The following is a 56,692-nucleotide window of genomic DNA, read 5'->3' on the forward strand; positions in this document are numbered from 1 at the left end:
ACGCAGTGCGCTACGGCGCCCCGCCCCTCACCCTGCGGCTCATCAGGGGCTCCGGGACCACCCTCATCTGCGAGGTGGGCGACGCCGGCCAGGCCGTCCCCCACCTGCGCCACGCCAAGGCCGTCGACGAGGGCGGCCGCGGCCTGCTCATCTGCGCCACCCTCGCGAAGAACTGGGGCGTGCGCCACACCGACCAGGGCAAGACCGTCTGGGCCGAGCTGGGGGAGGAGGACGACACGTCTCCCGGCTGATCCCCGGCACGGACGCACGCGCCCGCATGACTCGGATGCCACGCCACCATCGGCGTTTCGTATGCCCCGTTTCTGGCAGTGTGTGGCGTTGTGTGCTCGGTGTGACACGGGAACGTCCCTAGGGGGAGCGCTTGAACGCGGTGAAGCGGAGCCGTGCGACGAAGACGGCCGCCGGAGTCTCGGTCGCGGTACTTCTGCTGGTGACGGGATGCGAGGTGCCCGGGGTGTACCGGCCGGCCCGCCCCGCCACCGGAGGTCCCTACACCTTCTACGTGAGCCCCGAAGGCGACGACAGGAACGACGGGCTCTCCCCGGCGAAGCCCTGGCGCACCCTCGACCACGCGAACGACGTGCGTTTCGAGCCCGGCGACCGCCTCCGGCTCAAGGGCGGTGCGCGCTTCCGCGGCAGCGTCACGCTGGAGGACGACGAGGCGGGCAGCGGGACGAAGCCCGTCGTGATCGAGTCGTACGGCACCGGCCGTGCCACGATCGCGCCCCGGGGCACGTCCGGCATCACCGTCCGCAACACCTCCGGCGTCGAGATCAGGAACCTCTCCCTGGTCGGCGACCGCAGAGCGCTGCGCGAGGGCGTCGGCATCTCCTTCCGCAACAGTCTGCGCGGCACCCGCCTCGACCACGTCAGGATCACGGGCGTGGAGGCGCGCGGCTTCCAGAACGGGATCAGCCTCGGCGCGGAGAAGGACGGCGCCGCGGGCTTCGGTGACGTGCGGATCACCGACGTCTCCGTGCACCACAATCTCGAGGGCGGACTCGTCTTCTACGGCCCCCGGTTCGAGGCCGACCGCCCCGCCTACGCGCACGCGGGGCTCCGCATCGAGCGGGTCAGGGCCTACGCGAACAGCGGCGACCCGGAGAGCGACCGGCGCAACACCGGCAGCGGCATCGCGCTCGGCAGCGTCCGCGACGCGAAGGTCGTGCGCTCGGTGGCCCACGACAACGGCGCGAGGTCCGCCGCCGACGCCGCCGAGGGCCCCGAGGGCATCTGGGTGTACGACTCCACCCGCGTGGTCCTGGAGAACAACAGGTCGTACCGCAACCGCACCGGCTCACACGTCGACGGCGGCGGCTTCGGCCTCGACAACAACGTGTCCTCGTCGGTCATGCAGTACAACCTCGCGTACGACAACGACGGACCCGGCTTCCTCGTCTACTCCGGCCAGGCGACCGGCGCCCACAAGGACAACGTCGTCCGCTTCAACATGAGCTGGGACGACGCGCGGAAGCTGCCCGAGTACGGCGGCATCGTCGCGTACGGCACCCGCATGAAGAACCTGCAGATCTACCACAACACGGTCGTGATGCGGACGCGGGGGCTCGCCTCCGCCGAGGCCGCCGGGAACCGGCCCCCGGCGCTGCGGCTGCGGGACGGCATGCGGGGCGTACGCGTCCACAACAACATCCTCGCCACCGACGGCGGCCCGCTGATCGACGCCGAGTCGCCGTACGGTCCCGGTACGCACCGGCTCCAGGGCAACGTCTACTACAGCACCGGCGCCTGGTCCCTCCGGTGGGGCGACCGGCGCTTCACGGGGCTGGACGGCTGGCGCGCCGCCTCCCGTCAGGAGACGCTCGGCGGCGAGCCGACCGGCCTCGACGAGGACCCGTGCCTGCCCGCTCTCTTCGCCCCCACCACCGACGGTGCCGGCGCCCGCAACCTGGCGCCGCAGTGCCCGGACGCGGGCCCCGGCGGACTGGGACCGCGGGCGATGGGCGTCGACGTGGGCCCCGTCGACTACTTCGGCAGCCGCGTCACGGAGGTCCGGCTGGCCGGCGCCGCCCAGACGCGCCCCGCCGACTGAACCGGGCGCCGGGAGCACCCACCGCCCCCGCCCACGACAACTCTCCGCCCCGCCCTCGGCCGCACCGGAAGGACGGGGCGGAGCCACGCCCGGCCGGGTACGACAGGACGCTCCACGAGACCGACGACACCGCCCCGTCCCCGCCCACCACATGACTCCGCCCCGCCCCACGGTCGAACCGTGAGGGCGGGGCGGAGTCGTCGGCCGCGGAGGCGGGACTACGACCCGCCGGTCGGCGACGCCGCGGCCAGGGCCACGGTGCGGGCCGGCTCGGTGGCCGGGGACGCGATCTTGGCCCGCAGGGGCTCCCTGGTGGTCCGGACCTCCGACGGTCGGTCCGGTCCGGAGGGGCGGCCCAGCGCCTTGACGGTCCAGCCGGCGGCCCGCCAGCTGTCGTGCGGGAGCGCGTTGCGCCCGTCGATGAGGACCGGCCGACGGACCACGCGCGCCAGCTCGGCCGGGTCCACCTCGCCGTACTCGCCCCACTCGGTGAGGTGGAGGACGAGCTCCGCGTCCTGGCAGGCCGTCAGCAGGTCCGCGCCGCAGTCCAGTTCCGGACGGGCGCGACGCGCGTTCGCGGTGCCCTCCGGGTCATGGACCCGCACGTCGGCCCCCTCCCGGTGCAGCGCCGTCGCCACGGCCAGGGCCGGTGAGTCCCGCACGTCGTCGCTGTTCGGCTTGAACGTGGCGCCCAGGACGGTCACCCGGCGGCCGGTCAGGTCACCGCCGACCATCTGACGGGCGAGCGCGACGGTCCGCGCCCGCTGGCGCTGGTTGATCTCGTCGACCTGGTCGAGGAACTCCACCGCGGGACCGACGCCGAGCTCCTGCGCGCGAGCGGTGAACGCCCGGATGTCCTTGGGCAGGCAGCCGCCGCCGAAGCCCAGACCGGCGTTCAGGAACCGCCGTCCGATCCGCGTGTCGTGGCCGAGGGCGTCGGCGAGGGTGACGACGTCCGCGCCCGCGGCGTCGCAGACCTCCGCCATGGCGTTGATGAAGGAGATCTTCGTCGCCAGGAAGGAGTTGGCCGCGACCTTCACCAGCTCGGCCGTGTTCGGGTCGGTGCTGATGTACGGGACTCCCTCCGCCAGCATGACCGCGTACACCCGGCGCAGCGTCTCGTCGGCCTCCTGGCTGGTCACGCCCGCGACGAGCCGGTCGGGGCGCAGGGTGTCCTCGACGGCGAAGCCCTCGCGCAGGAACTCCGGGTTCCAGGCCACTTCGGCCCGTACCCCGGCCGGCGCGAGGCCCGCGACGCGGGCGGTCAGGCGTGCCGTCGTGCCCACCGGGACGGTGGACTTGCCGACGACCAGGCACGAGGCCGGCAGATGCGGCACCAGCCCGTCGACGACCGCGTCCACGTACCGCAGGTCGGCGGCCTGGGAGCCGGGCCGCTGCGGCGTGCCCACGCAGATGAAGTGGACCTCGCCGTGCGCCGCGGCCTCGCGCAGGCTGGTGGTGAACCGCAGGCGTCCGGAGGCGAGTGCCGTGGTCAGCACGTCGTCGAGCCCCGGCTCGTAGAACGGTGGTCGCCCCTCGGAGAGGGCCCTGATCTTCTCCGCGTCGACGTCGACGCCGAGGACGTCGTGTCCGATGGCGGCCATGCACGCGGCGTGCACGGCCCCCAGGTATCCCGTTCCGATGACGGTCAACCTCATGTGCTCTTCTCCTGTCGGGGTGGGAGGTTCGGGGTGGAGGTGGGGAGGCGGGTCCTGCGGGAGGGACGTCTCAGGGGGTGTAGCCGCTGGGGTTGCGCTGCTGGAAGTTCCACGCGTCGCGGCACATCGCGGCCAGGTCGCGCCGTGCGGTCCAGCCCCAGGCCGCGGACACCTTCGCCGGGTCGGCGACGAGTTCCGCGACGTCACCGGGCCGGCGCTCGGTGACCCGGTACGGGATGGGCCGGCCCGAGACCTCCTGGAAGGTGCGGACGAGGTCGAGGACGGAAGCGCCGCGTCCGGTACCGAGGTTGAACACCCGCATGCCGGGCTCGTCGTCGATGTGGTCGAGGGCGACGCGATGACCCTCGGCCACGTCGACCACGTGGATGTAGTCACGCACCCCGGTGCCGTCGGGCGTCGCGTAGTCGGCTCCGAACACGCTGAGCTCGTCGCGGCGGCCCACGGCGATCTGGCTGAGGAACGGCATGATGTTGTTCGGCACACCGTGCGGGTCCTCGCCGAGCAGCCCCGTGGGGTGGGCGCCGGCCGGGTTGAAGTACCGCAGCGCGAGGACGCGCAGTTCGGGCACGTGCCGGCACAGGTCCCCGAGGATCTGCTCGCACGTCCACTTGGTCGTGGCGTACGGGTTCGTCGGCGCCGTCGGCGACTCCTCGGTCAGCGGGACGGTCGACGCGTCGCCGTAGACCGAGCAGGAGGACGAGAACACCAGCCGGTGGACGCCGTGCTCGTGCATCGCCCTGACCAGGGCCGTGGTGCCGCCGACGTTGATGTCGTAGTAGGTGAGGGGGATCCGCACCGATTCACCGACGGCCTTCTTCGCGGCGAAGTGGATCACCGCGTCGATCGGGTGGCTCGTGAAGACGGCGTCGAGCGACCGCCGGTCACGCACGTCTCCGACATGGGCGGCGGCGATCGGGCGCCCCGCGATCTTCGCGACGCGTTCGAGGGACTCGGGGGAGCTGTTGGAGTGGTCGTCGAGCACGACGACCTCGTGGCCGGAGCGGAGCAACTCGACACAGGTGTGGCTGCCGATGAATCCGGCGCCTCCGGTGACCAGGACCGTCTGGGGCACGGGAACCTCTTTCTCTTTCGGCCGTGCGGGCCGTCACCAGGCGTAGAAACCGGTGAGGTAGGTGGGGAAGACGACGACGGCGAGGCCCAGGGGAAGCAGGGACAGCAGGCCGCCGGTGAGCGGGAGGGCGGCCGTGCGCAGCGCGCGGAACGCGGACACACCGGTCGCGCGAGCCGTCTCCTTGACGTGCAGCCCGCCGACCGCGAGCGCCACGGCGGCGTACGAGGCGGAGCCGAGGATGCAGAGGAAGACATAGCCGACGGCGGGGCCGGTGAACTGGCCGACCAGAGCCGCCCCCGAGAGGAACGTCGTGATCAGCAGGTACGGGGCGACGGCGCGCAGCGGGAGCGGCTCAAGGCCGTCGCGCCTCTTCGGCGTGACCTTGAAGGTGATCTGACGGGGGCGCAGCTTCTGGGTCACCGCCGCCAGGACGCCCCAGGCGACGTACGGCCAGCGGGAGAGTCCGAAGAGCCAGATCTCCCAGCTGAAGAGCGGGGAGTCCTTCGGGCGCAGCAGCCCGCGGCGGCGGCAGAGCAGGGTCAGCAGGATCAGCCAGAGGGACATGCTCCAGAAGTGGCCCAGGAACGCGAAGTAGTTGACGTCGATCCAGGGGGCGCCGGTGATCGCGGCGATCGGCGGCAGCAGGATGCCCATGACGGTGGCCCCCGCGAGCAGCGGGTAGTACATCAGCGCCGCGGCGAAGCGGATCTTCAGCTTGAGGGGCATCCGGCCCAGATGGCGCGGCAGCATGCCCAGGAGCATCACGGCCAGGCTGCGGGACCACTGGAACTCCTGGGTGATCATCGCGCCGAAGGTGAGGGGGCCCTCGCCGTGTGCGTCCGCGTCGATGGCGAACGCCCCCTGCCAGCCCGCCGAGCTGAGCAGGAAGGTGGTCGAGAAGTCCTCGGCGAGTTCGGGGCCGAGACCGCCGATGTCCTGCAGCGCCTGGGTGCGGACGGCGTAGTGCGAGCCGATGCACACGGGGGCGAGGCCGGCGGAGTGGCCCAGTTGCACGGGCCCGTGGAACATCGCCTCGCGCTGGAGCCGGCCGCGGGCCGCCCAGGACTCGGCGGCGTTGGAGTCGCAGACGCTGGGCGCCGCGACGTAGCCGATGGCCGGGTCGGCGAAGGGACGGACGACCTCGGCGAGGTACTGGGGGCCCGGGACGTGGTCGCAGTCGAGCTGGGCGACCACGTCGTACCGGGCGTAGCCCCAGTGGTCGTAGAAGAAGGCGAGGTTGCCCTCCTTGCACCTGGTCCGCCGGGGCCAGTCGGCCCTGTGGTACTCGGGATGGCCGCGCCGGCAGGAGACGCCGACACCGTGGGCCCGGCACCAGTCGACGATCTCCTCGGTCGGGTCCTCGTCGCACAGCCACACCTCGTAGGCGTGCGGGAAGCGCTGGTCGAGCATCGCCTCCAGGGTGGCGCGGGCGATGTCCCAGCCCTCGGACGGGGCGCGGGTGACCACGAACGCGGTACGGAGCGTGGGCACCTCGACGGCGGGGTCGAAGCGCCGCATCCGGAGCAGCGCTACGAGGAAGTGCACCGGCAGGTAGGTCAGGTACAGCAGCAGAGCGCTGTTGACGACCAGACCCGGCCAGCCGATGCGGTGGGACGGCTGGAGCCACCAGACCCAGAACCAGACCAGGCAGGCCGCCCAGCCGAGGGACAGCAGCACGACGAGGAAGCGATCGGAGCGCGAGAAGGCGCGGACGAAACTGGAGGGGAGGGTGGTGAGCCGGCGTGCCGGGCCAGCGAGCACGGGCCCGTCCGGGCCGATGGAGGCCACCGCTCCGTTCGACAGGGCTCGGATCTCCTCGCCCAGCGCGGCCCATTCCTCGGGCGATCCGAGAGCCGGGGAGGGCGCGGGGAGATCCTGGACGGTGCCGGTCCCATGGACGGGACCCTGCTCCAACGAGGTCATGTCGGCGAGTTCTCCAGGTGGTGCGACACGTGGGGGTGGGGGAGTGGCCGGAGGTGTCCTGTCGATCAGGCCAGGCGTCGTGAGCCCGGCCTGATCCACAGGACACCCCTGAGGGGGTGTCCGGAGATGGCGGCCCCGATCCGCCGGACACGCGCCGAGGGCGTGGCGGGCCCGGTCCGCCGGCCGCCGGCGCCGCCGGGATCAGCCTCCGGAGGCGGACGGCTCGGGAGCGGCTGCGGCCGCCAGGGTTCCGGAGGCGGCCGCAGGGCCGGGGATCGCCTGCGGCGTGCCGACCGGGGACGGAGTTGCCATCAGCGGCACGGTCTCGCTCTGGCAGCCGCGGATCGCCGCGGCGGACACGGCGAGCTGGTCCGGGCGGGCCGCGAAGTACGCGACGGTCCGGCCCAGACCCTCGGTGATGTCGATCTCCGGCTCCCAGCCCAGCACCTCGCGGGCGAGGGTGATCACCGGGCGGCGGCGGATCGGGTCGTCGACCGGCAGCGGGTGGTACTTCACCTCGGAGCGCGAGCCGGTCATCGTCAGGACGATCTCGGCGAGGTCCGAGACGGTGCGCTCGACCGGGTTGCCGAGGTTGAACGGGCCCAGCCGGGTCGAGTCGAGGAGGGCGACGAGACCGCGGACCAGGTCGTCCACGTAGCAGAAGCTGCGCGTCTGCTTGCCGTCGCCGTAGATGGTGAGCGGTTCGCCCGTCAGGGCCTGGGTGATGAAGCTGGACACCACACGGCCGTCGTGCGGGCGCATCCGCGGGCCGTAGGTGTTGAAGATCCGCGCGATGCCCACGTCGAGGCCGTGCGTGCGGTGGTACGCGGCCGAGAGAGCCTCGGCGTATCGTTTCGCCTCGTCGTAGACACTGCGCGGGCCGACGGAGTTGACGTTGCCCCAGTACGACTCCTCCTGCGGGTGGACCAGGGGGTCGCCGTAGATCTCGCTGGTCGACGCGAGGATGAAGCGGGCGTCGTCCCGCAGCGCCAGGCGCAGGGCGTTCTCGGTGCCGCGACTGCCGACCGCGAGGGTCTCCAGCGGCTGTCTCAGGTAGTCGGGCGGGGAGGCGGGGGACGCCAGGTGGGCGACGGCGTCGACGCGGCCCGCGACCTCCACGGCCACGCTCACGTCGGCGTGCTGGAACTCGAAGGCCGGGTGGGGCAGGAGATGGGCGATGTTCGCGGGGTCACCCGTCGAGAAGTTGTCCAGGCACACCACCGAATCGCCGCGCCGCAGCAGCGTCTCGCACAGGTGTGACCCAAGGAAGCCCCCGCCACCGGTTACGGCAACGCGCATGTGTCTCTCCAGGAAATGGGATGCGGAATGGCCTCGCGCCCCGCGCCCACCGGCAGGAGTGGACAGATGACCGGACGAGCCGACAAACGGAGCGCACTCGGAAAACGTAGGGCGAGGGTATGGGCATATGTAGTTGTTTTTCGGGAGGCAAATCGGCCACTGAGCTGTTCGGCGGTAGCACGAGGGGGAGCGCACGGACGTACGACCCCGTGCGGGCTTGAGCGCGCTTTCGAACGGCGTAATCCCTCGGGGTCACACGCATGTGTGAGCCCGGGTCGCGTATGCCTGTCCGAAAAGCGGTTCTTTGCACGCGTGTCCTGCGTGCGCGTGTTCGAGATCCGCGGTCCCGGGACGGGCCGGCCCGGCGTCGAAATCCAGCCATCGAGGACGCCCCGTCGCCCGAAAGGGCCACCCTGCTCGCGCGCCCGGGCGGATCGGGGTCGGCTGGGACGCACAGCGGTCATCGCGGACGAGGAGGCGCCGGTGTCGGACGAGGGAGCGGCCGCGCGGGACGACGGGGGGACATCGGAACTCCAGGAGCTCCGCAGCCGGGTGGCGACGCTCGAAGCGGACCGGGCGCGGCCGCCGCGGCACCGGGTCAGGTCCTTTCTCGCCGCCGTACTGATCATCCTCGGCTGTGTGCTCGCCCCCCTCGGCGTCGTCTCCGCCTGGGCGGCCGACGAAGTGGGCGACACCGACCGCTACGTGGCGACCGTGGCCCCGCTCGCCTCCGATCCCGCCGTCCAGGACGCCGTCGCCGCCAGGGTCACCGACGCGCTCATGCAGCACATCGACCTGTCGACCCTCCTCTCCGACGCGGCCCCGGAGGAACGGCCCCGCCTGGAGAAGGCGCTCGGGAAGCTGGGCGACTCCCTGGAGAACGCGGTCCGCAGCTTCGTGAACGACAAGGCGCGGGAGATCGCCGCCTCGGAGACCTTCGAGACCATCTGGACGGAGGCCAACCGCGCGGTCCACGCCTCCCTGAACAAGGCCCTCACGGGCAGCGGCGGCGGTGCGGTGCGCCTGGAGAACGACACGGTCACCCTCGATCTGGCTCCCGTCGTCGAGCGGGTGAAGCAGCGCCTCGTGGACGAGGGGATGCAGGTCGCCGCACGGATCCCGGAGATCCACACCGACTTCACCCTCGTCAGGTCCGACGACATCGGCAAGGTCAAGACCTACGTACGCATCCTGCAGATCGTCGGCAACTGGCTGCCGGTGCTCGCCGTCCTCCTGGTGGCGGGCGGGGTCCTCCTCGCCCGGCGGCGACGCAGGGCCCTGGTCGCGGGCGCCCTCGCGGTGGCCGTCACGACGGGGCTGCTCGGCATCGGGCTCCGCGTCTTCCGCGCGATCTACCTCGACGCGCTGCCCGCCGGGGTCTCCCAGGGAGCCGCCGGAGCCGTCTACGACACGATGACCGACCTGCTCCACACCATGATCAGGATGGTCGTCGTCCTGGGCGTCGTCATCGCCCTGGCCGCCTGGCTCACCGGGCCCGGCCGCCACGCCGGTCTCGTCAGGGGCCTGTGGACCTCCGGCATCGGCTCGGCCCGCGCCACGGCCGACCACGCCGGCCTGCGGACGGGCCCGGTGGGCCCCTTCGTCCGCCGCTACCGCACCTGGATCGTCTGGGTGCTCGTCGTGGCGGCCCTCGTCGTCTACCTCCTCTGGTCCTACCCCACCGGCTGGGTCGTCGTCGGCCTGGCGCTCGCGCTGCTGTGCGCGCTGGCGGTGGTGGAGTTCCTGGGCGCGGGAACGCCGTCCGACGACACGGCACGGCCGAGGGACCCGGCCCCGCCGGCGTGAGACGGGCGCGGCTTGCCGGAGCGGACCCCGCCAGGACACGAGGGCCGCTCCGGTACCGTGACTCTCCTTGAGATCACGTGCTCCCTCCGGGGACGAAGGCCGGGCCCGAGGAGACTCCGTGTTCCGCCGCTACAGAATCCCGACGGCCCGCCTCGCGCTGGTGTCCGCCGTCGTCCTGCTGTCCGTGAGCCCGCCGAGCGCCTCGGGAAGCGGCGCCGAGCCGGTCGAGGACGGCGTCCACGTGATCACGGGCCTCCGCGGCCACCAGGCCCTCGACGCCGCCGGCGGCTCCACGGCGGAGGACGCGGACCTCGCGCAGCGGCCCCTTCACAAGGGCGCCGGCCAGCAGTGGTCGCTCATCTCCACGGGTGACGGCGCCTTCCGGGTGGTCAGCGTGCACAGCGGCCTGTGCCTGGACACCGACGGCACCGCCGACGCGGGCACCCAGCTGCGACTGAACCCGTGCACCGCGGAGCCCCGGCAGCGGTGGCGTATCACCCCCGACCCCGACGGGGGCCACCGGATCGGCAACGTGGCCGCCGGGACCGACGTCGCCTCCGACGGCACCGGCACGCCGGTGCTCCAGTCGCCGGCGCACCACCGCGGCGACCGGCGTTGGAGACTGACGGCGCTGCCGCGCGTCGGCGCCTGGGCCAACGGCGTCGTGGGGAAGGGCCGTTCCTTCAGCGCCCAGACCGTCCGCATGGTCGTCCACGCGGAAGCGACCGGCACCGCGCCGCGGATCAAGCTGTCCAACCGGTACGGCGCCGCCCCCCTGACCATCGGCAGGGTCGACGTCGCCTTCCAGTCCTCCGGCCCGAGCGCCGTCGCCGGCTCGCACCGCACCGCCACCTTCGGCGGCGCGACCGGAACCACCCTCGCCGCCGGGGCGGAGCTGCGCACGGATCCGCTGCCCATGCCGGTCACCGCCGGACAGAACCTGCTCGTCAGCGTGTACCTCCCCGCGACGACCGGCCCCTCGACCTGGCACGCCCTCGCCTTCGACACCACGTACATCTCCCGCACCGGCGACCACAGCGCCGACGACAGCGGCGCGGACTACACGAGCAGTGACTCCTCCTGGTACTTCCTGTCCGGTGTGGACCTGGTGTCCACCACCGCGGCCGGCACGATCGTCGCCTTCGGCGACTCGATCACGGACGGATCCAGCTCACCCAGGGGACGCAACCAGCGCTGGCCGAACCTCCTCGCCGAGACACTGCGCGGCGAACGGGGCGAGCGGGCACCGGGCGTGGTCAACCTCGGCATCGGCGGCAACCGCGTCCTGACCGACTCGCCCGCGACCGTCCAGGGCGTCAGCGGCGTCACCCGCTTCTCCGCCGACGCACTCGACCAGCCGGGCGTGACCGCCGTGATCCTGCTCGAAGGGATCAACGACATCGGCAACGACGCCGGCCCGGACGGCGCGCCCCTGACCGCGCGTCACCTCATCGACGGCTACCGCGCGATCGTCACCGCCGCCCACGCCAAGGGCGTCAAGGTCTTCGGCGCGACGCTCCTGCCGTACAGGGGCGCGGCCTACTACACGACGGCGGGTGAGGCCGTCCGCCGCCAGGTCAACGACTGGATCCGGACCCCGGGCAACCTCGACGGACACTTCGACACCGCCGCCGCACTCGCCGCCGAAACCGACCCCACGACCCTGGCCGGCGCCTACGACAGCGGCGACCACCTGCACCCGAACGCGGCCGGCATGCGAGCCATCGCGGACACCGTCGACCTCGACGCGGTCAGTCGCTAGAGGGCTCCTGATGCTGGGGCCGCCCACTTGCCTACCAGGAAAGCCGAAGGTAACTTTCCTGGTAGGAAAGTAAACGGGCACAGGAGGACGATGGCCGTGAGCATGCCGGTGGACGCCGAACAGGCATGGCAGGATCTCCAGCGCATCCGAGTGCCGCAGGAGCGGGTGTACGACGAGTTCGAGCGCTCCGCGTCAGGCGGACGCGGCATGACGTACGGCACGGCCGCGCTCATGTGGCTGTTCCTCGTGGGCGTCGGCATGGACCTGCCCCAGTGGGGCGTCGGACTGTTCATCGCCGCCTACGTCGGCCTGTTGAGCGCGCTGATCGTGAGGAACAACCGCAGGAACCGGATGCAACTGCACCACACTCGCTACCCCGGGCGTATGTGGGCCGCGTTCGGTGCGGCGGCGGTGCTGGTCGGCGGGACGATCGTGCTGTCGGACCACCTGACCGAGCCGCTGAAGCCGATCTACGCGGGCCTCATCCAGGCCACGGCCGCAGTGGTCGTGTACCTGCTCTGCCTCGGTCCCACCAACCGCTGGGCGGCCGAGTCGGTGCGCGGCGCCGGCGAAGCCGCGGCCGAACAGGAGGCGGGCCGGTGAACCCCCCAGCCGGCTTCGACGAGCTGATCCACCCCGCCACCCGCCTGTCGGTGGTCGCGCTGCTGGCCGCCACCGAGTGGGCGGATTTCGCCTTCGTCCGCGACAGCCTCTCACTCAGCGACTCCGCGCTCTCCAAGCAGCTGCACACCTTGGAGGGGGCCGGGTACCTGGAGATCCAGAAGGAGGGCGGTGGCCGCAACCGCCGCACGAAGGTGCGGCTGACGGACCGCGGCCGCACCGCCTTCGAGGGACACGTGGCGGCACTCCGGGCCATCGTCGACAGCGCCGGACCGGCGACCGGGGCGGCACCACGGCAGCCCCACGCGGAGGCGGGCCGATGACGGCAGTCGGGCGCACCGGCGTCCAGCCCGTGATCCGGGCACGCGATCTGACCATGACGTACGGCGCTGCCGACGTCCTGCGCGGAGTCGATCTGGACATCCACCGCGGCGAGGTCTTCGCGCTGCTCGGACCCAACGGTGCCGGCAAGACCACGACCGTCGAGATCCTGGAAGGCTTCCGGCAGCGCTCCGGCGGGGAGGCGAGCGTCCTCGGCACGGACCCCGAGCGGGGCGGCGACGCGTGGCGGGCCCGGATCGGCCTGGTCCTGCAGTCCTGGCGGGACCACCGCCGCTGGCGGGTCGCCGAGCTGCTGGCCCACTTCGCGACCTACTACCCCGACCCGCGCGACCCGGCCGAACTGCTGGCCCTGGTCGGCCTCACCGAACAGGCCGGCCAGCAGGTGGACCGGCTGTCCGGCGGCCAGCGCCGGCGCCTCGACGTCGCACTCGGCATCGTCGGCCGCCCCGAACTCCTCTTCCTCGACGAGCCGACCACCGGCTTCGACCCTCAGGCACGGCACGAATTCCACCTCCTCGTCGAACAGCTGGCCCGCGACGAAGGTGTCACCGTCCTGCTCACCACCCACGACCTGGCGGAGGCCGAGCGGCTCGCCGACCGGATCGCCATGCTCGTCGGCGGCCGGATCCGGGCCTGTGGCACACCCGCGGAACTGGCCCGGCGAGCCGCCGCCCAGGCCGAGGTCCGCTGGACGGCCGACGACGGAACACCCCGCCGCACACGCACAGAGGACCCCTCACGGCTGGTCTGGGAACTCCACCGGCACGCGGACGGCCCGATCGCCGACCTGGAGGTCCTCCGCCCGACGCTGGAGGACACCTACCTGCACATGGTGCACACGGAGGCCGAGGGCACGGACGAGGCAGACGGCACGGACCGGGACACAACCGAGGAGGCACCGGCCGCATGAGGGGAACCCACATGACGAACAGGACGAAGAGCTGGCGTGCCGGACTCCGGCGCGGCGGAATCGAGCTGCGGCACCTCCTGCGCAACGGCAAGGAGATGACCGGCCACCTGACCAACGTGATCGTCGCGTTGCTCGTCGCCGCCTACATCAGCGATGACGTGCCCGGGACCCGAACCCCGATGACACACCTGGTGCTGGCAGGCTTCGCCGCCTACCTGCTGTTCCAGGTCGGGCTGATCAACCTCCCGCAGATCCTCGTCACCGAGCGGGAGGAGGGCGCGTTGCTGCGGCTGCGCGCCACGCCCGGCGGGATACCGGCCTACCTCATCGCCAAGTGCCTGCTGATGGTCGCCCTCGCCACCGGCACCCTGGCGCTGCTCCTGATCGCCGGGGCGCTGCTGGTGGACGGGCCACTACCGCACGGGCCGGGCGACTGGCTGACGCTGCTCTGGGTCACCACACTCGGGCTGCTCGCCGTCATACCGCTCGGCGCGGCCATCGGCGCCGTACTGCCCAACCCCCGTGAGGCCCTGGCGTTGATCATGCTGCCGACGATGGGGCTGCTGCTCACCTCGGGGACGGTGTTCCCCCTCACCGCACTGCCCGCGCCGGTCCAGCACGTAGCCGCCGTCTTTCCGCTCAAATGGATGGCGCAGGGCATGCGTTCGGCACTGCTCCCGGACTCGGCACGGACCGCCGAGGCGGCCGGCTCCTGGGAACTGCCCATGGTCGCCCTGGTCCTCACGGCCTGGGCGGTCATCGGATTCCTCCTCGCGGTCCCGCTCCTCCGCCGCGCCGCCCGCCGAGAGTCCGGCTCGCGGCTGACCGCCCGCCGCCACAAGGTGACACAGAGCGGCGCGCTGGCCGCGTAGGCAGCCGGACCCGACCCGTGGCGCGCGAAGGACGCGCCCCCGGGAGACGGCCGTGCGAGGGCACGGCGTCACCGAAATCGCGTGGCCGCCGGGTTCCCGGCGCCGGTAGGGTCCGGGCTCCCGGCCGCCGGGACCGTCGGCGTCCCCTTCGGAGAGCGATGCACATGACCAGCCGGCGTGCGACGACGACCCTCTGGCGCCCCACCGGCCCCGAGGAGCTGGACCTGGTCCGCGAGCTGAACTGGCGCGCGTGGCCGCCCCGCCTCCCCGAGCAGCCGATCTTCTACCCGGTCCTCGACGAGGACTACGCGATCAGGATCGCGCGCGACTGGAACGTGAAACACAGTGGTGCGGGCTTCGTCACCCGGTTCGAGGTCGACGCGGAGTTCCTGCGTCGGTATCCCGTCCAGCAGGCCGGCGGGCGGACGATCCTCGAACTCTGGGTTCCGGCCGAGGAGCTGGACGACTTCAACGCCCACATCATCGGCGAGATCCAGGTGATCCACGCGTTCCGCTGAGCCCGTGCCGGACCCACGGGCCCCCGCCGACAGGCCGGCGGGGGCGCGGGAGTTCACCCGTGCGGGAGCGGTCGGCGCGGCCGTCAGAGGGCCGGGCCCGGTGCGTCCCTGCCCGTGAGGCCGGACCGGCGCAGTGCCGACCGCCATGCCAGCGCGACGGCCGCCTCGGCCAGGCCGAGGAGGACGAGCCACAGGCCGAGGAGCCTGGTCAGGGTCCGGGCCGACTCCGTCGGCAGCGCCAGGACCACGATCCCCGCGACGATGCCGAGGGCTCCGACGGCCATCACGATGCCGCGGTGCGGCATGTCCGGGGTGGCGATGGCCGTGTAGAGGGTGACGATGCCGGACACCAGCCAGACGGCGCCGGTGATCAGCGAGAGCGCGGCGATCGTCTGGAGCGGGTTCCGCAGGCACAGCACCCCGCCCAGGACACACAGGACGGCCACGAGCAGGCCGGGGACGCGGTCGCTGTCCCGCCCGAACACGGCCACGAACCGGAAGGCACCCGCCAGCAGCAGGTACACCCCGATGAGCACGGCCAGGACGTGCAGGGTGACGTCCGGCCAGACGAGCGCGAGGATGCCCGGGACGAGCGTCGCCACCGCGGCGGCGAGGAGCCAGACCCACGAGCGGCCGAGGCGCGCCAGCTGGTCCGCCGGGTCGACCGCGGGCGCGGGAGACGCCCTGCCGGCCCCGTGCTCCGGTCCGGCCGGGGACGCGGAACCCTGTGACGTTGCCATGTGTCCTCCTCACACTCGCCCCGTGGTTACGGAGCCCGTCGGAGAGGCCTCGGGCCTGGCCGCGGAGGGCCGGGACGAGGGGCATGCCGAGCTTCAGGACCAGTGTGCACCCGCCCCCTGCCCGCCGCCTCAGCTCGGCGGCCCACGGTCCCGCCCCCGCATCGAGATGCGCGGAGCGGGAGACAGCGGCGACCATGGAGGGACTGCGGAGGAGGCACGGACATGAGTGGTGCCACGGACAGGTTCAAGGGCAGGATCAAGGAGATCGCCGGAAAGGTCACCGGCGACCAGAGGCTCGAGTCGGAGGGCAGGACCGACCAGGCGAGGGCGAAGGCCAGGGAGGCCGCGCGGGACATCCGTGAGCGCGCCCGGGGCGTCAGGGACTCGCTCAGGAGAGGCCGTTCGTGAGGCGCGCGCCGTGGAACCGCCGGCGCACCGGGCCCTGACGTCGCTCGTGCCCACGGTGGGCGGCGAGGCGAGCCGCTCGTCGACCGCGGCGTGACCCCGGAGGAGACCGGATGCCCGACCACCCCCCTGACCCCGCCCACCCGTGGGTACGGCGATGGCGATGGCGCTGGCGGACCGCGTCGTTCCGGCGGCCCACGCGCGCGATGCGCAGGGACCTGTCCCAGCTGGTGTGCGCGGCGGCAGGCCTCGGGCTGGGTCTCCTGGGCCCCCTGATCACCGTGGGCCCCCGGGCGGACGCGGGCCGGGTGGTCGGTGTGCTGTTCACCCTGGGCTTCGGCGTCATCAGCCTGGTGAGCATCATCTACTCGGTGCTCTTCCTGGTCGTGCAGTTCTCCGCGAGCGCGTTCACCCCCCGCCTCAGCCTGTTCCGCCAGGAACCGATCGTGTGGCGGACGTTCGCCCTCACCATCGGCGTGTTCGTCTTCTGCATCACCTCGGGCCTGGCCATCGGTGCCCGGAAGACCGTCTCCGTCCTCGTCCCGGCCGCGGCCATGCTCCTCTCCCTGCTGGCGCTCGGCCTGATGCGCACGCTCCAGATGAAGGCCTTCGACTCGATCCAGCTCGGCCACGCGCTCACGGCGATCGCCGCCCGCGCCCACCGCCTGTACGACACCCTGTACGTCCGTCCGCACGTCCCCGGAGCGGTCGCCGCACCGCAGCCCCCGGCGGCCGGCCCGGGCACGGCGGTCCGCTGGACGGGGCCGTCGGCGGTGCTTCAGGTCGTCAACGTAGCCGCCCTCCTGGACCTCGCCCGGGAGCACGATCTCTCGGTCGCCTTCCACGTCTCCCCGGGGACGACCCTGACGGAAGGAACGGTGATCGCCCGGGTGACCCCGGGCGGCGCGTGGGAGAAGGCCCTCCGCCCGGCCCTGGTGACCGGGGTCGAGCGGACCTTCGACCAGGACCCCGAACTGCCCCTCAGGCTGCTCGCCGACATCGCCCTCCGCGCCCTCTCGCCCGCGGTGAACGACCCGGCCACGGCGGTGGAGGCCCTGGACCGCATGGAGGGCCTGCTGGTCCGCCTCGCCGATCGGGACCTGGACGTCGGCCGGTTCGACGACCCCGCCGGACGGACGAGGGTGAGCGTCCCGGTGCCGGACTGGGACCGGTACGTCCGGACCGCCGTCGACGACGTGGCCCTCGCCGCCACCGGCTCCCCGATGGCCCTGCGCCGGACCCGCGACCTCCTGCACACGCTGCTGGAGCACACCCCCGAGGACCGGCGCGCCCCCGTGCGCGAGCGGCTCCACCAGGTCGAGCGGACCGGCGGCAGGACGTACCCGTTCGTCTGGACCCCGCCCTGAGCGCGGACCGGCGACGGACGTACCCGCTCGTCCGGACCCGGACCCGGACCCGGGCCTGAGCGGCGGCCGTCAGCCCGCCGCCGCCCTGCTCGGGAGGCCTCCCACCGGCGCGGACCCGTACAGCCATGCCCCAGTCGCCCGGGCGGTCGGGAGAGATGAGAGGGTCGGGCGGGTGAGTGAGACACCGACGAACACCCTGCAATATCGCTCCGACGGGCGAGAAGACGCTCCGGTCCTGGTTCTCGGGCCCTCGCTGGGCACCACATTCCACATGTGGGACCGGCAGATACCCGAGCTCACCCGGGACTGGCGGGTCGTCCGTTTCGACCTGCCCGGGCACGGTGGCGCGCCCGCCCAGCCCTTCACCTCCGTCGCGGAGCTCGGCGACCGGCTCCTCGCCACCCTCGACGCGATCGGCGTCCAGCGCTTCGGGTACGCCGGGTGCTCCCTCGGCGGCGCCGTCGGCCTCGACCTGGCCCTGCGCGCACCCCACCGGGTCGCCTCCCTCGCCCTGGTCGCCACCTCGCCGCGGTTCGGCAGCGCCGACGAGTTCCGCCAGCGCGGAGTCATCGTCCGCGCCAACGGTCTGGAGCCGATGGCCCGCGCCGCCCCCGAGCAGTGGTTCACCTCCGTGTTCGCCGGCGCGCAGCCCGCGATCGTGGACTGGGCCGTCCAGATGGTCCGGACGACCGACCCCGCCTGCTACACCGCCGCCTGCGAGGCCCTCGCCGTCTTCGACGTCCGCGAGGCCCTCGGCCGCATCGGCGTCCCCGCCCTGGTCCTCGTCGGCTCCGAGGACCAGGTCACCGGCCCCGCCGAGGCCAGGACCCTCGTCGCCGGCATCGCCGACGCCCGGCTCGCGGTCGTCCCCGGCGCCTCCCACCTCGCGCCCGTCGAGCAGCCGGCCGCCGTCACCGACCTGCTCATCGACCACTTCGCCGGCACCGCCCCCGACACCAGCGGCGCCCTGATCGTGCCGCCCCTGCCCGCGACCCCCGTCCCCGTCGTGACGGCGGAGCCCGCCCCGTCCGCCGAGGCCGACGGTGCCGCGCGCCCCGACCCGTACGAGAAGGGGATCGGGCTGCGCCGCCAGGTCCTCGGCGACGCCCACGTCGACCAGGCCCTCGCCGCCGACCCCGACGGCGCCTTCCAGGATCTGGTCACCCGCTACGCGTGGGGCGAGGTCTGGAGCCGCGAGGGCCTCGACCGGCGCACCCGCAGCGTCGTCACCCTCACCGCCCTCATCGCCGGAGGCCACCGCGAGGCCCTCGCCGACCACACCCGCGCCGCCCTCCGCAACGGCCTCTCGGCCGAGGAGCTGCGGGAGATCGTGATCCACGCGGGCGTGTACTGCGGCCTCCCCGCCGCCGACACCGCGCTCCGGGTGGTGGCCCGCGTCGTCGAGGAGGAGACCACGCCCCCGGCGTAACCTGGCCCCGTGAAGCTGACGAAGAAGTCCCACGCCTGCGTGCGCCTGGAGAAGGACGGACGGACGCTCGTCCTCGACCCCGGCACGTTCACCGAGGAGGACGCCGTCGTCGGGGCCGACGCCCTCCTCGTCACGCACGAGCACCCCGACCACTTCGACGAGGGCCGCCTCCGCGCCGCCCTGGAGGCCTCCCCGGCCGCCGAGATCTGGACCCTGCGCAGCGTCGCCGACCAGCTCTCGGCGGCCTTCCCCGGGCGGGTGCACACCGTCGGGCACGGCGACACGTTCACGGCGGCCGGGTTCGACGTCGAGGTCCACGGCGAGCTGCACGCGGTGATCCACCCGGACATCCCGCGTGTCACCAACGTCGGCTACCTCGTCGACGGCGCCGTCTTCCACCCCGGCGACGCGCTGACCGTGCCCGACCGGCCCGTGGACACGCTGCTGCTCCCCGTCATGGCCCCGTGGAACAAGATCTCCGAGGTCATCGACTACGTCCGCGAGGTCAAGCCGCGCCGGGCCTACGACATCCACGACGCCCTGCTCACGGACCTCGCCCGGCCCATCTACGACCGCCAGATCGGCGCCCTCGGCGGCACCGACCACGACCGCCTCGCCCCCGGCGCGTCCACCGAGGTCTGAGCCCGGCGCGGCGCCGATTGTCGGACCCCGCACGTAGGCTTGCGCACATGCGCATCGCCACCTGGAACGTCAATTCGATCACCGCCCGGCTGCCCCGGCTCCTGGCCTGGCTGGAGAGCAGCGGCACGGACGTGCTGTGCATCCAGGAGACCAAGTGCACGGCCGAGCAGTTCCCCACCGAGGAGCTGCGCGCCCTCGGCTACGAGTCCGTGGTCAACGCCACGGGCCGGTGGAACGGCGTGGCCCTGGTCTCCCGCGTCGGCCTCGACGACGTGGTCATGGGCCTGCCCGGCGCCCCCGACTACGACGCGCTCGAAGAGCCCCGGGCGATCTCCGCGACCTGCGGCCCGGTTCGCGTCTGGTCGGTGTACGTGCCGAACGGCCGGGAGGTGGCCCACGAGCACTACGCCTACAAGCTGCGCTGGCTGGAGGCGCTCAAGGCGGCCGTCGCGGACGACGCGGCGGCGGCGCGCCCCTTCGCCGTCCTCGGCGACTACAACATCGCCCCGACCGACGACGACGTCTGGGACATCGCCGTCTTCGAGGGCGCCACGCACGTGACGGAGCCGGAGCGGGCCGCGCTCGCGGGCCTGCGCGAGACCGGTCTGACCGACGTCGTCCCGCGCCCCCTCAAGTACGACCACCCCTTCACGTACTGGGACTACCGCCAGCTCTGCTTCCCCAAGAACAAGGGCATGCGCATCGACCTGGTCTACGGCAACAAGCCCTTCGCCGAAGCGGTCACGGACAGCTACGTGGACCGTGAGGAGCGCAAGGGCAAGGGCGCGTCGGACCACGCGCCCGTCGTCGTCGACCTCGACGTGTAGCGCGCGTCCGGCCGGCCCGCCCCGCCCCGGCGGCGGTGATGATCTCCGCGCGCCGGGTGGTCGACCGGGAGGTGCCGGTGCGACGCTGTTCTGATGAACATCCCGTTTCTCGACCACTGGCGCAAACGGTCCGCACCCCGGCCGGTCGACTCCCCGCTGGTCGCGGCCTTCGACCGCGACCCCGGGGGAGTGGGCGAGCTGCTCGCCGAATGCGAGCTGCTGCGCGCCCGTGTCGCGGAGGCCGGGGTGGAGCTCGACGACACCCCGCGCTCCCTGGAGGAGCTCGACCAGCTGCCCCCGAGCTGGCGTGACGATCCGGAGGAGCTGCCCTGGATCGGGAACGACGCGGGGCTCTACCTCGGCACCGTGATCGTCCGGAACGTGCCGGGTGCCCGCTGGCAGGTCTGGCCGAACGGCGGCCCGGTGGTCCAGCTCGCCTCCGGCCGGGAGATCCAGGTCGTCGAGGCCGGTCTCGACTGGGCGGTGACCGGCTCCCCGGAGCTCTCCCACGTGTACGCCGAGGCCGCCGAGTACTGACGCGGAGGCCCGCCCGCACCACCCTTCCGCAGTAAATACGGCTTTTCCCGTTTCATGCGTGTCGGGCGTGAAGTCCCTTTTCCGGTGGATAGTTTGCGCTGACACGACACCGCTGAGAAATGGGGCAGGGCAGCGTATGGCCGTCGTCGATCCGCTGATCGAACTGCGTGGCGTCAACAAGCACTACGGCACGTTGCACGTCCTCCAGTCCATCGATCTCACCGTCGGCCGGGGGGAGGTGGTCGTCGTCATCGGCCCGTCCGGCTCCGGCAAGTCCACCCTCTGCCGGGCGATGAACCGCCTGGAGCGCGTCGAGTCGGGCGAGATCGTCATCGACGGACAGCCCCTCCCCGAGGAGGGCAAGGCGCTCGCCCGGCTGCGCGCCGAGGTCGGCATGGTCTTCCAGTCGTTCAACCTCTTCGCGCACAAGACCGTCCTCGCGAACGTCTCCCTCGCGCAGATCAAGGTCCGCGGGCGCGGGAAGGCCGAGGCCGACCGCCGTTCACGCGAACTCCTCGACCGGGTCGGACTCGCCGCCCACGCCGACAAGTACCCGGCCCAGCTCTCCGGCGGCCAGCAGCAGCGCGTGGCCATCGCCCGCGCCCTCGCCATGGACCCCAAGGCGCTCCTCTTCGACGAGCCGACCTCCGCCCTCGACCCCGAGATGATCAACGAGGTCCTGGAGGTCATGCGCCAACTCGCCCACGAGGGAATGACGATGGTCGTCGTCACCCACGAGATGGGCTTCGCCCGCTCGGCCGCCAACCGGGTCGTCTTCATGGCCGACGGGAGGATCGTCGAGGACCGCGCGCCGGAGGACTTCTTCACGGCCCCGCGCAGCGAGCGCGCCCGGGACTTCCTCAGCAAGATCCTCACGCACTGAGCCGGGCGGGAACCATGCAGCGTACGCCGAGGAACCCGGCCGTGCTCGCCCTGCTCCTCACCGTGACGGCGGCGCTCGCCGGCTGCGGCAGGGACGGCAGCCCGCCCGTCAAGGGCCCCCAGCCCGACCAACTCCCCGTCTACCAGGTCCGGTCGGGCTTCACCCTGCCCGACTCCAGCACCTGGGAACGGGCGAAGAAGCGCGGCCGGCTCGTCGTCGGCGCCAAGGAGGACCAGCCCTACATGGGCGAGAAGGACCCGGCCACCGGCCGCTACTCCGGCTTCGACATCGAGATCGCCAGGATGATGGCGGCCTCCCTCGGCTTCGACCCGGCCGGCATCGACTTCCGCACGATCGCCTCCGCCAACCGCGAGACCGCGCTGCAGAACGGCCAGATCGACTACTACGTCGGCACGTACACCATCAACGACAACCGGAAGAAGCTCGTCGGCTTCGCCGGGCCCTACTACCAGGCCGGCCAGTCCCTCCTCGTCCGCACCGACGAGAACGACATCGAGGGCCCCCAGGACCTCGCGGGCAAACGGGTCTGCTCGGCCGCGGGCTCGACCCCGTACCAAAGGATCGAGAAGGAGTACCCGCAGGCCGAACTCGTCGCCTACGACACCTACTCCGCCTGCGTCGACAACCTGCTGACCTACCAGGTCGACGCCGTCACCACCGACGACACGATCCTCATGGGCTACGCCGCCAAGGTCCCCGACGAGCTCAAGGTCGTCGGCGAGCCGTTCTCGAAGGAGCCGTACGGCATCGGCGTCCCGCGCGACGACGACGCCCTCCGCTTCGCCCTGGACGACGCCCTCGCCACCCATGAGAAGAACGGCGACTGGAAGAAGGCGTACGACGCCACGCTCGGCCTGTCCGGAGTGCCCGCCCCGAAGCCGCCCGACATCGACCGCTACCCGGCGAGCTGACCGGAGGAGCCCCGACATGGACGTCCTGACCGACAACTTCTCGCTCTACGCCAAGGGGTTCCTCGGCACCGTCGAACTGACCGTCTACGCCTCGGCGCTCGCCCTCGTCCTGGGCTTCGTCATGGCCTCCTTCCGGGTCGCGCCGGTCGGTTCCTTCCGCGTCTTCGGCGCCGTCTGGGTCGCCGTCCTGCGCAACACCCCGCTGACCCTGCTCTTCTTCGCGGTCATGCTGGGTCTCCCGCGGTTCGGGCTCGTGCTCCCCTTCCAGCTGTTCGCGGTCCTCGCGCTCGGCTGCTACACCTCGGCCTTCATCTGCGAGGTGCTCCGCTCCGGCATCAACACCGTGCCGCGCGGCCAGGGCGAGGCCGCCCGCAGCCTCGGCATGTCCTTCACCCAGACCCTCGGTACGGTCGTCCTCCCGCAGGCCTTCCGTACGGTCATCCCGCCGATCGGCTCCACCCTGATCGCCCTCGCCAAGAACTCCGCCATCGCCGGAGCGTTCAGCGTCACCGAACTCCTCGGCACCTACAAGACGCTGAGCGAACTCGGCTACAACATCGTCTGGACCTTCGTCTGGATCGCCGTCGGATACCTGATCATCACCCTCACCATCAGCGTCGTCTTCCACGTCCTGGAGAAGCGCTGGGGAGTCGCCCGATGACCGAGTCCACCGCCCTCTACGACATCCCCGGCCCGCACGCCCGGCGACGCCACCGCCTGTACGGCCTGGCGTCCACCGTGCTGATCCTCGCCCTGCTCGGCTGGATCCTCTACCTCCTCTTCGACAGCGCCCAGTTCACCTCGACCAAGTGGTCGCCCTTCCTCTACGAGGGCATCCAGGAGCTGCTGCTGGAGGGCCTCGGCAACACCCTCAAGGCCTTCGCGTACGCCTCGGTGCTCTCGCTCGTCCTCGGCGCGCTCCTGGCCACCGGCCGGCTCTCCGAGCACCGGGTGCCGCGCTGGATCTCCACCGTGCTCGTCGAGTTCTTCCGGGCCATGCCCGTCCTGGTGATGATCTTCTTCATCTTCGTGGCGCTCAAGGTGCAGGCGCTGCCCGCGCTCGTCGCCGGACTGACCCTCTACAACGGCTCCGTGCTCGCGGAGGTCTTCCGCACCGGCGTCCACTCCGTCGCACGTGGCCAGGGCGAGGCCGCGTACGCGCTCGGCATGCGCAAGACGCAGGTCATGACCTCCGTCCTGGCGCCCCAGGCCGTCCGCGCGATGCTCCCGGCGATCATCAGCCAGCTCGTGGTCGCCCTCAAGGATACCTCGCTCGGATTCCTCATCACCTACGAGGAGTTCCTGCACGCGGGCAAGCTGATCGCCTCGAACCTGGACTACGATTTGCCGTTCATCCCCGTCGTCCTGGTCATCTCACCGATCTACATCGGGATGTGCATGCTGCTCTCCTGGTTCGCCACCTGGGTGGCCCGCAGGGAGCGCCGCGACCCGAGGACGAAGGCCGTGGACGTCGCTCCGGCCGGTCCACCCCAGACGCTGCTGCCGGGACCGCAGTAGCGGGCGCAGAGCCGCCACCCGCCCGGCAGCAGCCGGTGATCACTCCTTCCGCAGCGGTACCGACACGTACGACGGGTCGGCCGAGGGGGAGGAGAAGGTCAGCTGCGCGCCGGTCGGGTTGTGCTCGATGTAGAGCGGGTCGACGGTGTCGACGACCAGCGCGAGCCGGTGTCCGGCCGGTACGTCGTACGCCGTGGAGAACAGCTCCAGGTCGACGGCGAACGGCTTCCCCGGGGTCCGGTCGTGGAAGGTGTACGGCGCGTTGCTGACCAGCTTGCCGACGCCGAGCGGGCCCACGTCGTAGAGGTACGCGACGAGGGTGCCGCTCTCCTCGGTGGAGGCGACCGTGGTGTGCACCTTCACCGTGCCGCGCACCCGCTGGGGGGTGTCGTACCGCTCCGACTGCCAGACGCCGGCGAAGGCGCGGGGGAGCAGGGGGACGGAGACGACGGGCGGGGTGCGGAGGAACTGGTCCAGGGCGTTGGTGAGGAGGGTGATGCCGCCGTTGGCGCCGGAGTCGACGTTCGCCCAGACCCGCTGCGTACCGCCGAGGTCGAACTTCCGCTGGTCGGCGTGGACGGACTTCCAGTCGGCGTAGCCCTCGTAGCCGCCGGTCGACCGGGACTTGAGCTGGACGGGCTGCTCGCGGTCGACGCCGTTGTCGACGCCCTTGAGGTGGCGGTCGAACCAGCGGTGGGCGCTGGTCCAGGTGTCGTTGGGGAGCCCGAACAGGCCGGTGGCCTCGGCGGTCGCGTGGTCGCCGGGGCGGAACTCCAGCCGCTTGGGGCCGGTGAGCTTCTCGAAGAAGCTCGCGTACTGGTTGGGCGGGAAGATGGTGTCGCCCCAGGCGTTGCCCAGCATGATCGCGGCGCCGTTGGCGTTGATCCGGTCCAGGTAGGTGGCGGGGGACCGGGTGCGGCCCCAGGCGATCATCTCGTCCTCCTTGTCGAGGTTCGACGAGAGGAAGTCGCCCAGGACCTCCTGGAGCTCCGGGCCGGGGCGGCCCGTGAGGTAGCCGGCGCCGCCGAGCAGGGCGGCGGCCTGGAGGTGCTGGGTGCGGCCGCTGTAGATGGACTCGATGAGGTCGGCCCAGCCGCTGAGGGCGGCGACCGCCTTGATCCGCGGGTCGTGGGCGGCGGCGAGGAGGCTGATCCCGGCGCCGTACGAGACCCCCGCCATGCCCACGTGCTCGGGGTCGGCGGGCGTGTTCGCGAGGGCCCAGTCGACCACCTTGGAGGCGTCGGCGACGTCCTTGGGGCCGGCCGTCTCGATCTGCCCGCCCGACTGCCAGAAGCCGCGCGAGTTGTAACTCACCACGACGTAACCGGAGTCGGCGAGCTTCTGGGCCTGGGCGAGGTATTCGATCTGCGGCATGGCCCAGCTGGTGGGGAGCACGATCAGGGGGTGTCGGGCGGCGCCGCCGGAACCGGCGGGGGCGATGACGTTCGCCTTGAGGACGGTGCCGCCCTCCCCGGCGATGTCGACGAAGCGGATGGTGCCGGTCTCTCCGGCCTGGGCGGCGGGCGCGAGCCCGAGGGCCGTCCCGGCCACGAGGGCGGCCGAGACGGCGAGGGCCAGGGATGTGCGCACGGGTCACTCCTCACTGGGGGCACTGCGGGGACAGTGCGGGGGCACTGCTGGGGGCGGTGATGGGGGGCAGTGAAAGTGACCCGACGGTAACCGGGGTGGCTTACCCGTGGTAACCGGTCGGTATGTTACGTGGCGGTAACGATTGGCGACGTCCCGATCCGGCCTCGCCGGCCGCCCCGCCTGTCATGATGGAGACGTCTTCACCTCTGAATCACTCCATGGGGGGCGGCACGGTGGGGGACCCGCACGGCACACCGGACGTCTTCGACCCGCGGATCTACGCGACCGGGATCCCGCACGACCGCTTCCGCGTCCTGCGCGACCGGGCGCCCGTCGCCCGGCAGGAGGAGCCGGAGATCCTCGGCTGGCCCGCCGGCCCCGGATTCTGGGCCGTCACCCGGCACGCCGACGTCACCCGGGTGCTCAAGGACGCGGAGACGTACTCCTCCTGCCTCGGCGCCACCCAGATCCGCGACCCCGACCCGGCCGACCTGCCCTTCATCCGCCGCATGATGCTCAACCAGGACCCGCCCGGACACGGCAGGCTGAGGCGGCTCGTCAGCAGGGCCTTCACCCCGGGACGGATCGAGCGCTTCGGCGCGACCGCGCGCGAGCGGGCCCGGAGCCTGCTCGGAGCGGTGCGCGCGGCCGGCGGCGAGGTCGACCTCGTCCGGACCGTCACCGACGAGTACGCGCTGCTCAACCTGACCGATCTGCTCGGCGTGCCCGCGAGCGACCGCGCCCTCCTCCACGCCTGGACCGAGCGGGTCATCGCCTACCAGGACCCCGACGAGCCGCCGGTCCTGGACGACGCGGGCCGGCCGGTCAACCCGCGCTCGCCCGCCATGCTCGCCGAGATGTTCGCCTACGCCCAGGAGCTCGCCGCGTACAAGCGCGCGCACCCCGCCGACGACGTCATGACCTCGCTCGCCTCCGCGGAACTCGACGACGCCGAACTGGAGATGTTCTTCTTCCTGCTGACCGTCGCCGGCAACGACACGGTCCGCGCCGCGGCCCCCGGTGGGCTCCTCGCCCTCACCCGCCACCGCGACGAGCAGCGGAGATGGTGGGACGGCGAGGTCTCGACCGGCACGGCGGTGGACGAACTCCTGCGCGTGCACCCGCCCGTGCTCTCCTTCCGGCGCACCGCGGCCCGCGACACCGTGCTGGCGGGCCGGGAGATCCGGCGCGGCGACAAGGTCGTCGTCTTCCACGCCTCCGCCAACCACGACGAACGCGTCTTCCCCGACCCGTACCGCCTCGACCTCGGCCGGACCCCGAACCCGCACGTCTCCTTCGGTGACGGCCCGCACGTCTGCCTCGGCGCCCACTTCGCCAGACTCCAGCTGAGCGTGTTCTACGAGGAGACGCGTGCCTGCTGCGGCGGCATCGAGCCGGCCGGGCCGCCGCGCCGTCTCGTCTCCAACTTCATCAACGGCATCACGTCGCTGCCGGTACGGCTGACGGAGCCGCCGTCATGGCGGCCCGCGTGACATCGGCCACCAGCTCCACCACGTCGGGACCGTACGCCTCCGAGTTGACGACCTTCAGGAGCAGCACGAACGATCCGGAGCGGTGCCGGCGCGCGAGCTCGGCGTGATGACGGGCGAGGTAGCGCGTGGCCGCCTGGTTCGTGATGGCCCGCTGCCCGCAGAAGAGGAAGACCGGCCGGCCGCCCTCACCGGCGGTCAGCCGGGCGAGGATCACGTACTCGCACACCCCCGCCTCCGAACGGTAGCGCTCCGTGCCGATCGTGAACGCCCCGCGATCCGGGCCCGGTTCCACGTCGACGTTCACCGTGACGCCCGGCAGGAGGGTGGTCAGATGGGCCGCCATCCGCCGATTGCTGTACGGCCCGCCGACGCAGAACTCCGTCCGGTCGCCGAAGCCCTGGTGCGTCTGGTCGTGGGAGAGGATCCGCGCCTGCGCGCCGCAGTCCTTGATCAGCGCGGACAGTTCGAGCAGCGCGAACACGTCGAAGCGGTGCACCGACCGGTCGCCGCCCGACTCGCGGTTCACGACCAGCAGGCACTCCGCGTTGCCGGGGAGGCCGAAGAACGCCTGCTTCCTGCGCAGCCCGCGCCGCCAGAGATACGTGCGGGTCAGCCAGCCGAGGGAGGCGCTGACGCCCGTCGCTAGCACCCCGAGCACGATGTTGCGCAGGTCTTCGTCCATGGGCGCGCATGGTAGCGGGGGAACGGCCTTTTGTTCGAGGCGTTCCTGACGGATCGGCACGGGGGGCGTTACGCTGCGCGGACGGTCATCGACTGGAGGTAGGGAATGCGTCGCTCCGCCGCTGGCAAGGTCTCCGTTCTCGCCGTCGCGGCGACGGTGCTCTCGATCGGCGCCGCCCCGCCCACGGCCCTTCCGGTCACCCCGCCCCCACCGGTCAAGGAGCCCGTCGCCGTCGGATACGGCGGCGCCGTCGCCAGTGTCGACGCCGACGCGTCGGCCGCCGGAGTGGAGGTGCTCCGCGCGGGCGGCAACGCCGTGGACGCCGCCGTCGCCGTCGCGGCCGCCCTCGGCGTCACCGAGCCCTACTCGGCGGGCATCGGAGGCGGCGGCTACCTCGTCTACTACGACGCGAAGAGCCGCACCGTGCACACCGTCGACGGGCGTGAGACCGCGCCCCGCTCCGCGGGCACCGACCTCTTCCTGGAGAACGGCACGCCGATCCCCTTCGAGGAGGGCATGACCAGCGGTCTCGGCGTCGGCACCCCCGGCACCCCGGCGACCTGGAAGACCGCCCTCGACGCCTGGGGCAGCAAGCGGCTCGGCACCCTGCTCGCACCCGCCGAGCGCCTCGCCCGGGAGGGCTTCACCGTCGACCCCACCTTCCGCGCGCAGACCGCCGCCAACGAGGCACGGTTCCGCGACTTCCCGGCTTCCTCGGAACTCTTCCTGCCCGGCGGGCAGTTGCCGGTGGTCGGCTCCGTCTTCAAGAACCCCGACCTGGCCCGTACGTACGCGACGCTCGGCCGTCAGGGCGTCGGCGCCCTCTACCGGGGCCCGATCGCCCGGGACATCGTCGACACGGTCCGTACGCCCCCGGTGCGCGAGGGCGCCACCCGGAAGGTCCGGCCCGGCGACCTGACGACGGGCGACCTCGGCGCCTACCGGACGGAGTCCCGCCGGCCCACGAAGATCTCGTACCGGGGACTCGACGTCTACGGCATGGCGCCCTCCTCCTCCGGCGGTACGAGCGTCGGCGAGGCGCTCAACATCCTGGAGGGCACCGACCTCGCGGGCGCCTCTCCGGCCCGCTATCTGCACCGGTTCATCGAGGCCAGCCGCATCGCCTTCGCCGACCGGGGCCGCTGGGTCGGTGACCCCGCCTTCGAGCGGGTGCCGACGCGCGGGCTGCTCTCGCAGCGGTACGCCGACTCGCGCGCCTGCCTCATCCGCGACGACGCCGTCCTGACCAGCCCTCTGGCGCCCGGCGACCCGCGCGACCCGGTGCCGTGCGCGAGCGGCGGCACGGCCGCCCCGACCACGTTCGAGGGCGAGAACACCACGCACCTCACGGTGGCCGACAAGTGGGGCAACGTCGTCGCGTACACGCTCACCATCGAGTCCACCGGCGGCAGCGGCATCACCGTGCCCGGCCGGGGCTTCCTGCTCAACAACGAACTGACCGACTTCTCCTTCGCGCCGGCCAACCCGGCCGTGCACGACCCGAACCTGCCCGGCCCCGGCAAGCGGCCTCGCTCCTCGATCTCCCCGACGATCGTCCTCGACCGGCACGACCGTCCCGTCCTCGCCCTCGGCTCCCCGGGCGGCGCCACCATCATCACCACGGTCCTGCAGACCCTCACCGGCGTCGTCGACCGGGGCCTGCCGCTCGTCGAGGCCATCGCCGCGCCGCGCGCCAGCCAGCGCAACCAGACCACCACCGAGCTCGAACCCGGCCTCTGGAACAGCCCGCTCAGGGCGGAACTGGAGGCGATCGGGCACGGCTTCCGGCAGAACCCGGAGATCGGCGCGGCGACCGGCGTCCAGCGCCTGCCGGACGGCCGCTGGGTGGCCGCGGCGGAGAAGGTCCGCAGGGGCGGCGGATCGGCGATGGTGGTCAGGCCGGCGGGGAGGTAGCCGCGGAGGCGCCACCCGTGGCGCCCCGACCCGGTGCCGTGAGGGCGCCCCGACCGCGGTGCCGTGAGGGCGCCCCGACCGGGCCGGAGCGCCGTGAGGGCGACCCGACCGGGCCGGAGCGCCGTGAGGTGCCGCCGGACCGGCACCCGTCCGTCCTCTAGAGCGCCGTCAGCACGCGCGGCCCCGCGTCGGTGATCGCCACCGTGTGTTCCGCGTGGGACGCGCGCGAGCCGTCGAGCGTGCGGATCGTCCAGCCGTCGCCCGCCGTGTAGTGGTCGTCCGTGCCGCCCCCGATGAGCATGGGCTCGATCGCGAGCACCATGCCGTGGCGCAGTTTCATGCCCCGGCCCGGGCGTCCCTCGTTGGGGACGCCCGGGTCCTCGTGCATCGCCCGGCCGATCCCGTGGCCACCGAAGCCGTCCGGGATGCCGTATCCCGCGGCGCGGCAGACCCGGCCGACGGCGTGGGCGATGTCGCCGACGCGGTTGCCGACGACGGCCGCCGCGATGCCCGCCGCCAGGGCCTTCTCCGCCGTGGCGACGAGCCGGGTGTCCTCCGGGCGGGCCGGGCCGACGGTGAAGCTGACGGCCGCGTCGCCCGCCCAGCCGCCGAGCAGGGCCCCGCAGTCCGCGGAGACCAGATCGCCCGGGGCCAGCCGGGTCCCGTCCGGGATGCCGTGGACGATGGCGTCGTTGACGGAGAGACAGACGACCGCGGGGAACGGCACCGGTGCCCACTCCGGGTGGTAGTCGAGGAAGGGCGAGCCGGCTCCCGCCGCGGCCAGGACCTCCCGGGCGGCCCGGTCCAGCTCGGCCAGGGTGACGCCGGGCACCGCCTTCTCCCGTACGGCCGCGAGGGCGCGCGCCACCACCCGCCCCGTCTCGCGCATCGAGGCCAGGTTCTCGTTCGTCTTGATCTCCACCATGCCAATTACTATACCGGTATTAGAATGCTGGCATGGTGCGCACACCCCTGACCCCCGAAGAGCGCGAGCGCGGCGAACGCCTCGGCCTGTTCCTGCGCGAGGCGCGCGGCGAGCGGTCCATGGTCGAGATCGCCGCCGCGGCCGGCCTGTCCGCCGAGACGCTCCGCAAGATCGAGACCGGCCGGGCCCCGACCCCGGCGTTCTTCACCGTCGCGGCCCTCGCGAGAGTCCTGGGACTCTCCATGGACGAGCTGGTCGTACGGTGCGCCCTCGCGCCCGTCTGAGATCACCGGCCCCGACAAGCGACTGCCCGCCGCGCCTGACGGTCGTGGCCGCGCCCTCGGATCCCCTACACGGACACGGCGAGCTGGACGCGGCTGTGGCGCGGCTGCTCGATCTCGTCGAGGAGCGCCAGGGCGAGGTCCCCGTGCGCGATCCGGCCGGGGCCGTCGAGGACCGTGCCGACGGCCGTCCGGTATCCGCCGGTCACCTCCGCCTCCGCGTTCAGGTCGAGCGGCGGCACGACCATCAGCCAGTCGAGCTCCGGCCCCGCCTCGGCGGCCAGCAGGTCGAACTCGGCCACGTGTCCCTGCGCGAACACCCGCCACGCGTCCGGGAAGTCCGCCGCGTCCATGATCCGCACCCCCGGCGCCGTCTCCAGCGTCGTGGCGATCCCCAGGGTCAACAGCCGCCGCACGCCGCCCTCCGCGAGGCCCGTGACCAGAGCCTTCGCCGCCGCGGTGAAGTACTCCTCCGAAGGGACGTCCAGCCGGACCGAGGCGTTCACGGCGGCGTCGTGCCCGGCCGCCAGCGCGGCCACCGAGGCCGGGTCGGTGGCGTCACCCCGTACCACCGTGACCGAACTCCCGGCCAGATCGGGGTACTTCGACGGGTCGCGCACCACCGCCGTCACCCGGTGGCCACGGACCACCGCCTCCGCCACGGCCGCGCGGCCGATCCGTCCTCCCGCTCCGAAGACGATGATGTTCCTGCCGCCGCCGCTGCCCATGTGGTCACTCACGTTCTTGCTCATGTCGTTGCTCATGGGCAGGACCGTAGGGCCGGGGTACCTGGTTACTTCAACGGTACTGGGCTAGCTTCGGGCGCATGGACCAGCCACTTCCCGCCGATCTCTTCCGTGACCCGGACTGCTCCGACCGCGCACAACCCATCCGCGTCGGCGGGAAGTGGACCGCCATGGTGCTCCGCTGTCTGGAGGACGGGCGGCCGCGCCGCTTCTCCGAACTGAGGGTCCCGCTCCACTGGATCACCCCCAAGGTGCTCACCGAGACCCTGCGCGCCATGGAGCGCGACGGCTTCCTCACCCGCACCGTCCACGACGAGAACCCGCCCCGCGTCGAGTACGCGCTGACCCCGCTCGGCCGGTCGCTCATCGATCCGCTCGACACCGCCTGCGCGTGGGCCCGCGCCCACGTACCGGAGATCACCGAGGCCAGGACCGCGTACGGGGACGGCCGGTGACCTCGCCGGCCGGGCCCCGGCATAGGCTCCCGGGCATGATGCCCGAAGAGCTGCGGCGCGGCCGTTACGTGAGCCTGACCACCTACCGGAAGAACGGCACCGGGGTCGCGACCCCGGTCTGGTACGCGGTGGACGGTGCCGAGCTGTACGTGTGGACCCGCTCCGACTCCTGGAAGGTCAAGCGCCTGCGGAACGACCCGCGGGTCGTGGTCGCCGTGTGCGACGTGCGCGGCAACATCACCGAGGGGGCCGAGCACGTCTCCGGCGAGGGCCGGCTGGTGGACGGGGAGGAGCTGCGCCGGATCCGCGGGCTCCTCCTGCGCAAGTACACCTGGCGGTTCTGGCTGATCGACGTGCCGGCCATGCTCGCCCGGCGCGGGAAGCGCCCGCACACCGGGATCGTCGTGACCTTCGGGTGATGTGTGCGGGGTGGTACCCGGCGGAAAACGCTCCGTAGTCGTCCCGTAACACGACTGCGGTCCAATACCCGCGGACCGGAAGGTTCCATTCGACTGCGGGGCAGGTGCATGACGCATGACGGTGTATCAACTTCCGACGGAACAGGCAGCGTTCGCGCGATGGCTGGCGGAACTCGCGCACCGCATCCCACCGGGCGGAGGCTGGTACGAAGTCTTCGCCGAACGCGATCCCGACGGACTGCGCGCCTGCTTCGACGGGACGGAGATCCTGCCCTGGGACGTCGTCGAGTCCCTGCTCCAGGACGCCGGGGAACCGGCCGACGGGCCGCTCGCCGTCCGGGGCAGGACGCTGTACGCGGCGGCCACCGGCGCCCATGACCGCCGCCCCGGCGCGGCGGCGGAGCTCACCGAGCGCCGCGACCTCATGGAACGCGAACGCCGGCACGCCGAGTCCCGGGCCCGGGAGCTGGGCGATCGGCTCCGGGCGACCCCGGCCCCGCCCCCGGAGGAGACCGCCCGACTGGAACACGAACTCGCCTGGACCCGGGACGACCACGCCCGGGCCACGGCCCGCCTCGGGGAGCTGACGACCCGCCTGGAACGACTGGGGGAACGGGGGCCGACGGGACCGACGGCTCGGGGTCCCGCGCCTTCCCGTGCCCTGAAACCCGCGCGCACCAGGTCGGCCGGGACGGCGTGGGCCCCGGCGTCACCCCGCACCCCGACCCCGGCGCCCTCGCGGGCCCTGGCTCCCTTGCGTGCCCTGGCTCCCACGCGGGCACCGGCTCCCTCCCGGGCCCCGGCGGCCTGGGCCGCGCCCCCTCAGGCCGCGACGCCCCCTCCGGCCCTCGCCCCCGCCCCCGCCCCGGTCGTCCCGGTCGCGTGGACCCCGGCTCCCGCCCCGGCCCCGGCCCCCGCCCCGGCCCCGCCGGTCGCGAGCCCGCCCCCCGCCCCGGCCGCGAGCCCCGCCAAGGCGAAGCGGCGGCCGCGGGGTGCGCGGTACGCGTGGCTGGAGGAAGAGGCCGAGGAGCAGGGGCCGGTGGCTGCGCCCGTACCCGAGTCCCTCCCGCCGGCCGGGGGAGCGGCGCCCCGGGGTGCGCGGTTCGGGGGAGCCGCGTCCGACCTGGACGGCGACGCGGCCCGGATCCCGGTGGAGCAGCCCCCCGAGGCCGTCCGCGCCGCGGTCAACGCGGTCTACGCCCTCCAGCGGCTCCGCGCCCAGGGCCGCGGCGGCGAGGCGCACGCCCTGCTCTGCGAGGCGGTCGACGGGCCGCCCGCCCTGCTGCCGGCCCTCGCCGGCGAACTCCACCGGGCGGGACTCGACGCCGACTGGTCGATCCTCCTCTGGGAGGCCGCCTCGCTGCCGCCGGGCCGTCTCGCCGCCGTCGCCGGGGCGCTCGCCGACGCCGGCCGGGCCGCCGACTGCGAGGAGCTCCTGCGGCAGGGGGTGGCGCGGCCGGTCGAGGAGCTCGCGGGCGCGTGCGACGCCCTGCGCGCCGAGGGGCACCATCGCGAGGCCCACGCGCTGCTCACCGCCTTCGTCCGGGTCCGCGCCCCGGAGGACGCGGCCCGGCTCGCTGGCGAGGACCCGCGCGGACTCGTCCCCCTGCTGCTCGAAGCGGCCCGCACGGTGTCGGAGTCGCGCGAGCGCGACCTGCTGCACGCCCTGCGCGTGGCGGGCCTCACCGGCGCCTGACCCCCGGGCGCGGCGGGGTCGGTGGTGCCGGGCTGCGCACGTGTCAGACCTTGCCCGTACGTGTCGGTACGTGTCCGACGTGGACCACTCGGGTATGAAACATGATCGACCCGGCCGCTTCGCGGCGGCGGTCTTGCTCCGAGGTGTGACGGGGCTTACGTTCGCTTCCTACGCATCGCGTCTACGTGCGTAGAGGCTCTCTGACGCCGTGCCGAAGGAGCAGCTCATGACCGACGTCGTACGCGCCGCGCTCGTCCAGGCGACCTGGACCGGCGACACCGAATCCATGATCGCGAAACACGAGGAGCACGCCCGGGAGGCGGCCCGGCAGGGCGCCAAGGTGATCGGTTTCCAGGAGGTGTTCAACGCCCCGTACTTCTGCCAGGTCCAGGAGCCCGAGCACTACCGGTGGGCCGAGCCCGTCCCCGACGGTCCGACCGTGCGCCGGATGCGGGACCTCGCCCGGGAGACCGGGATGGTGATCGTGGTGCCCGTCTTCGAGAGCGAGGGCGAGGGCTTCTACTACAACACCGCCGCGGTGATCGACGCCGACGGCACGTACCTCGGCAAGTACCGCAAGCACCACATCCCCCAGGTCAAGGGCTTCTGGGAGAAGTACTACTTCCGCCCGGGCAACGCCGGCTGGCCGGTGTTCGACACCGCCGTCGGCAAGGTCGGCGTCTACATCTGCTACGACCGGCACTTCCCGGAGGGATGGCGCCAACTCGGCCTCAACGGCGCCCAGCTGGTCTACAACCCCTCCGCCACCCACCGTGGCCTCTCCTCCCACCTCTGGCAGCTGGAGCAGCCCGCCGCGGCCGTCGCCAACGAGTACTTCGTCGCGGCGATCAACCGCGTCGGCGTCGAGGAGTACGGCGACAACGACTTCTACGGCACCAGCTACTTCGTCGACCCGCGCGGCCGCTTCGTCGGCGACGTGGCCTCGGACAAGACGGAGGAACTCGTCGTCCGCGACCTGGACTTCGGGCTCATCGAGGACGTGCGCCGGCAGTGGGCGTTCTACCGGGACCGCCGCCCCGACGCGTACGACGGGCTGGTGCAGCCGTGACCAGCCTCCACGACCGCCACCGCGCCGTCGCACCCGACTGGCTCGCCCTGTACTACCAGGACCCCATCGAGATCACCCACGGCGAAGGACGGCACGTCTGGGACGCCGAGGGACGCCGGTACCTCGACTTCTTCGGCGGCATCCTCACCACGATGACCGCCCACGCCCTGCCCGAGGTCACCAAGGCCGTCTCCGAGCAGGCCGGACGGATCATCCACTCCTCCACGCTCTACCTCAACCGCCCGATGGTGGAGCTCGCCGAGCGGATCGCCGCCCTCTCCGGCATCCCCGACGCCCGGGTCTTCTTCACCACCTCGGGCACCGAGGCCAACGACACGGCGCTCCTCCTCGCCACCGCGTACCGCCGCTCGAACCAGATCCTGGCCATGCGGAACAGCTATCACGGCCGTTCCTTCTCGACCGTCGGCATCACCGGCAACCGCGCCTGGTCGCCGACCGGCCTCTCGCCGCTGCAGACCCTGTACGTGCACGGCGGCGTCCGCACCCGGGGCCCGTACGCCCAGTACACCGACGAACGGTTCACCGAGGCCTGCGTCGCCGACCTCGAAGACCTCCTCGGCCACACCCGCAGCGTCGCCGCCCTCATCGCCGAACCCGTCCAGGGCGTCGGCGGCTTCACCTCGCCGCCCGACGGGCTGTACGCCGCCTTCCGCCGCGTCCTCGACCGGCACGGCATCCTGTGGATCTCCGACGAGGTGCAGACCGGCTGGGGCCGTACCGGCGACCACTTCTGGGGCTGGCAGGCCCACGGCCAGGCGGGACCGCCCGACGTCCTCACCTTCGCCAAGGGCATCGGCAACGGCATGTCCGTCGGCGGGGTGGTCGCCCGCGCCGAGATCATGAACTGCCTCGACGCCAACTCCATCTCCACCTTCGGCGGTTCACCCGTCACCATGGCCGCCGGGCTCGCCAACCTCTCGTACCTCCAGGAACACGACCTCCAGGGCAACGCGCGCCGCGTCGGAGGCCTCCTCATCGAACGCGTCCGGGCCGCCGGCGCCGGAGTGCCCGCCGTGCGGGAGGTCCGCGGCCGGGGCCTCATGATCGGCATCGAGCTCACCGAACCGGGCACCGACCGGGCCGCACCGGACGCGGCCGCCGCCGTCCTGGAGTCCGCCCGCGAGAACGGCCTGCTGATCGGCAAGGGCGGCGGGCACAACACCAGCACCCTGCGCATCGCCCCGCCGCTCTCCCTCACCGTGGCCGAGGCCGAAGAGGGCGCGGCCATCCTCGAACAGGCCCTCAGGGCCCTCTAGTTCCCCCTCCTCAAGCAGGGAGAGTCCCGTGAGCACCCGTACCCTCGTCCGGGGCGGCCTCGTCGTCACGGCCGCCGACGAGATCCACGCCGACGTGCTGATCGAGGACGGCCGTGTGGTCGCCCTCGCCGCCCACGGCTCGGACACCGCGGCCGGCTGGACCGCCGACCGGACCCTCGACGCCACCGACCGCTACGTGCTGCCCGGCGGCGTCGACGCCCACACCCACATGGAACTGCCCTTCGGCGGCACCTTCGCCTCCGACACCTTCGAGACCGGCACCCGCGCCGCCGCCTGGGGCGGCACCACCACCATCGTCGACTTCGCCGTCCAGACCGTCGGCCAGGGACTGCGCGAAGGCCTCGACGCCTGGTACGCCAAGGCCGACGGCGTCTGCGCGATCGACTACGCCTTCCACATGATCCTCTCCGACGTCAACGAGTACACGCTCAAGGAGATGGACCGGCTCGTCCAGGAGGGCATCACCTCCTTCAAGCTCTTCATGGCCTACCCGGGCGTCTTCTACAGCGACGACGGCCGGATCCTGCGCGCCATGCAGCGCTCCGCCGAGAACGGCGGGCTGATCATGATGCACGCCGAGAACGGCATCGCGATCGACGTCCTCGTCGAACAGGCCCTCGCGCGCGGCGAGACCGATCCCCGCTACCACGGGGAGGTCCGCAAGGCCCTCCTGGAGGCCGAGGCCACCCACCGGGCCATCCAGCTCGCCCGGGTCGCCGGGGCACCGCTGTACGTCGTCCACGTGTCGGCGGAGGAGGCCGTCGCCGAGATCACGACCGCCCGTGACAAGGGCCTCCCGGTCTTCGGCGAGACCTGTCCCCAGTACCTCTTCCTCTCCACCGACAACCTCGCGGAGCCGGGCTTCGAGGGCGCGAAGTACGTGTGCAGCACCCCGCTCCGACCCCGGGAGCACCAGGCGGCGCTCTGGCGCGGGCTGCGCGGCAACGACCTCCAGGTGGTCTCCACCGACCACTGCCCGTTCTGCTTCACCGGCCAGAAGGACCTCGGCCGCGGCGACTTCTCCAAGATCCCCAACGGCCTCCCGGGCGTGGAGAACCGCATGGACCTCCTCCATCAGGCGGTCGTCGACGGGCACATCTCCCGGCGCCGCTGGATCGAGATCGCCTGCGCGACACCGGCCCGGATGTTCGGGCTGTACCCGAAGAAGGGCACGATCGCCCCCGGCGCGGACGCCGACCTCGTCATCTACGACCCGCACGCCCGCCAGACCCTGTCGGCCGCGACCCACCACATGAACGTGGACTACTCCGCGTACGAGGGGAGGACGGTCACCGGCCGGGTGGAGACGGTCCTCTCACGCGGCGAGCTCGTCATCGACCAGCGGGAGTACGTGGGCCGGGCCGGCCACGGCACGTTCGTACCGCGCTCCACCTGTCAGTACCTCGACTGAACCACCCGACCGTACCGAACGAACCAGGAGGTCCCGCGTGGACTTCGGACTCGTCCTGCAGACCGACCCGCCGGCCTCGCAGGTCGTCGGCCTGATGCGGAGGGCGGAGCGCAACGGCTTCCGCTACGGCTGGACCTTCGACTCGGCCGTGCTGTGGCAGGAACCCTTCGTCATCTACAGCCAGATCCTCGAACACACGACGAAGCTGCACGTGGGCCCGATGGTCACGAACCCGGGGACCCGTACCTGGGAGGTCACGGCCTCCACCTTCGCCACCCTCAACGACATGCACGGCAACCGGACCGTCTGCGGCATCGGCCGCGGCGACTCCGCGATGCGGGTCGCCGGCCGCAAGCCCAACACCCTGGCCCGGCTCGGTGAGGCCATCGACGTCATCCGCGACCTGGCGGAGGGACGGGAGGCGGTCGTGGACGGCAGCCCGATCCGCATCCCGTGGGTGAAGGAGGGGAGGCTGCCGGTGTGGATGGCGGCGTACGGCCCCAGGGCCCTCGCCCTCGCCGGGCAGAAGGCCGACGGCTTCATCCTCCAGCTCGCCGACCCGTTCCTCACCGAGTGGATGGTCAAGGCGGTCCGACAGGCGGCCACCGACGCGGGCCGCGACCCCGACGCCCTGACGATCTGCGTCGCCGCCCCCGCCTACGTCACCGCCGACGACTCGGCCGAAGCCCTGGCGCACGCCCGCGACCAGTGCCGCTGGTTCGGCGGCATGGTCGGCAACCACGTCGCCGACCTGGTGTCCAAGTACGGCGAGCACTCCTCGATGGTCCCCGAGGAGCTCACCGAGTACATCAAGGACCGGCAGGGCTACGACTACTCCCACCACGGCCGCGCCGACAACCCCGACACCGCCTTCGTCCCCGACGAGATCGTCGACCGCTTCTGCCTCCTCGGCCCCGCCGAGGCCCACATCGCCAAGCTCCGCCACCTCGAGGACCTCGGCGTGGACCAGTTCGCCGTCTACGACATGCACGACAACCGGGAGGGCACGATCGATGCCTACGGCTCCGACATCATCCCGTCGTTCCGCTGAGCGGTGCCGGAGAGGAGCCCGGCGCGTCAGGGGCTACCGGTTGACGGTGAACCCGTGGCTGTCGCCGTACGTGACGCTGGCGTCCTGCCAGGCCTTCAGACCGTCGGTGAGTGTCGTGGAGGAGGTGTACGCCCTGCCGACGGTGTCGTTGAAGATCGAGTTCGCGTACACCTGGAAGGGCAGGTAGGACCAGTCGGCGCCGACGTTGCGGGCGGAGTCGGCGAAGACGCGGTTGGCCTGCTGGCCGCCGAAGTACGGGAACCTGGTGTCGAGGAACGCCCTCGATTCCAGGTCGGCGCGGGTGGCGGGGAAGGAGCCCTGGGCGATCCGGGAGGTCGCGCCGGCGCCGGTGGTGGCGAACTCGGTGAAGGCGTAGGCCAGGTCCTTGTTCTTGGCGGCGGTCGGGATCGCGAGGGAGCTGCCGCCGTTCTCGGCGGTCGTCTTCTCGCCCTTCGTCCACTGCGGCAGCGGGGCGACCCGCCAGTCGCCGGAGGCGGAGGGGACGCCGGAGGAGAGGTTGGCGGGCATCCAGGCGCCGATGGAGAGGGTGGCGATGGAGCCGTCGGCCAGACCCTTGTACCAGGCGTCACTCCACGTGCTGATCGGCGCGACCAGCTTCTCGTCGAGGAGCTTCTGCCAGGTGGCGGTGTACTTCCGGGTGCCCTCGTCGGCGAAGTCGATGGTGACGTCGGTGCCGTCGGTCCTGTACGGGCGTCCGCCGGCCTGCCAGATGAGGCTGGTCGTGGCGCCCGCGTCACCGGTGTCGTTGGTGATGAAGATCTTCGGGTCGGCCTTGTGCAGGGTGCGGGCCGCCTCGACGTACTCGTCCCAGGTGGTCGGGACCGCGATCTTGTGCTTGTCGAAGACCTTCTTGTTGTAGAAGAACGCCATCGGGCCCGAGTCCATGGGCAGCGCGTAGATGGCCTTGCCCTGGGAGACGGCGTCCCACGGCCCCGGCGTGAAGGTCGTGCCGTACTTCTGGGCGCCGTAGGAGGAGAGGTCCTCGACGGTCTTTCCGATGGAGAACTGGCCGAGGGCGTAGTACTCGATCTGCGCGACGTCGGGGGCGTCCTTCCCGGCCGCGATCGCGTTCTGCAGCGCGCTGTACTGCTTGTCGGCGATGCCCGCGTCCACCAGCTCGACGTCGACCTCGGGGTACTTCTTCTCGAAGTCCTCCGCCACCTTCTTCAGCGTGGGCTCCCAGGCCCACACCGTCACCTTCCCGCCCTCTTCCAGCGCGGCGCTGATGTCCCTCGGATCACCGCCGCCGGTGTCCTCGCCGTCGGAACCGCAGGCCGTGACGGTCAGCGAGAGCGTGGTGAGGACGGCGAGGGCGCCGAGCAGTCCGCGAGTGGTGTGGGTACGCATGGGAGGTGCTCCTGGTCGGCGGCGCGCGGCTCGCGTTCTCCAGCGGAGTGAGTTTCGAGCCATGCTGTCATCATGTGCCGCCACACCAGCGCGGGCAACGTCCGACCGGGGTGTCGGGCACGGGCTCTCCGGTGGTGACGCGCGGGGAGGCGAACGGTGCCGCCCCCGGGCGCGCATGTCGGCGCAGACATGCCGGGGTGGCGGAGAGGCCGGTGGACGGGGGTCGCGGCGCTCACGAGGTGCGCGGGAGGCGGGCCGTCCGTTCGATCCAGCTGAGGTACGACCCCACGCGGGTGTTCACCGCGGGGGTGTCGGTGGCGCATTCCCTGCCGTAGGACACCAGCCCGATGACGTACGGCCGCCCCCCGACCGCGCGGACCAGGGGGCCGCCGGAGTCGTACTGGCAGGTGTCCCGCCCGGGGGCGTAGGTGCAGATCTGGGTCGGGGCGATGTGCGCCATGCCGCGGCGCGCGCACGCCGGGTTGCTCATGGTGCCGAGGGACACCGTCCGCAGGACGTCGGAGGTGGGGCCGCCGAACGAGGTCGTGCCCCAGCCCGGGACCTCGACCTGGGTGCGGTCGAAGGAGTCGTGGGCGTACGGGGCGGGCAGGCCGACCGGGCGGACGTCACGGTTGAGGGAGACCGGCTCGGCGAGCCGGACGAGAGCGATGTCGTTGCGCTGGGTGTCCGGGTCGTACTCCGGGTGCGGGAGGAACCGGTCGGGCGTCACCAGCACCGCGTGCGGGCTGTCGGCGGCGGTCGTGAGGTCGTGGTCGCCCAGGAGCACGCCGAGGCGTGAGGGGCTGCTGTACGAGCCCGTCAGACAGTGCGCGGCGGTGAGGACGTACCGGTCGCCGATCAGCGCACCGCCGCACACGACCCGGCGCGCCACCACGTCCACGAGTCCCGCCATGAAGGGGTACTGGTGGGGCCGCGCCTCCTGTCCACCGACGACCGCCTGCGCGGGCGGCGCGACGCCGAGCGGGCACACCGCCAGCACCGCTCCCGCGACCGCCGCCATGAGCTTCCTCGCCCGTCCCACCTGATCTCCGCACTGCCGACGCCATGTCTCCGGGCCGCCGGCGGTGCGGAGACGTTTCCGCACGCCCGAGAGACGGCCCGCGTGGGCATCAACGACGCGGGCCGGAAACGGTCACCTGTCGGCGGCGTCGGCGCGGTCCCTCCGCAGACCCGGTTTCACCGGCCCCTCGATCCGCATGCCGCCACCCTACGCAGGCGCGTACCGGCTCGGCGGCGCAGGGCTCGCTCGTACCTAAGGGATGACACCGGCCGCAAGGTGCTCATCGGGGGAACAGGGGGTGACAAGTGCGACGGTCCCGTTGTCAGCGCTCCGTGCTTAGCTGGAGGCATGACGGAAGACTTCATCGAGCACGTCCTCGGCGGCCGTACGTCCGAGGTGGAGGAGGCGGTCCGCAAGGCGGCCGCCGTCGAGATCATGCCCCGCTTCCGGCAGCTCGCCGCCCACGACATCGTCGAGAAGAACGGGCCGCACGACCTGGTCACCGTCGCCGACCGGGCGGCCGAAGTCCATCTCACCACCTCCCTGACCGCCCTGCTGCCCGGCTCGGTGGTCGTCGGCGAGGAGGCCGTCCACGCCGACCCCGCGGTCTACGAGGCGCTGCGCGGCGACGCCCCCGTCTGGATCGTCGACCCCGTCGACGGCACCCGACAGTTCGTCCACGGCGAGCCCGCCTTCTGCACCCTCGTCGCCCTCGCCCGGCACGGGGAGCTGCTCGCCTCCTGGACCTTCGCCCCCGCCCTGGACGAGTTCGCCGTCGCCGTGCGCGGCCGGGGCGCCACCCTCAACGGGGCGCCTCTGCACGCCGGTTCCCCCGCGCCCGGCGCGGTGCTCCGGGTCGCCACCTCGCACCCCGACTACACGACACCGGACCAGAAGCACGCCCTGCTCGGCCTGACCACCGAGGGCGTCGCCCCCCGCCCCTGCGGCTCCGCCGGCCTCGAGTACCTGGCGGTGGCGCGCGGCGCGCTCGACGCCACCGTGTTCTCCTGGGAGTACGCCTGGGACCACGCGGCCGGACTGCTCCTGGTGACCGAGGCGGGCGGCACGCACACGACCCTCGCCGGGGAGCCGTACGACATCACCGGAGGGAACGCGCTGCCCTTCACGGCCGCCCGTGACTCCGCCACCGCCGACCGTGTCCGGGTCCTCCTGAGGGGCCGTTAGGAGCCGCCGGAGCACAGGAATATCCTGAGGTTCCCGGCGATCGGCTGACGAAGGAGTCCAAGGTGTCGAAGGTGACGTCGATGCTCGATGCCGTCGTCGTGGGCGCGGGGCCCAACGGGCTGACCGCGGCCGTCGAACTGGCCCGCCGCGGCCTCTCCGTGGCCGTGTTCGAGGCCAGGCCCACCGTCGGCGGCGGCGCCAGGACCGAGGAGCTCACCCTCCCCGGTTTCCTGCACGACCCCTGCTCCGCCGTGCATCCCCTGGGGATCGGCTCGCCGGTCTTCAACTCCATGCCGCTGGCGCGGTACGGGCTCGACTGGCTCCACCCCGAACTGCCCATGGCCCACCCCTGGGACGACGGAACGGCCGCCGTCCTCGCCCGCTCCGTCGCGGAGACCGCCGCCTCCTTCGGCCCGCGCGACGCGGGGGCGTACCGCAAGCTCGTCGCACCGTTCCGCGGCAAGTGGGACACCCTCGCCCGGGACTTCATGCAGCTGCCGCTCACCGCGCTGCCCCGCGACCCGGTCACCCTCGCCCGCTTCGGCCTCACCGGACTGCCGCCCTCCACCTGGCTGATGCGCCGCTTCCAGGACGAGAAGGCCCGCGGACTCTTCGCCGGTCTCGTCGGCCATGTCATGGCCCCCCTCGGCGGCTTCGCCACCGGCGCCGTCGGCCTGGTCTTCGCGCTCGCCGCCCACGCCAACGGCTGGCCTCTGCCCCGGGGCGGCTCCCAGTCCATCTCCGACGCCCTCACCGCGTACCTCGAGGACCTCGGCGGCGCCGTCCACACCGATTTCGAGGTCAAGCGCCTGGACGACCTGCCGCCCGCCCGCGCCTACGTCTTCGACACCTCGCCCGCGGCGCTCGCCAGGATCGCCGGGTTCGGCGGCCACTACGACCACTACCGGTACGGCGCCGGCGTCTTCAAGATCGACTACGCCCTCGACGGGCCCGTGCCCTGGACCGCCGAGGAGCCGCGGCGCGCCGGCACCGTCCAGATCGGCCCCACCGCCGGGGAGATCGGCGTCGCCCTGCGCCAGGCCTCGTCCGGCACCGCCCCCGACACGCCCTTCCTCATCACCGCCCAGCCCAGCCTCGTCGACCCGTCCCGCGCCCCCGAGGGAAAGCACGTGTTCTGGGCGTACGGCCACGTGCCGAACGGCTGGCGCGGCGACCTCACCGAGGCCATCGAGCGTCAGATCGAGCGCTTCGCCCCCGGCTTCCGCGACCGTGTCCTCGCCCGCGCCACCGCGGGACCGCCCGAACTCGCCGCCCACAACGCCAACTACGTCGGCGGCGACATCGCCTGCGGCGCCGCCCGCGGCCTCCAGCTGCTGCTCCGCCCCACCCTCTCGCTCCGCCCCTACGCCACCCCGCACCCGGCGGTCTTCCTCTGCTCCTCCGCCACCCCGCCCGGCCCCGGCGTCCACGGCATGTCCGGGCACAACGCGGCGAAGGCGGTATGGCGCCGGCTGCGAAAATAGACTGGACCCCATGGCCAAGTACTTCGACGTGCACCCCGACAACCCGCAGCCCCGCACCATCGGTGCGGTGGCCGACTCCATCCGGAACGGGGCGCTCGTGGCGTACCCGACCGACTCCTGCTACGCGCTCGGCAGCCGCCTCGGCAGCCGCGACGGCATCAGCCGCATCCGGACGATCCGCGACCTCGACGACCGGCACCACTTCACGCTCATGTGCCAGAACTTCGCCCAGCTGGGCCAGCTCGTGCACATCGACAACGACGTCTTCCGCGCGGTCAAGGCGGCCACCCCCGGCGCGTACACCTTCATCTTGCCGGGGACGAAGGAGGTGCCGCGGCAGCTGCTCCACCCCAAGAAGAAGACGGTCGGCGTCCGCATCCCCGACCACGTGGTCACCCAGGCCCTGCTCGCCGAGCTCGGTGAGCCGCTGCTCTCCAGCACCCTGTTGCTGCCCGACGAGGAGGAGCCGCTCACCCAGGGCTGGGAGATCAAGGAGCGGCTCGACCACCAGGTGGACGCGGTGCTCGACTCCGGCGAGTGCGGGACCGAACCCACCACGGTCGTCGACTTCTCCAGCGGGGAGCCCGAGATCCTGCGCCGCGGGGCGGGGGACACCACCCGCTTCGAGTAGGAGCGGGGGACACCACCGCTTCGAGCAGGGGAGGGGAGCGGTCGACCGGGCCCGCGCGCGAGGCGGCCGCGCCGGTCCCCGCAACGAGGCGGTCCACCGGTTCCGGGGCGGCCCTTTCCGGCCCGGTCGGCGGCGCCGTACGGTCGGGTGACCCGTTCCCGACCGCCCCTCGGAGGATCCGGCCGCATGATCGTCATCGCCCATGTCAGCGACATCCACATCGACGGCGAGCGGCGCGGCACGGACCGCACCCGCGCCGTCCTGCGGTACCTGGAGGAGCTGCCGTACGACCTGGCGGCCGTGCTCGTCACCGGGGACATCGCCGACCACGGCACCCCGGACGAGTACGCACGGGCACGGCGGCTCCTGAGCTCCCGTCACCCACTGCTCGTCTGCCCCGGCAACCACGACGACCGCGCCGCCTTCCGCAAGGCCCTGCTCGACGAGGAGACACCGGCGCGCCCGTACGCCCCCGTCAACCAGGTGCTCCGGGGCGAGGGCTTCGCCGTCGCCCTCTGCGACTCGTCCGTCCCCGGGGAGCACCACGGCCTCCTGGAGGACGAGACGCTGGAGTGGCTCGACGGCGTCCTCGCCGACACCCCGCGCGAGGTGCCCGTCCTCGTCGGCTTCCATCACCCGCCCGTACCGCTGCACACCCCGTACGTGGACGAGATCCGGCAGTTCGGTGAGGAGCGGCTCGCCGCGCTCGCCGACCGCCACCCCCACCTCACGGCCTTCCTCGCGGGGCACGCGCACACGGCCGCCGCCACGACCTTCGCCGGACGCCCGCTGGTCGTCGCCCCCGGGGTCGTCTCCGCCCTCCGGCTGCCCTGGGAGAACCCGGACCCCGCCCACCCGCACGTCCACCTCGACCTGCCGCCCGCCCTCGCCTTCCACGTCCTCGGCGAGGACGGCAGGCTGACCACCCACTACCGGACGGTCACCGTCTGACCGCGGGGCGACCGGGGGGCCGGGTGACGGGGGACGTACCCGGCCCCGGACGGCCATGTCGTTTTCTCGCCAGCCCGCGCGCCGCCCGTCCCCGATCCTGGAACCATGCACACCGACACCGAGCGCTGCGTACGGGCCGTCCAGTCGAAGGACGCCCGCTTCGACGGCGTGTTCTTCACCGCCGTCCGCACCACCCGGATCTACTGCCGCCCCAGTTGCCCGGTCGTCCCGCCCAAGCCCGAGAACATGGAGTTCCACGCCAGCGCCGCCTCCTGCCAGCGCGCCGGCTTCCGGGCGTGCAAGCGGTGCCGGCCCGACACCAGCCCCGGCTCGCCCGAGTGGAACGTCCGCGCCGACGCCGTCGCCCGCGCCGTACGCCTCATCCAGGACGGGGTCGTCGACCGGGAGGGCGTCCCCGGGCTCGCCCGCCGACTCGGCTGGTCCACCCGCCAGATCGAACGCCAGCTCCTCGCCGAACTGGGCGCGGGGCCCCTCGCCCTGGCCCGCGCCCAACGGGCCCAGACCGCCCGGGTTCTCATCGAGACGACCCCGATGCCGCTGGGCGAGGTCGCCTTCGCGGCCGGCTTCGCCTCCATCCGCACCTTCAACGACACCGTCCGTGAGGTCTTCGCCCTCACCCCCGGCGAACTCCGCGCCCGCGCCGCCCGCCCGGCCCCCGACAGGACCCCCACCCCCGGGGTGATCAGCCTCCGGCTCCCGTTCCGAGCCCCGCTGGAACCCTCCAACCTCTTCGGCCACCTCGCCGCGACCGCCGTCCCCGGCGTGGAGGAGTGGCGCGACGGCGCCTACCGGCGGACGCTGACCCTCCCGTACGGACACGGCATCGTCGCCCTCGCCCCGCGCGCCGACCACATCGCCTGCCGCCTCTCCCTCACCGACCCCCGCGACCTCACCCACGCGATCAGCCGCTGCCGCCGCCTCCTCGACCTGGACGCCGATCCCGTCGCCGTCGACGAGCGGCTGCGCGCCGACCCGCTGCTCGCGCCGCTCGTCGACGCCGCGCCCGGCCGCCGGGTGCCCGGCACCGTCGACCCCGCCGAGTTCGCCGTACGGGCCGTCCTCGGCCAGCAGGTGTCCACCGCCGCCGCCCGCACCCACGCCGCCCGGCTCGTCACCGCGTACGGCACGCCCGTCGACGACCCCGAGGGCGGCCTCACCCACCTCTTCCCCGGCCCCGATGCGCTCGCCGCGCTCGACCCCGAGGCCCTCGCCCTGCCCCGCACCCGCCGCGCCACCCTCCTCACATTGGTCGGGGCCCTCGCGGACCGCTCCCTCGTCCTCGGCCCCTCCGAGGACCGCGAGGAGGTCCGCGCCCGGCTGCTCGCCCTGCCCGGATTCGGCCCCTGGACGACCGAGGTCATCGCCATGCGGGCGCTCGGCGACCCCGACGCCTTCCTCCCCGGGGACCTGGGCGTCCGCCGCGCCGCCACCGGACTCGGCCTGCCAGGCACCCCGGCCGCGCTCACCGCCCGCGCGGCCCACTGGCGCCCCTGGCGCGCGTACGCCGTCCAGTACCTCTGGGCGACCGACGACCACCCCATCAACCACCTGCCCAGCGAAGGACACTGAAGCGCCATGGCCCCCACCGTGCGGTACACCGTCGTGGACAGCCCCTACGAGCCGCTGACCCTCGTCGCCGTCGACGGCGTCCTCAGCCGCGTCCACATGACCGGGCAGCGCCACCGCCCGGCCGAGGAGACCTTCGGCACGCCCGACCCCCGCCCGTTCGACGCCGCGATCCGGCAGCTCGACGCCTACTTCGCCGGTGAACTCACCGAGTTCGACCTGCCGTTGCACCTCATCGGCACCCCGTTCCAGGTACGGGTCTGGGAGCGGCTGCTCCTCATCCCGTACGGGGAGACCCGGACGTACGGCGAACTCGCCGAGGAGCTCGGCAACGCCGGCGCCTCCCGGGCCGTGGGCCTCGCCAACGGCAAGAACCCCGTCAGCATCATCGTCCCCTGCCACCGGGTGGTCGGCGCCGGCGGCGGCCTCACCGGATACGGCGGCGGCCTCGACCGCAAGCAGCGGCTGCTGGCCTTCGAATCGGGTACGGCCGAACCGGCCGCCCTGTTCTGACCGTGGTGTTAGGTTCCCGTCATGGCCAAGGTGAACATCGCGCTCGACGCCGAACTCGTCGTGGAAGTCATGGTCCTGGCCGGCATCGGCAATCCGCAGGACGCCGTCGAGGCGGTGGTGCGCGACTACATCGCCCGCGGACACCGCACCGAGGCGCGCGCCGCCAGCCGGGACGAGGCCGGGCGCACCGGCGAGATGCTCCCGCCGGAGCCCCCGCAGGGCTGAGTGGCCCCTTCCCGCGAGCACCGTCCGCATCTGTGCGGCCACCTGCCGTAGTGGTGGGCGCCGTCGGGTTTGATCGATCAATTCCACGCTCACGAACCCACTATGGTGCGGAATGTCGTCTTATCCGGGGGTGGCATGCCGTCCTGCGGTACGGATAGGGTCGGCGTCGGCGCGACTGCATGTTCGAAAGCAAGGGATGCAAGGTGGCGGACGGAGCAGCAACTCACGTCGCTCACGTACTCGTGGCGGCTGACAAGTTCAAGGGCTCGCTCACGGCCGTACAGGTCGCGGAGCGGGTCACGGCGGGACTGCGACGGGTCGTCCCGGAGCTCGCGGTGGAGACCCTGCCCGTCGCCGACGGCGGCGACGGCACCGTAGCGGCGGCCGTCGCGGCCGGATTCGAGCGCCACGAGGTCCGGGTGACGGGACCGCTCGGCGAGCAGGTCACCGCCGCCTTCGCGCTGCGCGGCACCACCGCGGTCGTCGAGATGGCCGAGGCCTCCGGTCTCCAGCTCCTCCCGGCCGGTGTGTTCGCCCCGCTGACCGCGACCACGTACGGCTCCGGCGAGCTCCTTCGCGCGGCGCTCGACGCCGGTGCGACCACCGTCGTCTTCGGTGTCGGCGGCAGCGCCACCACCGACGGCGGCGCCGGCATGCTCGCCGCGCTCGGAGCCCGTTTCCTCGACGCGTCCGGCGCGCCCGTGGGCCCCGGCGGCGCCGCCCTCGCCGACCTGGCCACGGCCGACCTCAGCGGGCTCGACGCCCGCTTCGCCTCGGTCGACCTGATCCTCGCGAGCGACGTCGACAACCCGCTCACCGGCCCCAAGGGCGCCCCCGCCGTCTACGGGCCGCAGAAGGGCGCCACCCCGGACGACGTCCGCACCCTGGACGCGGCCCTCGCCCACTTCGCCACCGTCCTGGAGAAGGCCATCGGCCCCAAGGCCGCCGAAGCGGCCGTCGCCCCCGGCGCGGGCGGCGCGGGCGGCATCGGCTACGGCGCGCTCATCCTCGGCGCGAGCTTCCGGCCCGGCATCGAGCTGATGCTGGAGGTCCTCGGCTTCGCCCCCGCCCTGGAGCGGGCCACCCTCGTCATCACCGGCGAGGGCTCCCTCGACGAGCAGACCCTCCACGGCAAGGCCCCGGCGGGCGTCGCCGCGGCGGCGCGCGCCGCCGGCAAGGAGGTCGTCGCCGTCTGCGGCCGCCTGGCCCTGCCTCCCGAGGCCCTCGGCACGGCGGGCATCCGCCGCGCCTACCCCCTCACGGCCCTGGAGCCCGACCCGTCCCGCTCCATGGCCAACGCGGGCCCGCTCCTGGAAGACGTGGCGGCATCGATCGCCCGCGACTTCCTGACGTAGGGCCATAGGCCCGAGAACCCGGCGGACGTCCACGCCCCGCCCCCGCGGTCTGCGACGCACACGCGCCTACGCCGGGGCCGGGCCACCCGCCCGTGTGGGCACCCGCCCCGAGGCCGGGCCACCCGCCCGTCTGGACACGGGGGACGGCGCGGGGTCCGGCCCACCGCCCCGAGGCCGGGCCACCCGCCCCCGCCCCGCGCCCGTGTGGGCATTCGTCCCGCTGGGGCGGGACGGGTGGGCACACGGGACGGCGCCCTTGGCGGCGCCTCCGCCCCTTGTGCCTTGACCCGCACCCCGTGTGCGGCGCGCACCGGGTGCGGGTTCAGGCGCAGGAGCCTGGGCCCGGCACGGGGCGCCGTTCCGTTGTGCCCACCCGTTCCGCCCTGGGGTCCCCCCGGACGGAGTCTGGGGGAGGAACGAATGCCCACAATGCGGGGGCAAAGGCCCACAGCGGGCGTGGCAGGCGGGGCCCGCCTCCGCGCCCCGCAACGCGGGCCGCCCCAGCCGCCCAGAGGCGTAGCCCCCCTCACCCCTGGGACGTCAAGCGGAACGCGTCCAGCGCCAGGGTCATCTCCGTCAGGTCCCGCGGGCGGGACAGTGACCGGGACGTCAGCTGCTCCAGGCGGCGCAGGCGGTTGAAGACCGTGTTCCGGTGGCAGTACAGCCGCCCCGCCGCCCGCCCCGCCGACCCCTCGCAGTCCAGCCACGCGTCCAGCGTCTCCAGGAGCACCGCCCGGTCGGCAGGGTCCAGTTCCAGCAGGCCGCCCAGGACGTCCGAGACCAGCAGGCTCGCCATCTCCGGCTGGCCCACCACCAGCGCCCCCGCCATCCGCCGGTCGAGCCGCACGATCTGCCGGCTGCCCGGCGGGCAGGTCCGCAGCGCCAGTTCCGCGAGCCGCCGCGCCCGGCCCAGCTCGGTGAGGCCCACCACCACCGGACTGATCCCGCCCGGCCCCGGGCACCGCCCGTCGAGGAGCTCGGACAGCGCGTCCAGACCGGTGTCCCCGGCCAGCGCCACCACCCCCAGCTCGCAGTCCGCGCCCATCCGCCACAGGAACCGCACGCCCTCGCCCTGCACCTGCCGGTGGAACGGCTCCCGCTCCTCCCGCCGGTCGTAGCGCAGCACCACCACCGCGTACCGCCCCTGCTCCGGCAGGTCGAGGCCCGCCGCCGCCCGCGACACCAGCTCGGGCGACCGCTGGCCCTGGAGCAGCGCGTCCAGGAGCGCCTGGAGCTGCTCGTCCGTCCGGCGGCGCAGCTCCAGCTCCGTCGACCGATACGCCTCCGACACCGTGTCCGCCTGCGCGTCCACCGCCGACCACACCGTCGTCGCCGACTGCATCAGCGCCGCCAGCTGCGCCGCGTCCGACCCGGCGCCCTCGATCAGCGCGTCCCAGACCAGATGGCCCGCGTGCCGGTACGCGTGCACGACCAGTTCCAGCGGCATGCCCTGGGCGGCCCGTCGCCGGCCCATCATCTCCGCGTGCTCCAGGTCCCGTCGGGGCGAGTTCCGCGGCGCCGAGATCATCTCGATCCCGATCCGCATCGCCTCCTGGGCCTCCTGCCAGTGCGTGTCGTACGCAAGGATCCGCCCGTAGGCGGGCTCGTAGGCGTGGAGTTCCTTCAGATGCTCGTCCACCAGCTCCGGCACCCGCTCCAGAAGCGCCGTGCACGCCTGAGCGAGCACCTTCCAGTCGTCACCGGTCCGCCGTCTGCGCCGTCCCATGCCGGGAGGATCCACCGCCGCGGCCCCGCCGCACACCCCTGACGCGCACTGTTGTGCGCATGCACAGCCGCCCGCCGTCCGCGCTGGTCACCGGCAGCGTTTCGGCCGCGGGACGTGGACGCGCGGTCGGGCGCGGTGTTGGGGTGAGCGCCACTGAACGGCCGAGTAACAAAGACGGCCGGGGAAAGGGGAACCATGGGAGGTACCGCACCCGCTCTCGAGGTGACGGACCTGACGGCGGGATACGGACCGGTACGTGCGTTGCGGCGGGTGTCGCTGACCGTGCCGGCGGGCGAGGTCGTCACCGTCCTGGGAGGCAACGGAGCCGGCAAGTCCACGCTGCTGCGGGCGGTCTCGCGCACCCTGCGGTTCCACGGCGGCGCCGTGGTCTCGGGCACGGTGAGCCGCGACGGACGGCCGCTCGACGGGCTGCCGCCGGACCGGGTCGTCGCGGCCGGCGTCTCCCAGGTGCCCGAGGGCCGCCAGGTCTTCGCCCGGATGACGGTCGAGGACAACCTGCGTGCCGGGGCGCTCGGCGGGCGCGGCGACCGGGCGGCGAAGGCCGCCGCCCTGCGCCGGGTCCACGAGCTGTTCCCGGTCCTGGCCGAGCGCGCCCGCCAGCAGGCCGGGCTGCTCTCGGGCGGCGAGCAGCAGATGCTGGCGGTCGGCCGCGCGCTGATGGCCGGGCCCGACCTGCTCCTGCTCGACGAGCCCTCCCTCGGGCTCGCCCCGCTGATGGCGGCCCGGATCGCGGACGCGATCCGCGAGATCAACGCGCAGGGCACGGCCGTGCTCCTGGTCGAGCAGAACGCGGCGCTCGCGCTGCGGCTCGCCTCCCGCGCCTACGTCCTGGAGGTCGGCGAGGTCACCCTGTCCGGCCCCGCCGCCGAGCTGGCGGCCTCCGACGAGGTACGCCGCCGCTACCTGGGTGTCGTCGACGAGGACGCCGCCGCCGACGCGGCCCGCGCCGACGCCTCGCACCCGGTCCTGTCCCGCTGGGAGGATTCCCGATGACCGACGCACCAGCGCCGCCCGCGGCCGCCCCGGGCGTCCCCGCCCTCGTCGTCGAGGGCCTCACCGTCCGCTTCGCCGGGCTCACCGCCCTCGACGGCGTCGGCTTCACCGTCCGGCCCGGCACCGTGCACGCCCTCATCGGGCCGAACGGCGCCGGCAAGTCCACCTGCTTCAACGTGCTCTCCGGTGTGTACCGGGCCACGGAGGGCTCCGTCCGTCTCGGCGCGCACGAGCTGACCCAGCTGCCCCCGCACCGGATCGCGGACCTCGGCGTCGGCCGGATCTTCCAGAACCTGGCCCTGCCGCCCCGCGCCAGCGTCGAGGACAGCCTGATGCTCGGCCGCCACCGCCTGACCCGTACCGGCTTCGTCGCCGCCGGGCTCCGGCTCCCCTCCGCCGTACGGGAGGAGGCGCGCCACCGCGCCAGGGTCCGGGAGATCGCCGCGTTCGTCGGTCTGGAGAAGCAGCTCGCCCAGCCCGCGGGCTCCCTGCCGTACGGGCAGCAGAAGCTCGCCGAACTCGCCCGCGCCCTCTGCATGGAGCCGAAGCTCCTGCTGCTCGACGAGCCCGTCGCCGGCATGACCGCCGACGAGCGGGTCCGTACCGCCTCGGTCATCGCGGGTGTCCGCGACAGCCTCGGCATCTCGGTCCTTCTCGTCGAGCACGACATGGGCCTGGTGATGCGGCTCGCCGACTCCGTCACCGTCCTCGACTTCGGCCGCCGCATCGCGGACGGGGCACCCGCCGCCGTCCAGAACGACCCGGCGGTCGTCCGCGCCTACCTCGGAGAGGAGTCCGCCGCGTGAGCACCTTCGCCGAGTTCCTGATCAACGGCATCTCACTGGGCTCGATCTACGCCCTCATCGCCCTCGGCTTCGTGGTCATCTTCCGCGCCACCGAGGTCGTCAACTTCGCCCACGCCTCCCTGCTCCTGGCCGGCGGCTACGTCACCGCCGTACTCCACGAGGAGATCGGCTTCTGGCCCGCCCTGCTCGCGGGCATCGCGGGCGCGGCGGTGGTGGGAGCGGCCGTCGAGTTCCTCGTGATGCGCCGGCACCGGGGCGGCGACCACAGCGTCCTCGCCATCGTCACCATCGGCGTCGACATCCTGCTCGCGACCGAGCTGACCCGCCGGATCGGGACGGACATCCTGGCCCTGGGCGACCCCTGGGGCGACGCCGTCGTCACGGTCGGGCCGGTCACGATCGCGGAGACCCGGATCGCCGCCCTGCTCGCCGCGGCCCTCCTCATCACCGCGTTCCTGCTCGCGTTCCGGTACACCTCCTGGGGCGTCGCCATGCGGGCCGCCGCCGAGAACCAGGAGACCGCGGCCCTCATGGGCATCCGGCTCGGCCGGGTCTCGCTCGGCGCCTGGGCGGTCGCCGGCGGACTCGCCGCCGTCGCCGCGCTCTTCCTCACCGTCTTCCCGACGCCGGGCCTGGAGCGGGCCACCTCGCTCGCCGCGCTCAAGGCCTTCCCCGCCGCCATCCTCGGCGGCCTCGACTCCACGACGGGCGCCCTCGTCGGCGGTCTCCTCGTCGGCGTGACGGAGTCCCTCGCCACCGGCTACCAGGGCGACCTGGCGTTCCTCGGCCGCGGGATCGGCGACCTGGCCCCCTATCTCGTCATGGTCGCGGTGCTCCTGATCCGCCCGGCCGGACTCTTCGGTACGAAGGAGCTGGCCCGTGTCTGAGACCCTCGCCCGGAGCGGCCTCCGGGTCCGTACCCCCGCGGTGTACGGGTGGGCCGCCGCCGGCCTCGTCCTCGTCGTCCTGCCCTTCTACCTGGACCGCTTCTGGCTCCAGGCGGGCCTGTTCGCGATGGCCGCCGCCCTCGGCGCGATCGGCATCAACCTGCTGACCGGCGCCACCGGCCAGCTCTCCATGGGGCACGCCTTCTTCCTCGCCGTCGGCGCCTACGGCTACTGCGCCTTCGCCGGTGACGGCGCCGACGGACTCGCCGGACTCGGCCTCCCCGGCTGGCTCGCCGCCATCCTGGCGGTCGCCCTCGCGGGCCTGGCGGGCGGGGTGTTCAGCCCCATCGCGGGCCGGCTGCGCGGTGCGTACCTCGGCATCGCCACCCTCGCCCTGATCTTCATCGGGCAGCACGTCCTGTTCAACGCGCACGACGTCACCGGCGGGTACAACGGCCGGGCCGTCCCGCCGCTCTCCCTCTTCGGCCTCACCTTCGACGACAGCGAACTCCTCGTCGCCCAGGTGCCGTTCGGTGCGGTGGAGAAGCTCTGGTACCTCGGTCTCGTGCTGCTCCTCGCCGGGGTGGTCTTCGCCCGCGGTGTGCTGCGGGGCCGCCCCGGCCGGGCGATGAACGCCATCCGGGACCACCGGATCGCCGCCGGGGTGATGGGCATCCCGGTGGCCCGCTACCGCGCCGCCGTCTTCGTCCTTTCCTCCATGTACGCGGGCCTGGCGGGTGTCCTGCTCGCCCTGGTCTTCCAGCGCACGGTGCCCGAGTACTTCGGCATGGCGCTCTCCCTCGAATACCTGGCCATGATCGTCATCGGCGGTCTCGGCTCGGTCGCCGGCGCGGTGGCCGGAGGCGTCTTCGTCTCCCTCCTGCCGCAGCTCCTCAACCGGTACAGCGACGCCCTGCCCCTGGTCTCCGCCCCCGGGACGGGCGGCATCGCACCGGGCGAGGCCTCGCGCTACCTGTACGGCGCCGCCGTGGTCGCGGTGGTGCTGTTCCTGCCCGGAGGTCTGGCCCGGCTCGCGGCCCGGCGGCCCGGCGCCCCCAAGAACCCCACGTCCCCCACTCCACCCGACACCTCTTCCACCGAACCCTCAGGGGAGGCACGATGACCCACCGACGACAGGCCGTGCGGGGCCTGGCCGCCGCGCTCGCCGCACTGGTCGCCCTCACCGCCGCCGGCTGCAGCTCGAAGGCCAAGACCGACGACGCCAAGCAGACCGACGCGGGCGGGGTGAAGACCGGCGAGGGCGTCACCGACAAGACGATCTCGCTCGGCGCGCTCACCGACATGACCGGGGTGTACGCCACCCTCGGCAAGAGCGTCACCCAGGCCCAGCAGCTGTACGTGAAGCAGGTCAACGCCGCCGGCGGCATCTGCGGCCGGCAGCTGGAGCTCACGGTCCGCGACCACGGCTACGACCCGCAGAAGGCGCTCGCCGCCTACACGGAGCTGGAGCCGAAGGTCGTCGGCTACCCGCAGTTCATCGGCTCCCCGTTCGTCGCCGCGGTCAAGTCCCGGGTCGACGGCCAGGACAAGGGCCTGGTCCTCCCGCAGGCCTGGTCGGCCTCGCTGCTCGGCTCCCCGTACATCCGCGTCCTGGGGTCCACGTACGACATCGAGACGATCAACGCCGTCGACTTCCTGCTGAAGGAGAAGGGACTGAAGTCGGGCGACAAGCTCGGGCACGTCTACTTCGAGGGCGACTACGGCGAGAACGCCCTCAAGGGCTCGAAGTACGCGGCCGGGAAGGCGGGTCTCACCGTCGTCGAGCAGAAGATCAAGCCCACCGACAACGACATGTCGGCGCAGGTCGCCGCGTTGAAGCAGGCCGGGGTCAAGGCCATCGTGATCAGCGCGGGCCCGCGCCAGGCCGCCTCCCTCGTCGGCGTCGCCGCCGCCACCGGACTCAAGGTCCCGGTCGTCGGCAACAACTCGGCCTTCGCCCCGCAGCTCCTCGGCACCCAGGCCGGACCCGCCCTGGAGAAGATGTACTGGTTCGCCTCCCCGAGCCTCCCCATCGGCGCGGACACCCCGACCGCGCAGAAGCTGGTCGCCGACTACAAGGCGGCCTACCCGGGCGACGCCCTCGACAACGGCATCGTCGCGGGCTGGACCGCCGCGGGCGTCTTCGGCGAGGCCCTCAAGAAGGCCTGCGCGAACAAGGACCTCACCCGTGACGGCGTCGGCAAGGCTCTCCTCACGATGACGGCCCACGACGCCGGCTTCGGCCTGAGCCACAACCTCGGCGACCCGAAGGCCCCGTCGTCCCGCGAGTCCGTCATCATCCAGCCGGACAAGTCCGTCCCCGGCGGCATGCGCACGGTGCGCCCGCCCTTCGTCTCGGACGCGGCGAAGGCCTACACCCCCTGATCGACCACGCTCCACCCCGTGGGCCGGGTTTCACACGCGCGAAACACCGCGATGTGAAGCTCGGCCCATGAACGTGACGATCGAGGAGAACCGCTCCCACCCGCGCCTCCCTGACCTGCTGGCCGCCTACCACCTGCTCAACCAGGCCGAGAAGGGGACGCCGGTCACCACGGTCGCCGGGCTCCCGGCCGTATACCGCGCGGAGGCAGAGGACCCGGCCACGGCCTTCGCCGCCGACACGGTCCTGCTCGCCACCCGGCCCGGCGACGACCTCCCGGCCGGCTGTGTCGTCCTCAAGGCCCCGTACGAGGGCCGGCCACCCGAGATCAAGCGGCTCTGGGTCGCGCCCGAGGCCCGCCGCAAGGGGAT

The 56,692-nt window shown here is 72.9% G+C and carries 54 protein-coding genes and 1 pseudogene (2 of these 55 only partly in view); 43 read left to right on the plus strand and 12 right to left on the minus strand.

Going from position 1 to position 56,692, the window contains the following annotated elements:
• Positions 1–251, plus strand: partial view of a SpoIIE family protein phosphatase gene (locus AMK29_RS13910; protein ID WP_079196882.1) — the end only. Its footprint begins 1,777 nt before the window's first position; only the last 251 of its 2,028 coding nucleotides appear in the window; its start codon lies off the left edge, out of view; the stop codon is at positions 249–251.
• 140 nt (positions 252–391) lie between these two features.
• Positions 392–2,071: a right-handed parallel beta-helix repeat-containing protein gene (locus tag AMK29_RS13915; protein WP_073813772.1), complete on the plus strand. Its 1,680-nt coding sequence runs from the start codon at positions 392–394 to the stop codon at positions 2,069–2,071.
• A gap of 218 nt (positions 2,072–2,289) precedes the next feature.
• Here the strand turns inward: AMK29_RS13915 and AMK29_RS13920 are convergent, their stop codons facing one another.
• The 4 genes from AMK29_RS13920 to AMK29_RS13935 form a co-directional block, all read right to left on the minus strand.
• Positions 2,290–3,729, minus strand: a complete 1,440-nt coding sequence (locus AMK29_RS13920; protein WP_073812447.1) for a UDP-glucose dehydrogenase family protein — start codon at positions 3,727–3,729, stop codon at positions 2,290–2,292.
• A 70-nt stretch (positions 3,730–3,799) separates the two neighbouring features.
• Positions 3,800–4,822: a UDP-glucose 4-epimerase GalE gene (gene galE, locus AMK29_RS13925; RefSeq protein ID WP_073812450.1), complete on the minus strand. Its 1,023-nt coding sequence runs from the start codon at positions 4,820–4,822 to the stop codon at positions 3,800–3,802.
• A gap of 33 nt (positions 4,823–4,855) precedes the next feature.
• Complete coding sequence (locus tag AMK29_RS13930; protein WP_073812453.1) at positions 4,856–6,745, minus strand: glycosyltransferase family 2 protein; 1,890 nt, start codon at positions 6,743–6,745, stop codon at positions 4,856–4,858.
• A gap of 201 nt (positions 6,746–6,946) precedes the next feature.
• Positions 6,947–8,044: a UDP-glucuronic acid decarboxylase family protein gene (locus AMK29_RS13935; RefSeq protein WP_073812456.1), complete on the minus strand. Its 1,098-nt coding sequence runs from the start codon at positions 8,042–8,044 to the stop codon at positions 6,947–6,949.
• 483 nt (positions 8,045–8,527) lie between these two features.
• Between AMK29_RS13935 and AMK29_RS13940 the strand changes: the two genes are divergently transcribed.
• The 7 genes from AMK29_RS13940 to AMK29_RS13970 all read left to right on the plus strand — a co-directional run bounded on the left by AMK29_RS13940 (position 8,528) and on the right by AMK29_RS13970 (position 14,875).
• Positions 8,528–9,850, plus strand: coding sequence for a hypothetical protein (locus AMK29_RS13940; protein WP_073812458.1), 1,323 nt, complete (start codon positions 8,528–8,530; stop codon positions 9,848–9,850).
• Positions 9,851–9,968: 118 nt separating this feature from the next.
• Entirely contained in the window at positions 9,969–11,612 is a 1,644-nt protein-coding gene (locus AMK29_RS13945; RefSeq protein ID WP_073812461.1) for a GDSL-type esterase/lipase family protein, read from the plus strand.
• A gap of 102 nt (positions 11,613–11,714) precedes the next feature.
• On the plus strand, positions 11,715–12,215 hold the full coding sequence (locus AMK29_RS13950) for a hypothetical protein (RefSeq protein ID WP_338012734.1): 501 nt from the start codon (positions 11,715–11,717) through the stop codon (positions 12,213–12,215).
• A complete protein-coding gene (locus AMK29_RS13955) occupies positions 12,212–12,556 on the plus strand; it encodes a transcriptional regulator (RefSeq protein WP_073812464.1) in 345 nt (114 codons plus the stop codon). The genes AMK29_RS13950 and AMK29_RS13955 overlap by 4 nt, the downstream gene beginning before the upstream one ends.
• The gene (locus AMK29_RS13960; RefSeq protein ID WP_073812466.1) at positions 12,553–13,485 is read left to right on the plus strand and encodes an ABC transporter ATP-binding protein; all 933 of its coding nucleotides are present in this window, start codon (positions 12,553–12,555) and stop codon (positions 13,483–13,485) included. The genes AMK29_RS13955 and AMK29_RS13960 overlap by 4 nt, the downstream gene beginning before the upstream one ends.
• An 11-nt stretch (positions 13,486–13,496) precedes the next feature.
• Positions 13,497–14,357, plus strand: coding sequence for an ABC transporter permease (locus tag AMK29_RS13965; RefSeq protein WP_073812468.1), 861 nt, complete (start codon positions 13,497–13,499; stop codon positions 14,355–14,357).
• Between the two features lie 164 nt (positions 14,358–14,521).
• Entirely contained in the window at positions 14,522–14,875 is a 354-nt protein-coding gene (locus tag AMK29_RS13970; protein WP_073813776.1) for a hypothetical protein, read from the plus strand.
• An 83-nt stretch (positions 14,876–14,958) separates the two neighbouring features.
• Here AMK29_RS13970 and AMK29_RS13975 read toward each other — a convergent pair whose 3' ends face one another.
• Positions 14,959–15,615: an HdeD family acid-resistance protein gene (locus AMK29_RS13975; RefSeq protein ID WP_073812471.1), complete on the minus strand. Its 657-nt coding sequence runs from the start codon at positions 15,613–15,615 to the stop codon at positions 14,959–14,961.
• Positions 15,616–15,837: 222 nt separating this feature from the next.
• Between AMK29_RS13975 and AMK29_RS13980 the strand changes: the two genes are divergently transcribed.
• From AMK29_RS13980 to AMK29_RS14025, 10 genes are all read left to right on the plus strand, one after another.
• Complete coding sequence (locus AMK29_RS13980) at positions 15,838–16,023, plus strand: CsbD family protein (RefSeq protein WP_073812474.1); 186 nt, start codon at positions 15,838–15,840, stop codon at positions 16,021–16,023.
• Positions 16,024–16,133: 110 nt separating this feature from the next.
• Entirely contained in the window at positions 16,134–17,387 is a 1,254-nt protein-coding gene (locus AMK29_RS13985; protein WP_079196885.1) for a DUF2254 family protein, read from the plus strand.
• A 172-nt stretch (positions 17,388–17,559) separates the two neighbouring features.
• A complete protein-coding gene (gene pcaDC / locus AMK29_RS13990; RefSeq protein ID WP_073812479.1) occupies positions 17,560–18,816 on the plus strand; it encodes a bifunctional 3-oxoadipate enol-lactonase/4-carboxymuconolactone decarboxylase PcaDC in 1,257 nt (418 codons plus the stop codon).
• A 9-nt stretch (positions 18,817–18,825) separates the two neighbouring features.
• Positions 18,826–19,458: an MBL fold metallo-hydrolase gene (locus AMK29_RS13995; protein ID WP_073812483.1), complete on the plus strand. Its 633-nt coding sequence runs from the start codon at positions 18,826–18,828 to the stop codon at positions 19,456–19,458.
• A gap of 47 nt (positions 19,459–19,505) precedes the next feature.
• On the plus strand, positions 19,506–20,285 hold the full coding sequence (locus AMK29_RS14000; RefSeq protein ID WP_073812485.1) for an exodeoxyribonuclease III: 780 nt from the start codon (positions 19,506–19,508) through the stop codon (positions 20,283–20,285).
• A gap of 93 nt (positions 20,286–20,378) precedes the next feature.
• Positions 20,379–20,822, plus strand: a complete 444-nt coding sequence (locus AMK29_RS14005) for a DUF6278 family protein (RefSeq protein WP_073812487.1) — start codon at positions 20,379–20,381, stop codon at positions 20,820–20,822.
• Between the two features lie 136 nt (positions 20,823–20,958).
• Positions 20,959–21,705, plus strand: a complete 747-nt coding sequence (locus AMK29_RS14010) for an amino acid ABC transporter ATP-binding protein (RefSeq protein WP_073812489.1) — start codon at positions 20,959–20,961, stop codon at positions 21,703–21,705.
• Positions 21,706–21,719: 14 nt separating this feature from the next.
• Positions 21,720–22,637 (plus strand): glutamate ABC transporter substrate-binding protein, encoded by a 918-nt coding sequence (locus AMK29_RS14015; RefSeq protein WP_073812491.1) that lies wholly within the window; start codon positions 21,720–21,722, stop codon positions 22,635–22,637.
• A 16-nt stretch (positions 22,638–22,653) separates the two neighbouring features.
• Positions 22,654–23,298: an amino acid ABC transporter permease gene (locus AMK29_RS14020; RefSeq protein ID WP_073812493.1), complete on the plus strand. Its 645-nt coding sequence runs from the start codon at positions 22,654–22,656 to the stop codon at positions 23,296–23,298.
• Positions 23,295–24,155 carry an amino acid ABC transporter permease gene (locus AMK29_RS14025; RefSeq protein ID WP_073812495.1) on the plus strand — a complete coding sequence of 287 codons (861 nt, stop codon included), beginning with the start codon at positions 23,295–23,297 and terminating at the stop codon, positions 24,153–24,155. Before AMK29_RS14020 ends, AMK29_RS14025 begins: the two co-directional genes overlap by 4 nt.
• A gap of 39 nt (positions 24,156–24,194) precedes the next feature.
• Here AMK29_RS14025 and AMK29_RS14030 read toward each other — a convergent pair whose 3' ends face one another.
• A complete protein-coding gene (locus tag AMK29_RS14030; protein ID WP_073812497.1) occupies positions 24,195–25,745 on the minus strand; it encodes an alpha/beta fold hydrolase in 1,551 nt (516 codons plus the stop codon).
• 218 nt (positions 25,746–25,963) lie between these two features.
• Here AMK29_RS14030 and AMK29_RS14035 point away from each other — a divergent pair, with 218 nt between their 5' ends.
• Positions 25,964–27,238, plus strand: coding sequence for a cytochrome P450 (locus tag AMK29_RS14035; RefSeq protein WP_073812499.1), 1,275 nt, complete (start codon positions 25,964–25,966; stop codon positions 27,236–27,238).
• On the opposite strand, the gene AMK29_RS14040 is transcribed toward AMK29_RS14035, so the two are convergent.
• On the minus strand, positions 27,186–27,920 hold the full coding sequence (locus AMK29_RS14040; RefSeq protein WP_073812501.1) for a hypothetical protein: 735 nt from the start codon (positions 27,918–27,920) through the stop codon (positions 27,186–27,188). The genes AMK29_RS14035 and AMK29_RS14040 overlap by 53 nt on opposite strands.
• Positions 27,921–28,025: 105 nt before the next feature.
• On the opposite strand from AMK29_RS14040, the gene ggt reads away from it, so the two are divergent.
• Positions 28,026–29,834 carry a gamma-glutamyltransferase gene (ggt, locus tag AMK29_RS14045; protein WP_073812503.1) on the plus strand — a complete coding sequence of 603 codons (1,809 nt, stop codon included), beginning with the start codon at positions 28,026–28,028 and terminating at the stop codon, positions 29,832–29,834.
• 157 nt (positions 29,835–29,991) lie between these two features.
• Here the strand turns inward: ggt and map are convergent, their stop codons facing one another.
• Positions 29,992–30,759 (minus strand): type I methionyl aminopeptidase, encoded by a 768-nt coding sequence (gene map / locus AMK29_RS14050; RefSeq protein WP_073812506.1) that lies wholly within the window; start codon positions 30,757–30,759, stop codon positions 29,992–29,994.
• Positions 30,760–30,791: 32 nt separating this feature from the next.
• Between map and AMK29_RS14055 the strand changes: the two genes are divergently transcribed.
• Positions 30,792–31,043, plus strand: a complete 252-nt coding sequence (locus AMK29_RS14055; RefSeq protein ID WP_055601124.1) for a helix-turn-helix domain-containing protein — start codon at positions 30,792–30,794, stop codon at positions 31,041–31,043.
• 65 nt (positions 31,044–31,108) lie between these two features.
• Here the strand turns inward: AMK29_RS14055 and AMK29_RS14060 are convergent, their stop codons facing one another.
• On the minus strand, positions 31,109–31,804 hold the full coding sequence (locus AMK29_RS14060) for an NAD(P)-dependent oxidoreductase (RefSeq protein ID WP_079196886.1): 696 nt from the start codon (positions 31,802–31,804) through the stop codon (positions 31,109–31,111).
• A 62-nt stretch (positions 31,805–31,866) separates the two neighbouring features.
• On the opposite strand from AMK29_RS14060, the gene AMK29_RS14065 reads away from it, so the two are divergent.
• From AMK29_RS14065 to AMK29_RS14095, 7 genes are all read left to right on the plus strand, one after another.
• Positions 31,867–32,241 carry a winged helix-turn-helix transcriptional regulator gene (locus AMK29_RS14065; RefSeq protein ID WP_073812508.1) on the plus strand — a complete coding sequence of 125 codons (375 nt, stop codon included), beginning with the start codon at positions 31,867–31,869 and terminating at the stop codon, positions 32,239–32,241.
• 35 nt (positions 32,242–32,276) lie between these two features.
• The gene (locus tag AMK29_RS14070; RefSeq protein WP_073812511.1) at positions 32,277–32,660 is read left to right on the plus strand and encodes a PPOX class F420-dependent oxidoreductase; all 384 of its coding nucleotides are present in this window, start codon (positions 32,277–32,279) and stop codon (positions 32,658–32,660) included.
• A gap of 115 nt (positions 32,661–32,775) precedes the next feature.
• On the plus strand, positions 32,776–34,356 hold the full coding sequence (locus AMK29_RS14075; RefSeq protein ID WP_073812514.1) for a UL36 very large tegument protein: 1,581 nt from the start codon (positions 32,776–32,778) through the stop codon (positions 34,354–34,356).
• Between the two features lie 226 nt (positions 34,357–34,582).
• Positions 34,583–35,425, plus strand: a complete 843-nt coding sequence (locus tag AMK29_RS14080; RefSeq protein ID WP_073812516.1) for a nitrilase-related carbon-nitrogen hydrolase — start codon at positions 34,583–34,585, stop codon at positions 35,423–35,425.
• The gene (locus tag AMK29_RS14085) at positions 35,422–36,702 is read left to right on the plus strand and encodes an aspartate aminotransferase family protein (RefSeq protein WP_073812518.1); all 1,281 of its coding nucleotides are present in this window, start codon (positions 35,422–35,424) and stop codon (positions 36,700–36,702) included. The genes AMK29_RS14080 and AMK29_RS14085 overlap by 4 nt, the downstream gene beginning before the upstream one ends.
• Positions 36,703–36,730: 28 nt before the next feature.
• On the plus strand, positions 36,731–38,134 hold the full coding sequence (hydA, locus tag AMK29_RS14090; protein WP_073812521.1) for a dihydropyrimidinase: 1,404 nt from the start codon (positions 36,731–36,733) through the stop codon (positions 38,132–38,134).
• Between the two features lie 37 nt (positions 38,135–38,171).
• Complete coding sequence (locus AMK29_RS14095; protein WP_073812522.1) at positions 38,172–39,185, plus strand: TIGR03842 family LLM class F420-dependent oxidoreductase; 1,014 nt, start codon at positions 38,172–38,174, stop codon at positions 39,183–39,185.
• 33 nt (positions 39,186–39,218) lie between these two features.
• On the opposite strand, the gene AMK29_RS14100 is transcribed toward AMK29_RS14095, so the two are convergent.
• A complete protein-coding gene (locus AMK29_RS14100) occupies positions 39,219–40,553 on the minus strand; it encodes an ABC transporter substrate-binding protein (RefSeq protein ID WP_073812524.1) in 1,335 nt (444 codons plus the stop codon).
• A 232-nt stretch (positions 40,554–40,785) separates the two neighbouring features.
• Positions 40,786–41,595 (minus strand): serine protease, encoded by an 810-nt coding sequence (locus AMK29_RS14105; protein WP_241845354.1) that lies wholly within the window; start codon positions 41,593–41,595, stop codon positions 40,786–40,788.
• Positions 41,596–41,922: 327 nt separating this feature from the next.
• On the opposite strand from AMK29_RS14105, the gene AMK29_RS14110 reads away from it, so the two are divergent.
• From AMK29_RS14110 to AMK29_RS14145, 8 genes are all read left to right on the plus strand, one after another.
• Positions 41,923–42,759 carry an inositol monophosphatase family protein gene (locus AMK29_RS14110; RefSeq protein ID WP_073812527.1) on the plus strand — a complete coding sequence of 279 codons (837 nt, stop codon included), beginning with the start codon at positions 41,923–41,925 and terminating at the stop codon, positions 42,757–42,759.
• Positions 42,760–42,830: 71 nt separating this feature from the next.
• Entirely contained in the window at positions 42,831–44,243 is a 1,413-nt protein-coding gene (locus tag AMK29_RS14115) for a phytoene desaturase family protein (RefSeq protein ID WP_073813779.1), read from the plus strand.
• Between the two features lie 10 nt (positions 44,244–44,253).
• Positions 44,254–44,874: an L-threonylcarbamoyladenylate synthase gene (locus tag AMK29_RS14120; RefSeq protein ID WP_073812529.1), complete on the plus strand. Its 621-nt coding sequence runs from the start codon at positions 44,254–44,256 to the stop codon at positions 44,872–44,874.
• Between the two features lie 186 nt (positions 44,875–45,060).
• A complete protein-coding gene (locus tag AMK29_RS14125) occupies positions 45,061–45,825 on the plus strand; it encodes a metallophosphoesterase (protein WP_073812530.1) in 765 nt (254 codons plus the stop codon).
• A 105-nt stretch (positions 45,826–45,930) separates the two neighbouring features.
• Positions 45,931–47,415 carry an AlkA N-terminal domain-containing protein gene (locus tag AMK29_RS14130; RefSeq protein WP_073812532.1) on the plus strand — a complete coding sequence of 495 codons (1,485 nt, stop codon included), beginning with the start codon at positions 45,931–45,933 and terminating at the stop codon, positions 47,413–47,415.
• Positions 47,416–47,421: 6 nt separating this feature from the next.
• Positions 47,422–47,925, plus strand: a complete 504-nt coding sequence (locus tag AMK29_RS14135) for a methylated-DNA--[protein]-cysteine S-methyltransferase (RefSeq protein WP_073812534.1) — start codon at positions 47,422–47,424, stop codon at positions 47,923–47,925.
• A gap of 21 nt (positions 47,926–47,946) precedes the next feature.
• Positions 47,947–48,150: a type II toxin-antitoxin system VapB family antitoxin gene (locus AMK29_RS14140; protein ID WP_073812535.1), complete on the plus strand. Its 204-nt coding sequence runs from the start codon at positions 47,947–47,949 to the stop codon at positions 48,148–48,150.
• 179 nt (positions 48,151–48,329) lie between these two features.
• The gene (locus tag AMK29_RS14145) at positions 48,330–49,505 is read left to right on the plus strand and encodes a glycerate kinase (protein WP_073812537.1); all 1,176 of its coding nucleotides are present in this window, start codon (positions 48,330–48,332) and stop codon (positions 49,503–49,505) included.
• A gap of 526 nt (positions 49,506–50,031) precedes the next feature.
• Here the strand turns inward: AMK29_RS14145 and AMK29_RS14150 are convergent.
• Complete coding sequence (locus tag AMK29_RS14150; protein WP_073812539.1) at positions 50,032–51,231, minus strand: PucR family transcriptional regulator; 1,200 nt, start codon at positions 51,229–51,231, stop codon at positions 50,032–50,034.
• 195 nt (positions 51,232–51,426) lie between these two features.
• On the opposite strand from AMK29_RS14150, the gene AMK29_RS14155 reads away from it, so the two are divergent.
• From AMK29_RS14155 to AMK29_RS37035, 6 genes and pseudogenes are all read left to right on the plus strand, one after another.
• Positions 51,427–52,245 carry an ABC transporter ATP-binding protein gene (locus AMK29_RS14155; RefSeq protein ID WP_073812541.1) on the plus strand — a complete coding sequence of 273 codons (819 nt, stop codon included), beginning with the start codon at positions 51,427–51,429 and terminating at the stop codon, positions 52,243–52,245.
• Positions 52,242–53,051, plus strand: coding sequence for an ABC transporter ATP-binding protein (locus tag AMK29_RS14160; RefSeq protein ID WP_073812543.1), 810 nt, complete (start codon positions 52,242–52,244; stop codon positions 53,049–53,051). Before AMK29_RS14155 ends, AMK29_RS14160 begins: the two co-directional genes overlap by 4 nt.
• Positions 53,048–53,938, plus strand: coding sequence for a branched-chain amino acid ABC transporter permease (locus AMK29_RS14165; RefSeq protein WP_073812544.1), 891 nt, complete (start codon positions 53,048–53,050; stop codon positions 53,936–53,938). The genes AMK29_RS14160 and AMK29_RS14165 overlap by 4 nt, the downstream gene beginning before the upstream one ends.
• The gene (locus AMK29_RS14170; RefSeq protein WP_073812546.1) at positions 53,931–55,061 is read left to right on the plus strand and encodes a branched-chain amino acid ABC transporter permease; all 1,131 of its coding nucleotides are present in this window, start codon (positions 53,931–53,933) and stop codon (positions 55,059–55,061) included. Before AMK29_RS14165 ends, AMK29_RS14170 begins: the two co-directional genes overlap by 8 nt.
• Entirely contained in the window at positions 55,058–56,323 is a 1,266-nt protein-coding gene (locus AMK29_RS14175) for an ABC transporter substrate-binding protein (protein WP_073812547.1), read from the plus strand. The genes AMK29_RS14170 and AMK29_RS14175 overlap by 4 nt, the downstream gene beginning before the upstream one ends.
• A gap of 67 nt (positions 56,324–56,390) precedes the next feature.
• A pseudogene (locus tag AMK29_RS37035) lies at positions 56,391–56,692 on the plus strand (GNAT family N-acetyltransferase); its annotated part runs 124 nt beyond the window's last position; the annotation flags it as partial.

This window comes from Streptomyces sp. CB02261 (genome assembly GCF_001905665.1).
Lineage (GTDB): Bacteria > Actinomycetota > Actinomycetes > Streptomycetales > Streptomycetaceae > Streptomyces.

Coding starts and splice junctions, on each gene's coding strand:
- AMK29_RS13920 (WP_073812447.1), bottom strand. CDS start 3,729: ATGAGGTTGACCGTCATCGGAACGGGATACCTGGGGGCCGTGCACGCC.
- AMK29_RS13930 (WP_073812453.1), bottom strand. CDS start 6,745: ATGACCTCGTTGGAGCAGGGTCCCGTCCATGGGACCGGCACCGTCCAG.
- AMK29_RS13935 (WP_073812456.1), bottom strand. CDS start 8,044: ATGCGCGTTGCCGTAACCGGTGGCGGGGGCTTCCTTGGGTCACACCTG.
- AMK29_RS13950 (WP_338012734.1), top strand. CDS start 11,715: ATGCCGGTGGACGCCGAACAGGCATGGCAGGATCTCCAGCGCATCCGA.
- AMK29_RS13960 (WP_073812466.1), top strand. CDS start 12,553: ATGACGGCAGTCGGGCGCACCGGCGTCCAGCCCGTGATCCGGGCACGC.
- AMK29_RS13965 (WP_073812468.1), top strand. CDS start 13,497: ATGACGAACAGGACGAAGAGCTGGCGTGCCGGACTCCGGCGCGGCGGA.
- AMK29_RS13970 (WP_073813776.1), top strand. CDS start 14,522: ATGACCAGCCGGCGTGCGACGACGACCCTCTGGCGCCCCACCGGCCCC.
- AMK29_RS13975 (WP_073812471.1), bottom strand. CDS start 15,615: ATGGCAACGTCACAGGGTTCCGCGTCCCCGGCCGGACCGGAGCACGGG.
- AMK29_RS13980 (WP_073812474.1), top strand. CDS start 15,838: ATGAGTGGTGCCACGGACAGGTTCAAGGGCAGGATCAAGGAGATCGCC.
- AMK29_RS13985 (WP_079196885.1), top strand. CDS start 16,134: ATGCCCGACCACCCCCCTGACCCCGCCCACCCGTGGGTACGGCGATGG.
- AMK29_RS14000 (WP_073812485.1), top strand. CDS start 19,506: ATGCGCATCGCCACCTGGAACGTCAATTCGATCACCGCCCGGCTGCCC.
- AMK29_RS14005 (WP_073812487.1), top strand. CDS start 20,379: ATGAACATCCCGTTTCTCGACCACTGGCGCAAACGGTCCGCACCCCGG.
- AMK29_RS14010 (WP_073812489.1), top strand. CDS start 20,959: ATGGCCGTCGTCGATCCGCTGATCGAACTGCGTGGCGTCAACAAGCAC.
- AMK29_RS14015 (WP_073812491.1), top strand. CDS start 21,720: ATGCAGCGTACGCCGAGGAACCCGGCCGTGCTCGCCCTGCTCCTCACC.
- AMK29_RS14020 (WP_073812493.1), top strand. CDS start 22,654: ATGGACGTCCTGACCGACAACTTCTCGCTCTACGCCAAGGGGTTCCTC.
- AMK29_RS14025 (WP_073812495.1), top strand. CDS start 23,295: ATGACCGAGTCCACCGCCCTCTACGACATCCCCGGCCCGCACGCCCGG.
- AMK29_RS14035 (WP_073812499.1), top strand. CDS start 25,964: ATGGGGGGCGGCACGGTGGGGGACCCGCACGGCACACCGGACGTCTTC.
- AMK29_RS14040 (WP_073812501.1), bottom strand. CDS start 27,920: ATGGACGAAGACCTGCGCAACATCGTGCTCGGGGTGCTAGCGACGGGC.
- ggt (WP_073812503.1), top strand. CDS start 28,026: ATGCGTCGCTCCGCCGCTGGCAAGGTCTCCGTTCTCGCCGTCGCGGCG.
- map (WP_073812506.1), bottom strand. CDS start 30,759: ATGGTGGAGATCAAGACGAACGAGAACCTGGCCTCGATGCGCGAGACG.
- AMK29_RS14055 (WP_055601124.1), top strand. CDS start 30,792: ATGGTGCGCACACCCCTGACCCCCGAAGAGCGCGAGCGCGGCGAACGC.
- AMK29_RS14060 (WP_079196886.1), bottom strand. CDS start 31,804: ATGAGCAACGACATGAGCAAGAACGTGAGTGACCACATGGGCAGCGGC.
- AMK29_RS14065 (WP_073812508.1), top strand. CDS start 31,867: ATGGACCAGCCACTTCCCGCCGATCTCTTCCGTGACCCGGACTGCTCC.
- AMK29_RS14070 (WP_073812511.1), top strand. CDS start 32,277: ATGATGCCCGAAGAGCTGCGGCGCGGCCGTTACGTGAGCCTGACCACC.
- AMK29_RS14075 (WP_073812514.1), top strand. CDS start 32,776: ATGACGGTGTATCAACTTCCGACGGAACAGGCAGCGTTCGCGCGATGG.
- AMK29_RS14080 (WP_073812516.1), top strand. CDS start 34,583: ATGACCGACGTCGTACGCGCCGCGCTCGTCCAGGCGACCTGGACCGGC.
- AMK29_RS14100 (WP_073812524.1), bottom strand. CDS start 40,553: ATGCGTACCCACACCACTCGCGGACTGCTCGGCGCCCTCGCCGTCCTC.
- AMK29_RS14110 (WP_073812527.1), top strand. CDS start 41,923: ATGACGGAAGACTTCATCGAGCACGTCCTCGGCGGCCGTACGTCCGAG.
- AMK29_RS14120 (WP_073812529.1), top strand. CDS start 44,254: ATGGCCAAGTACTTCGACGTGCACCCCGACAACCCGCAGCCCCGCACC.
- AMK29_RS14125 (WP_073812530.1), top strand. CDS start 45,061: ATGATCGTCATCGCCCATGTCAGCGACATCCACATCGACGGCGAGCGG.
- AMK29_RS14130 (WP_073812532.1), top strand. CDS start 45,931: ATGCACACCGACACCGAGCGCTGCGTACGGGCCGTCCAGTCGAAGGAC.
- AMK29_RS14135 (WP_073812534.1), top strand. CDS start 47,422: ATGGCCCCCACCGTGCGGTACACCGTCGTGGACAGCCCCTACGAGCCG.
- AMK29_RS14140 (WP_073812535.1), top strand. CDS start 47,947: ATGGCCAAGGTGAACATCGCGCTCGACGCCGAACTCGTCGTGGAAGTC.
- AMK29_RS14145 (WP_073812537.1), top strand. CDS start 48,330: ATGTTCGAAAGCAAGGGATGCAAGGTGGCGGACGGAGCAGCAACTCAC.
- AMK29_RS14150 (WP_073812539.1), bottom strand. CDS start 51,231: ATGGGACGGCGCAGACGGCGGACCGGTGACGACTGGAAGGTGCTCGCT.
- AMK29_RS14155 (WP_073812541.1), top strand. CDS start 51,427: ATGGGAGGTACCGCACCCGCTCTCGAGGTGACGGACCTGACGGCGGGA.
- AMK29_RS14160 (WP_073812543.1), top strand. CDS start 52,242: ATGACCGACGCACCAGCGCCGCCCGCGGCCGCCCCGGGCGTCCCCGCC.
- AMK29_RS14175 (WP_073812547.1), top strand. CDS start 55,058: ATGACCCACCGACGACAGGCCGTGCGGGGCCTGGCCGCCGCGCTCGCC.